Raw genomic sequence first — 57,671 nt, 5'->3', positions numbered from 1 at the left:
TGGCGTCAAGGTCATTTGCTTACCTTTGGTCGGCAAAGTCGCTGTACGGCTGATCAAGATGTCGTCTTTGATTTCGCTCTTCGCATAACCAATCGAACCGTAGAATGAGAAGCCATTAACTGGTGTATTACCCAATTCAACTTCGAAACCATGCGTCTTCACTTTACCAACGCTAGTCAAGCTGCTCATGTTCGCGACTGGATCATAAGCAGTTGCTTGGCGATCTTTAAAATCAACAGAGTAAGCAGTTGCTTGTGCTGTCAATTTATCGCTTTGCAAGCGATAACCAACGTCGATATTGGTTGAAGTTTCTGCTTGTACATCGACTGGCAATGTTGGCTTACCGTTCACCAAGACTACGTTATTGGTTGTGGAGTAAACAAAGTTTGGTGGCGCCTTCATGTTACGTGCCAAGCTGAAGAACAACTGATTGTTGTTATCGATCTGGTAGCGAGCACCCAACTGCGGCAAGATTTCACGATACGTTTTTTCGATGTTGTAATCAGTACCAGAGTTAGTACCTTCGTTTGCCTTATTCGTGAAGTCACGCTTCATGGTTGGTGCACGAACACCGACGTTAACTGTCAACTTATCGTTCATCAAACTCATGGTGTCTTGCAAGAAGATTTGGTTTGATGTACTGATCGTTTTCCAGTCACGAGATTGGAATGGTGTACCATCTGGACGCAATACACGGCCTTCTTTCAACCAAATGTCGTTCGCATTACCATTTGCATCAACCAATACCATAGGGCCAAATTGCTCGTGCGTTGCACGTTCGAACCAGAAACCAGCCAAAATTTGGTGATCGCCGATGGTGTGGGTTACAGACGCAGTTACACCTGGACGATAAGTGCGAGTCACACTACTATTCGCCACGATGACGCGATCCAAAGTATCGCCGTCGCCGTTCAAATCCACGCCAGCTGTGTTCTTGCCAGTTGCTTTGTTCAAGAAAGCATTTTCTGCTTGCAACTTCTGTTGATTACCGCCTGTGCCGTAGCCATACCAGAAATATGGAATTACTTTGATGTCGGTGTTGTCACCAATACGCATTTTGCCAGTAACAGATGCAATCGCATTTTCAAATGGATTCTTCGTCAATTGGTAGTAAGCATCACCAAATGCAGAGTTCGTATCGCTACCTGCTTTACCTGGCGTTGGAGCTGCATGACCAACGAAAGTTTGCGCGAAGTCATAGTAGTAACCATACTTGTCCAAATCAGCTAAGCTGAAAGAACTGATATTTTGGTTAATCGCGCGGTTGTACAATACAGTACCGCTGATAGAGTTGAATCTGTCGAAATCGGTTCTGAAGCCCATATCGACGTGATCACGGTTTGCACCGCCTTTACCTTTCCACTTATCGGATTGTGCATGCGATGCAGAAATGAAGAAACGTGTGCGACCGCCTTCGAGCAAACCAGTGTCATAACGTACATAGGTTTTGGACAAGTTCAATTGACCCAAAGTTTGCGCAACACGGATACGCTTGGTTTTTGATGGATCGCAAGTTGTGATACCGAAGTTACCACCAGTTGCACCGATTTGTGGAGAATCAACGTCAGTTGAACCTTGGGTCACGAATTGTGAGCATGTATTTTCTTGATCTACGTATTCTTGTGGATACACCGCGAAACTACCAGAGTCATTCACTGGCACACCGTTAATCGTCGCACCGATCTGATCGCTATTGAAACCGCGCAAAGTCAAACCACCACCAAACAAACCAGTTGCATCGTGGTTGTAACTATTCACCGCTGGCATCAATTCCAATGCTTCATACGCGTTACCAGTTGGACGTTGCTTCGCCAATTCTTCAGCAGTAATCGTGCTACGTGCTTTTGGTGTGTTTTCTTGCACCATCAAACCCATACCGACTTTTTTGCCAGTGATCGTCACTTGTGAAGAGCTGATCGGTTCATTGCTTTCCGTCTTCTCTTGCGTTTGTGATTGTGCGTAGGCAGTTGACATACCAAGGCATGTCAATTGGCATGCGATGACTAGCATCTTCACGCGCGAAGGTACTGCAGTTGATGATTTATTGAGTTGCTTCATTCATAGCTCCTTGCTTTTCGTTTGTTTAAAACCTGTAATCTGTTTGATTTAATTGATGTCTTGAATCGATCTGGTTTGTGTCCAGCGTTTTTCAAGCGACATCAACACGTGCAAAAAAATCTATTGCGCAGCTTAACAACACACATTGCGAGACCAATGCACGCAACTATTTTTTTTACGCAAAGTACTGCATTTGAACTCAGATTTACTTCCGCTCGATGACAGTCGCATTTTTATTCTAGAGTAAGTACTCAAATACAGCATGAATACAACATGTGTGTGGTTTTCTGTGCATGAAATTTAAACTTTGGAATGCAATTCTTGCAAACGCTCCGTCAAATAAGATCCTGCTGTGTGGCGCTCCGATAAGACCACATCAGGACGCGGATGCAAAAACAGCGGTAAAGAAACGCGTGACTTTTTCGCTTCTTCTCCAGTTGGATTTAATACGCGGTGGATCGTCGATGGATAATATCCAGCGGAGGCTTCTTGCAACATATCGCCGATATTTACAATCAACATCCCAAAGTCACATGGCACATCATGCCACTCACCATCTTTACCCACCACTTGCAAACCCGCAGTTGTCGCTGCTGGCAATATCGTCAGTAAATTAATATCGCCGTGCGCTGCTGCGCGTACCGCACCCGGCTCCTCATCGCCACGCAAAGGTGGATAGTGCAGAACCCGCAGCAGCGTTTGTTCGCTGCCTTGTATCATCTGCGATAAAGGCATCGAGTATTTTTCTTGTACTTCAGCTGGTGTGTATTGCTCTACCCATTGCAACAAGGTCGCCGCTAATGCTGCACCCTCTTCATAATATTGACGAGCCGCAGCCGATACCTCAGTTGGATAACGTCCCCAAGGATAGATGTGATAGAACTCTTTCAAATCGCGCTTGGTATTTCCCTTCGCCGTTTCTGACACGGCAGGTGAAAAATAGCCATCGTATTTTTGCGGATCATAAGCGTAAGCATGTTTCGCTTCACTTTGAAAAAAACCATACCACTCTTCATAAACCGTGTTAAGCAGTTGTTGTGATAGTGGATGATTAGTCAGTACGCCAAATCCAGTATTGTGCAAACTTTCTGCAAAATCTTTGGCAGCGGTTGGACTAGTAAAATCGACAGGTGTAATTATCATGCTGTAACTCCTCACATTCTCTAAAGACAGATGACGCTCATTGCGCCAACGGTGCACGTAACCAATTGCTTTCCAAAGTTTGTTCAATCAATTGCAAACAAGCTGGCACATTCACCTTCAAGCAAACTCTCGCCTCTGGCTGTTCACTACCCCAACCAGACTGTGCATACACCAAGCCACCGCCATGTCTATCCATCATGGTTTGGCCGTTACCCATGCCGTCTAATTGCACGCGTACACGTCCATCCATGGTTTCAAATAGTTCTGGCGCAACCAAATACACAAACGCCAAAATGTCGTGGCAAAAGCAAGCATGACCAAGATCTGGGCGTGCCTGCTGATAAAAATCACTGTAAAAATTAACCGCATGCGACAAGGTCGTCATCGCAATGTGTTGTTGATGATGCTGTGCTAAACCGGCAAAGTAACTCGCCGACATCACTACGCGGTGCGTCACATCTAAACCAACCATCGCAAGTTTCCAGCCAGCGGTAAAGACCAAGTCTGCTGCATGTGGATCATTCCACACATTCGCTTCAGCGACTGGCGACACATTTCCCGGTTCAATCACGGTACCCGCCATCAACACTACTTGCTTGATCAGACTTGGCAATTGCGGTTCTAGCTTTAAGGCCAAAGCCAAATTGACTAAAGGACCAACCGCCACCAAGCTGATCTCACCCGGATACTGACGCGCCATGTTCACAATAAATTCTGCCGCTGATACAGATTCGGCTTTAGCGGAATGTTGTAGGCGTGAAGTCAAATTACCCAAGCCATCATCGCCATGAATAAAGCCCGGTGGTTTACCTGCTGCCTTCATCAAAGGCAAAGCACCACCTTCGGCAACTGGAATTTCGCGTCCTGCCAAGCGGGTTAAATACAAAGCATTCGCGGTCGCCTGCGCCACGGTGACATTACCAAAAGTGCTGGTAATACCAACTACATCGATTTCAGGATGTGCCAATGCAAAATACAAAGCCATCGCGTCATCCACGCCGGGGTCTGTATCAAAAATAACTTTATGAACCATATCTATCTCTATTCAAACGTCGAACTCGCAAAGCTTGAGTCGAACTCTTACACAAACTTTTGTACAATCTTTTGTACAAACTATTGTGCAAATTTTTTAACGCGACTTCACAAATGGCACGCCCAAGGCTTTTGGCCCCACCGATTTCGCCATCACACCCGCCAACACCACAACCGTCACAACGAATGGCAACATCTGTATTAAGGAGCCAGGAATTTGCCCAACAACAGGGAAAGCCACGCCTTCCATCTGGATTTGCAAAGCAGCAAAGAAGCCAAACATCAAACAACCTAAAGCAGTTTGCAATGGCCGCCAATTACCGAACACCATCGCCGTCAATGCCAAGAAACCATTACCTGCAGACATATCGCGCAAGAAGAATCCACTTTGTACAATCGCTAAGTAAGCACCAGAAAACGAGCACAAGACGCCACCACACAACAAGGCCAAATAACGTGTTTGCACCACATTGATCCCAGCCGCATCTGCCGCATGTGGATTTTCACCAACCGCACGTAGACGCAAGCCAAAACGGCTGTGATTGATCAACCAATGTATGCAAGGAATTAGTGCGAACGCCAGATACACCAAGATCGTATGCCCGCCTAAAAACTTACCGAACAACCAATTTAAAGCTGGAATGCTTGACCACCAATCAGCAAACGGAAAATGCAGCACGGGCAATCTCGCCTCACCTAAATCTGGACTACGACCACCCAATTGGAAAAAGTACTGCGCCAAAACGAAAGTCAAACCCGACATCGCAATATTGATCGCGATACCGAAAACCAATTGATTGCCCTTTTGATTTATCGATACATAACCTTGCAATAAAACGATCACACACGACACCAACATACCAGCGGCAATCCCGATATACGGATTGTGTGTGGCATAGGTACAAGCCGCCGCGGCGAACGCTGCGGTCAACATTTTTCCTTCTAACGCCAAATCAATGATGCCACTGCGTTCAGCGAAAACACCTGCGAAAGCAGCAAACAGCAACACTGGTGCATTACGAATCGTCGCAACTAGAATTGTAGAGAATTGAAAATCATCAAACATTTTTTCCCCACTTCATTTTGAGCACGCGTGATAACAAGGGTGCATACATGTTTTCCATCGCACCACAAAATAGAATAATTAAGCCTTGAATAAACACAAAGGTCTCAGAAGGAATATTCGATTTTTCTAAAGACAGATCAAAGCCGCCTTGTATCAAAATCCCGAATAACAGCGCCGCCAAAAAGATACCAATAGGATGCTGACGCCCCATCAATGCCACCGCGATACCAATAAACCCTGCACCCGCGGTAAAGTTCAAACTCAAATAATGCATAGAACCCGCCACGCTATTGACGGCAGCCACACCAGCCAATGCCCCCGATGCCAGCATCGCGACGATAATCACTGTCGACATCGAAATACCTGCATACAAAGCGGCATGTGGGCTCTTACCTGCTGCGCGCAATGCATAGCCCCAGCGTGTACGCCATACCAGCAAGCCATACGCAATCAAACAAATAATCGCGATTGGAAAAGTTAAGTTCAAGGGGGTTTCGCCCAACACGGGCAACCATGTGTCAATCCGAGGAATCCAAGCTGCTTCAGCAAATACTCTACTTGCTGGATTTTGCTCACCAGTCGGGATCATGTAAGTAATGATGATGAAATTCATCAAGGACGCAGCGATAAAATTAAACATAATCGTCGTCACGACCACATGACTACCGCGTTTGGCTTGCAAATAACCTGGGATAAAAGCCCATGCCGCGCCGAACAAGGCGGCCGCCGCAATCCCCATAGGAATCAACAACCATGGCGATAAGCTCGCATCAAATTGCAGCATGGCGAGCGTCAAACCCAGCCCACCTAAATACATTTGACCATCGCTACCAATATTAAATAAACCTGCTTGCATGGCGATCGACACCGACAAGCCGGTAAAGATAAAAGTGGTTGCATAAAATAAGGTATAACCAAATCCCTCAGCATTACCGAGCGCACTGTTAACCAAAATACCCAGTGCTTCTAATGGGCTTTCACCTAGCAAATAAATCACGCCTGCCGCCACCACCATCGCGGATAGCAAGTTCAGCATAGGCAGAGCGACATTGGTCGCCCAACGAGGTAAATCAGAATTCATTTGTGTAAGCCACCCATCAATAAACCAATTCGTGTCGTGTCGTAATCAGCGATATTTAATTCGCCCGTGATACAGCCACCCGACATCACTAAAATGCGATCAGCCAAAGCCCGAATTTCTTCTAATTCTGCAGAAACCAACAAAATCGCTACGCCAGCATCACGCAAGGCTAATAACTCGGTATGGATTCTTTGGATCGTGCCGATATCAACGCCGCGCGTTGGTTGGCCGACCAGCATCAATTTAGGACGGGCGGCGATTTCGCGCGCTAAAACAATTTTTTGTTGATTACCACCGGATAATTGCGACAGGCGCAAATGCGAATCGAGCGGACGCACTTCAAATTGCGCCAGCAATGCATCACTAGCTGCCACACATTGTTTTTTATCCAAATAAATTTGTTCGCTTTGCTGGCCTAACAAAATATTTTCCCAAACAGGAAAATCCTTGATGACGCCATCGCGCAAACGATCTTCTGGCACATGCGAGACGCCTAACTTACGCAGCTTCGCCGCCAAAGTAGGATCTTTCTTGCTGAAATTGAGCGCTAAATCTTGAACATGCACAGTGCCACTAATTTTGTCGCCTTTTAAATTGCGCATTCCCGCCAAAATTTCGAGTAATTCCGACTGTCCATTACCGGAGACACCGGCAATTGCGACGATCTCGCCCGCTTGCACAGAAAAATTTAAGCCGCGTAATAAATGCACACCTTGCTCATTTTGTAGGCTGAGATCATCAACCCGCAACACGGTCGCTCCGGCAGATAAAGTCTGACGTGGCAACTCGGTCGCCACCTTACGTCCGACCATTTTGTGCGCCAAATCTTCTTGATTCGATTGCGCAGTTTCTAGGGTTGCGACAACACCACCTGCGCGCATTACTGTAACCGCATCGGTGATCGCTAAAATCTCGGCAAGCTTGTGCGTGATTAAGATCACGGTTTTGCCCTGCTGTTTGAACAAACGCAAAATCGCAAACAAAGCATCGGTCTCTTGCGGCGTCAACACTGCTGTTGGTTCATCCAGAATCAAAATACTGGCGTTACGATACAGCTGCTTTAAAATTTCTACGCGCTGTTGCTCACCAACGGATAAGCTATCGATACGCGCATCGAGTTTGATTTCCAAACCGTAGTCTTCGCACAGTTGCGCCAATTCCGCCGCAATTTTTTTACGCTGTTGGCGCAGACGGAAACCGCCTTCCATACCAAGCATAATATTGTCTAACACCGTCATGTCTTCAACTAACATGAAGTGTTGGTACACCATGCCAATGCCAAGCTGAATCGCGGTGTGGCTATTACGTATGTTTTGCACTTTGCCATTGATGAGTATCTCGCCAGCATCAGCGTGATAGTAACCATACAGGATACTCATCAAGGTCGATTTACCAGCACCATTTTCACCAATAATGCCGTGTATCGTGCCTTGCGCGATGGAGAAATTCACGGCATCGTTCGCAAGAACTTTCCCGAAGCGCTTTGAAATTTGGCGAAATTCTACTGCTGTGGACATATTGTTCAATTGGGTTTGAGCTTAGTTTGAGCTTAGTTTGAGCTTAGTTTGAGCTTAGTTTGAGCTTAGTGTTAGCTTAGATTGCGCTTAGTTTGAACCTAACTAATGCCTTACAAAAGTACCGAAGCAAAGCAAAGTTACAGTGAAATTTTTAGAACAATCTTTTTAGATAAAGCAAAGCCGCAGCATCATCCAATGCTACGGCTTTAATCAGACTTATAAGGGGCAACGGCTGGCTTCGCGATAATCAACTACTTTGACTTTACCACTCAAAATATCTTGCTTCGCTGCGTTGACTCGCTTTTCAATTTCTGGGGTGATTAAACTACGATTGTCTTTGTCGAGCGCCCAATCCACGCCACCTTCTTTCAAACCTAAATTTGACACACCGGCTTTCCATGTGCCATTTTTCATCTGCATAAAATTCTCATACACGGCATTGTCAACACGTTTGACCATTGACGTCAGCATCACACCTGGATAAAGATAATTTTGATTCGAGTCAACGCCAATCGCCATCTTGCCTTTTTCTTTTGCTGCCTGTAACGCGCCCATGCCGCTACCACCAGCTGCTGCAAAAATCACATCCACACCGCGTTCCATTTGTGCGCGCGCTAATTCACTACCTTTAGCTGGATCATTCCAAGCAGTCGCCGTAGTACCGACCACATTTTGCGCAACATCAACTTTCGGATCAACCGATTTTGCACCTTGCGTATAACCACAAGCAAATGCGCGAATCAGTGGGATATCGATACCACCAATAAAGCCAAGTTTTTTTGATTTTGATGCCATCGCTGCGGCAACGCCGACCAAATAAGAACCTTCCTGTTCTTTAAACAAGATAGAACTGACATTAGCACCAGTAGCGGCACCATCCACAATCACAAACTTCGTTTTTGGAAATTCTTTTGCGACAGTTTGCACTTGCTGTGCATGCGTAAAACCAATCGCCGCAATTAAATTAATCCCTTTGCGAGCCAAATTGCGCAACACTTGCTCACCCTGCGCGTTGCTCATCACTTGCACATCTATGTAAGAGATCTTGGTATCTTTTTTGAAGCGTTCCGCACCTTCGTAAGCAGACTGATTAAATGAACGGTCAAACTTACCACCCGCGTCATAAACCAAAGCATACTTAGGCTGGTTCGCAGCAGCCAATGCGGACACGGAAAGCAGTGCACTGAATAGAAGTGATGAACGCAATTTCATTTTTTAATAACTCCTGAATAGCTTGGTAAGCTTCATTTGCAAGGGACTTTGAATTCAGCGCCTCGCCAATTTATTAGCATAAAATTTATGGCACTCACAGACTCTGTAACTGCCGCTCTACCGCGCCTCGATATGGGATCGAGGTCTGCGCACCCAATTGGGTCACTGCCAATGCCGCCGCACTTTGTGCAAACATACAAGCAGCACGTAAATCCATTCCTTCTGCGATCGCTACTGCGAGGCTACCAACAAAGGTATCTCCGGCAGCCGTCGTATCAACGACCTTGACTTGAAACGCTGGCAAAGAATACGCTTGATCTGCATCAGCAACCCAAATCCCCATCGCACCAAGTGTCACGATCACGACACCCGCGCCAAGTTGCTGCAACACCGTCGCTGCCGCTTGCGCACTCGGCAAATCGGTAACGCTGACATCACTTAGCAAACTCGCTTCGGTTTCATTCACCACCAAATAATCAACCTGCTTTAATACCTGCGCATCGAGCTTTTGTGCCGGTGCTGGATTCAATACCACTTTCACTGGCTCTTGCCCAGCCTCTTGCGCTGCTGCAGAAACTTGCTTAGCAGATTGAATCGCATGCAACACCGTCGAGAGCGGTGTTTCCAGCTGGCATAATAACAGTTTAGCTTGTGCAATAGTGCTGCGCGCAGCATCTATGTCAGACTCAACTAAACGTGCATTTGCACCAGTTGCCAAGACAATACTATTCTGTCCCGCATCATCCAACAAAATTCCCGCAACACCAGTCGCGCAATCGGGTACTACGCGCACATGCGCAGTATCAATCGCATCAGCTTGCAAGGCTTGAAAGCAACTGTGTCCATTTGCATCATCGCCAACACAAGCAATCATACTCACCGAAGCGCCCATTCTGGCAGCAGCCACCGCTTGATTCGCTCCTTTACCACCGTGCACTAAATGAAAACGATGTCCCATCAAAGTCTCACCCGGCAGTGGCATCCGTGGCGTCTGAAAAACCAAATCCATATTGATGCTACCAACAACAGCGATGTGCGGTTTCATACCAAATGCCTCATTTCAATTTCAAACAAACTTGCGACAAGTACAAAGATGACATCGTTTTGAGCAAGTCATGCATTCCGAACGACTTACAGCTTCAATTGACCAAGAATAAATTAGAGGGGTTTACCAATTTTTGATTGCAAAAACACACTCAACATTGCTAAGCCTTTATCAAAACCATGATTATTTGGAATCACGATATCGGCATTACTACGGTGTGGCAGGATATATTTTTCAAAGGCAGGTTGATGATGATTACTCAAACGATACAAGACATCGTCTTGATCATAGCCACGCTCGACCGCGTCACGTTGCACACGACGATAGCGACGATGATGTTCTTCTGCGTCGATAAAAATTTTTAAATCAATGATGTCGTACAAAGCCGGATTATGCAGCGCATAAATACCTTCTAGCAGCACGATTGGTGCGGCTGGAATATGAAAAATCTTTGGCACAACATCCGCATTATTAAAGGTATATTCTTTGATCTCTAAACTATGGCCATCACGCAAACGCAATACGTCTTGATAGAATTTATCGAGATCTAAAGAAGACGGAATATCAAAATTCTCGATACGATTTTCGTCTTTGGATTGCTGATCGATGGACTTGTAGTAATTATCTTGCGACAACAGCGCCACACTTCCTTCAGGCATAGCCGCCAACAAGGAATTAATAAATGTAGTTTTGCCACTACCGCTACCGCCGGTAATGCCGACAAGATATGGTTTCATTGATCTAATACCTAACTTCAAATAAAAAAATCAACTAAGCGCAATACGAGTGCAATAAACTTAGTTGATTATGATTGACTGTGACCGGCTAAGTCAGGCGCGAGATGTTGTACAAATCGTGCCAAGCATTCATTGTGTGTCATATCTGCTAGCAAGCATAACGAGCTTGTGTTCTGCATTGAAGCTTGTTTAAAAAGCCACTTCAAACCAAATATTTACAATGACCGGATTTTATGAAGACGGAAGTATAGCGGTTTTCTATGCTTATTCACATCATGCCTAAATTGCTTATCAACTTAAACACTTGACAAAATCCTAGACAATTACACACAAAATTTGATGATTTTTGTGGCGCTCATCAAGGCGACTAAGCACTTCATTAGCAACTAAGACATACAAACTATACAAACAGCAACATCTGCATATTCGCATCAGTAAGTCGATCAACATGGAAGTCACCAACTCCAACGCAAGCACTTGATTCATCCAAATAATCCAATTAATCCTATTAAAGCAACACAACATGACGCATTTTCTATGCTTGCGACTTTAGGTTGAAGCGAATAGAATCAATTGCCACAAAGTAAGCTTTTTGACGTGAGCTACCCTCTAATTTCGGGCTTCGCCCTTTCAATGAAAAGCTCGATATGCAAATTCACCGCTTTTTTTTATTCGACAGCCAAACGCTGCCTTTACTCTCCGGTGAATACGATCACCCCTTAGTCGCCTTGTCGCTTTTTGTCGCGGTGTTAGCGGGCATCATGGCGTTCCAATTAGCAGGCATGGCGCGTACCGAAAAACGTCCATTCAATCGCCAAATTTATCTACTATCAGGCGCCTTCGTGTTGGGCTCCGGTGTGTGGTCTATGCACTTCATTGGCATGCTGGCGTTTAGCGTATGTAGCACGGCTCGTTACGACAGAATTATTACGGTGCTTTCGATGCTGCCAAGCTTCTTAGCGTCTTGGGTCGCGCTACTACTCATCGCCAAAGAACGTGTCACACGTTGGCAACTTGTAGTCAGCGGCATTTTAGTTGGCGCTGGAATTGGTGTGATGCATTACAGCGGCATGGCAGCCGTTCATAAATCATTGATACTGCGCTTCGATCCAGTAATTTTCGGTATCTCTATTATCGTCGCCGTCGCGCTATCGATTTTGGCTTTGTGGTTGCGTTTTAAATTAATCGCCAATCAAAAACTCAAAGCCAATCCGATCAACATCATCAGCGGCATTGTGTTGGGGATTGCGATTACCGGGATGCATTACACCGGCATGAAAGCCACGCATTTCTTAAATAATCCGGCATCTAATTTTGCACCAGTCGAAAATTTTGATCTGGCATTATCGATTGCTGGAATCACGACACTGGCGATTCTCATTACCGTGGCCGGTAATATTTTGCTGCGTTACCGCACCATCTATCAACGCATGGTCCATACCGAGGCGCGCACGCGCACCATCGTTGAAACCGCTATCGATGGCATCGTCACCTTTGATCATCAATGCACCATTCGCGCATTTAATAGTGCGGCTGAAAGCATATTTGCTTGGCGCGCGAATGAGATCATTGGTCAACATATTCAAGTGATCTTGCCTGCTCCCGCAGGTCACAATGAAGCCAATTATTTACGTGGCTATTTGACCGACATCAGCACAAAAACTTTGGGCTCTGGACGTGAAGTAATTGGTCTTAGAAAGAACGGTGAACACTTCCCAATGCGACTCGCGCTTGGTGAAGCAGCATTACAGAACGAGACCTTGTTCGTCGGCTTTATCACGGATATTAGTGAACGCAAACGAATGGAAGAAGCATTACGCAATAGCGAACTGCAATACCGTTCATTAATCGCCAATTTACCTGGCATCGCTTTTCGCTGTCGCTTAGATCAAGACTGGAGCATGCTCTTCATAAGCGATGCAGTGGAGCGTCTAACAGGTTGGAAGCCAGAAGACTTTACCTCAGGCAAAAAAACATTCTCGCAAATTCTGCACCCCGAAGATCGCGAATGGACTGCCCACATCGTCAGCGAAAAACTACACAGCGGCATGCCCTATATGCTGGAATATCGCATCATTGATCGCGACGGCAAAGAACATTGGGTCTCTGAAAGTGCGAGTGGTGTACGCGGCCAAAACGGCGAGATCGAATGGATTGATGGTGTCATCATCGATATCTCCGATAACAAACGACGCAATGCCGAATTTGAAGGCGTGGTCAATGCAATCAGCCGCTCTTTAGGTGTTGTTGAGTTTGATCTGCAAGGCCATATCTTAAATGCCAATCAAAACTTTTTATCGATTACAGGATATACACTGGAAGAACTAGTCGGACGACATCATTCCATCTTGTGTGCGCCTAGCGAAGTTAGCTCAGCCAGCTATCAACAGCTATGGGAAACCTTACGCAAAGGCTTGAATACATCTGGCGATTTCCGGCGCTTTGGAAAACAAGGGCAAGAGATCTGGATACACGGTAGCTACAATCCGATTTTTGATCCAGAAAATCGCCCTTACAAAATCATCAAATTTGCCAGCGATCTATCCGAGCGGCACGCAATGGAACAAGATTTGCGCGAAGCCAAAGCCAAAGCCGAACACGCAGCGGCTGCCAAGAATACCTTCTTGGCAAATATGAGCCACGAGATCCGCACGCCGATGAATGCGATTCTTGGCTTTACTGATGTGCTGCTCAGCGAACCAGTCAACGATACACAGCGACGCCACTTAACTACAGTGCGCAACTCGGCGCGTTCCTTACTCACGCTGTTAAACGACATACTCGATACCGCCAAGTTAGAACACGGTGCCGTCGAATTAGAGATTCGCGATTTTTCTCTGCGCGAAGTGTGTATGCAAGTAATGGCAACCCTACGTATTAATGCGCAAGCTAAAGCCTTGCCACTCGTACTCGATTATCCAGAAACAGTGCCAGAATTTTTCCAAGGCGATGCCTTGCGATTGCAACAAATTTTACTGAATCTAATTGGCAATGCCATCAAGTTCACAGATCAAGGTGAAGTCACGCTGCATGTTGAGCAACAAGATGCATGCATCCACCTCATCGTACAAGATACAGGCATAGGCATTGCGCCAGATCGCCTGAATCATATCTTCGATCCATTTGCGCAAGCAGATGCGTCCATGAGCCGACGCTTTGGCGGTACTGGTTTAGGCACCACAATCTCGCGTCAACTAATCGAACTGATGGGCGGTCGTATCTGGGTAGAAAGTGAACTGCATGTCGGTAGTCAATTTCATGTCGAATTGCCTTTGCCGATTGGCAAAGCGATCAGTGCGATCGATGAGCAAAGAATCATCGAACTACCGCCACTGCGCATTCTTGCAGTCGATGACGTTCCGCAAAATCTTGAATTAATCGAAGTCATCTTAGGCAAACTCGGCCACACCATCACCACTGCGCGCAATGGTGCCGAAGCGGTTGAGATTTTTTCCAACACTTCATTTGACATCGTTTTAATGGATGTACAAATGCCAGTATTAAACGGGCTAGAAGCGACGCAACAAATTCGTCTGTTTGAAGCACAGCATCAGCGTCAAGCCACACCGGTGATTGCGCTGTCTGCGAGTGTCTTGGAAGCCGATATCAAAGCAGCTAAAGCAGCGGGCATGGATGGCTTTGCCCACAAGCCGATCGATATGCAAAGACTCAGTCAAGAAATTGCGCGCTTACTGAATATCGATATTCCCGCGATGGACCTCACATCGACAGCCAATTTATCGATACAACAATTAAGTGGCTCGGTAATCGATTGGAGCCGTGGACAAAGTCTGTGGGGCAGCGAGCAACGACATCGCGAAGCCATCCGTCAATTCTTAAGCAGCTTCCGCGATGTTGTGCCGCGCTTACGCAGTATGCGGACGCAAGACGACAATTTCGCTAGTTTGGTACACAAACTGAAAGGCGCTGCGGCCAATCTGGCGCTATCGCGCACCACCAATCTTTGCAGCACAATTGAAGCCGATCTAGCCGCGCAAAATACCGATCAAATCAAATCTGCACTCGATCAACTAGCCGATGAAATCATGAATGTCGCTGATGCACTAGGTGAATTTGATACAGCCAACAACAAGCAAGACTCGAGCAAGCAGTCGATCGATCCATCGCAATTGCTACCCTTATTACAAAAGCTAGACGACGCTTTAGCACATGGTGAATTGGCGGAGAATGTATTGAGCGAACTGGCAAAACTGCTGCCAAAACATGACTTTGATGTGCTCGATCAAATCGTCAATTCCTTTGACTTTGAAGCTGCGCGAGACATGGTTGGCAAGTTAGAGCATCATTATCAATCTGAACAAAATTCAGCAGAAAATTCCAAAGAACCTTCACAAGGAAATGCGTCATGAAACAACAAGACGAAAGACCAAAAATTTTAATCGTTGATGACGCTGCAACCAATTTGCAAATCTTGCGCCAAGTGCTGCATGAAGACTATCGCTTACTATTCGCACTCGATGGTGAGAAAGCACTCAAGCTCGCACAAGAAGAAGCGCCAAATTTGATCTTGCTCGATGTAATGATGCCGGGCTTAACGGGTTTAGAAACTTGCAAACGACTCAAAGCCAATCCCGTCACCAAGGCGATCCCCGTGATCTTTGTCACCGCATTGAGTGAAGTCAGCGATGAATCGGCCGGTTTTGAAGTCGGTGCTGTCGACTACATCACCAAACCGATTAGCCCGCCCGTCGTACGCGCACGGGTCAAAACACATCTCTCTTTAGTCGGCGCAGATGAATTGCAAAAGACCCGTTTGCAAATCATCCAATGCCTAGGTCGCGCTGCCGAATATCGCGATAACGAAACCGGCTTACACGTGATACGCATGAGCCACTATTCACGCCTGCTCGCGCTGGCGGCGGGCTTTAGCGAAAGCCAAGCCGACTTATTATTCCATGCCGCACCAATGCACGACATCGGCAAAATTGGCACGCCAGATCACGTCTTGCTCAAACCCGGCAAACTAGATCAAGACGAATGGGCACTCATGCAAAAACATGTCTTGATGGGTGCGGAAATCTTGGGCGAACACGACTCCCCCCTGCTCCAAATGGCACGCACAATTGCGCTCTATCACCACGAAAAATTTGATGGCAGCGGTTATCCTCATCGCATCGCTGGCGAAGCCATTCCTATCGAAGCGCGCATCGTCGCCATCGCCGACGTATTCGACGCATTGACCTCGGTTCGTCCCTACAAAAAAGAATGGGAAGTACAACAAGCAGTCGATCTCTTAGTCAGCGAAAAAGGCAAACACTTTGATCCCGAACTCGTCGATTTGTTTATCGCACAATTGCCTGCGGTGGTCGAGATTAAAGAAAAGTATGCGGAAGAAACAGCGGCCTAAACTGTAGAAAAACCAAAGACTAAATAACTCGCTGCGCTTCGTAATAATGGTTTTCACCTTCATCGACGTAGTGGCCAACGATTGCGAATCCATGCACTTGCAAACAAGCGACATAAGCGTCTTGCCCTAACGAATGCGACACAAGACCGGTGCTCGCATCACGCCACTGACAAGCCTGTAGCGGTGCGGTGAACAACAAGCGCCCACCTGGTTTCACGTGCGAGGCAAGGCGCTGAATCAAAGCCAACTGATCTACTTCATCCAGCAAAAATAGCAAACCTATCGCCAACACCGCATCAAATTGCTTAGAAAAAAACGTACTCTCTTGCACACGCGCACAAGCCACTGGAATGGATGGAAATCGCTCCTGAAAATGCGCGAGCAAAGTAGGTGAACTGTCGATTGCCCAAACCCGCAAACCCGCTTCCTGCAAAATGCGCGTCACCGGAAAACCCGCACCACAAGCCAGCTCCAACACTTCCGCATTAGGACTTAAGCTAGCACACCAAGCTTGCAACACCGTGGTACCAATTGTTGACTGATCACGCGCTACTAGAAATTCTAGTGCGTGAGTTTCGTAGGCGGTGGCGGAATCAATGGGCATATTAAGTAAAAACGATTCAGAGAAAATTCAAAGATTTCTCAATTTGAGAATATCGATGTGCACAAATCTTGCTCACAAGGTATTCCATCATGATCGCCATCCATTTTCGGATCTGGACAATTCTTTAGAAAATATTTTGCCTCTTCACACGAATTCATTTGCGAACAGTGCTGACGACCATCGCATTGATAAAGCTTAGCGTTTACTGACGCAGAAGCAGGCTGAACTAGTTCCGTGGTTTCAGATTTAACCGCACTCACTTCACCGTCAAATGCGGCGCGTCGAGAGAACTGATCATATGCAAAAACTCCGATCACAGCGAAAAAAGCCAAGCCTAATATCCGGCTCAATAAAGACTTAGTCGATGTCGGCACTTTTGTATGAATCGCTGGACGATGACTAACAAATTCAGCGGGTGATCGGTCTAGGCATTGCAGATTTTTAGCTTCTTTTTTTCCATCTTGACCGGCTTGAATCTCAAAGCTAAGTTTCTCACCAATAGAAGGTCGCTTACCATCTTTTGGGAATGCAGAAATATGAACAAAAATATCTTGGTCACCGTGCTTGGGCTTAATGAAACCAAAACCACGATCATCATTCCACTTAGACAGCGTGCCTTCAAAGCGCATAAACATTCCACCGTATTCTCAAAAGTCAAAGCGCACAAGCTAGCATAGGGTCTAACAATCAGCAACTCAATCAGCAACTCATCAACAACTCATCAACAACTAAAGCGCAGACATTCCAATATGCACGCACAATTTGGAATTAATTCAAAATCTAGGCAGTTGGACGACTACGTCCCAATGCGCGCTTAATCAACATCAAGCACAAACTAGTCAACACCGCCGCACCAAACACAGTAATCGACATCGGCAAGGCCATCACCAACAACCATAAATGTTCAGCAGGAATCCAAGCAGCATAAATGCCAATCAAAAATCCTATCGCCCCCAAAATCAACAACACCAACACGATCAAGCTTGACATCTTTGGCTTAAAAAATAAGCCGAGAACGATTCCTGTTAGATTGGTGATGATCCAGATGTAATCGGTGTTTTCCATTGGTTTTATAAAGTTAGTTTGAGGAATCGTTGATAGTAAGACTAAACATTCAACCTCAACGTCGAAATGACGGCTGGCCGCCCATAAATTAAAAAAGAACACAGTCGCATCGCGGCCAGTCCGACCGATTGTCATGTTATATGGCTAGTCACCATCGCCGCCTCCATCGAAATCACCATCGTTGTGATCGGCGCGTCTCCCGCCTGTTCTCCACCCAGTGTGATTATTAATATCTGTTGGCATTGAATTTCCACAGTTTTCGCCAGAACTGCCCGCTTCTTTTGCCATTCTCTCCTCACGCTTCAATATCCGTTCAGTATAGAAAAGGGTAAATCCGACAAAAAGGAGTACAAATGCAATCAAAGTTAAGGTTCTACTAAACATCCAAGCAGTTGGAATGATAATCGTCCCTAGGACGATCAATACAAGTCCTAAAATTTCGCGGAAATTTAGTTTCATTTAGGGAGCCATATATCGCAGAGTTGAAAGGCCAAAGACCGGAACGTTTTCGAACGTTTTGTTATGCATTTTTAGGTGGCTTTAATTTTAGATGTATGCAGCTAACACCTGTGTCGATAGCTTTCTGAAGGTCTGAAAATATTAGATCCGCCTCGGCTTCATACATTTTTACGACCTCATTTGCCGCTGCTTGATATGCAGGAAAATAGAAGACAAAGCCTTTTAGAAAGGTAAACCAGTGATCCATATTGAAGGAGTGTCTTATTCTTTTGGCTCTACTTCCGAGCCGTTGACTTCTAAGTGATTTGAGTTGGTCTTTGCTAACCGTAAGAAAAAGCTTATTTGGTTCACATATAGATAAATTTACAGCGAAGCATCTTCCAAATTTATTAAATTGAAACTCGATAAGTTGTTGTTGAGCTCCAAACTCACGCCGGAAACAAGGCAACTTTCCAGAAAACCCTTTGCCCCTCAAGTAAGGCACTACTTGTGCCGTCAACTCGCTTCTCATCAGGTCATTTGTTTTCTTGCGCTGAACGTTAAAAAAGGTATTCATCTAAATGCATAACGTTTAAATTGAAGGGCGCGGGAACACCGCGCGTCCCGCTCGAATGAATTGTTAAGTCTCATTCCGTGCATAATGAAAAGGCCCTTTTAATTTGAGCCACAAACTCACTTTCATTTAGACTGGCGGAAACCACAAACTCTGCACCTCCAATCCAATAAAACCCTTTTTTGTCTCCTGTCGCCCCACCGTTATGGGTTGGACGAAGTTGAATGCCATTACCATCCTTTACGATTTCAACCAATTTCGATTTTAGCTGAAATGCGCGCTCCGTTTTTACCCCCGCAGCGCCTAAGCGAGGTAAAGCAGCGGCTTTCCAATCAACAGGATGCGGAACTTCACGCGTTGAAATGTCGAGAGCAGATTTCAACGTATGAGTGAACTCCAAGTCTGTGACGGATAGTGGCAAGGCGACGTATGGTGCCGACACAAGACGCAGACCAGTTGGGGTGATACAACTTGGCATTACAAGAAAGCGATCTGGGAATGAGTAGACGACGGCATTCTGCATATTGAGACTTAACGTTGAAGCTGAGCCGCGAGCGGCGGCCTGCCGACGCGAGTCGGCTCGAGTGATGGGATGGACTCCCCCGCCTTTTTGCGCGATATTAAGCGCACTGGTTCACATTGGGGATGGGTATCAGATTTCAACGTAAGGAGTCCACTATGAATACTACTACTGTGGCCGTTGATTTGGCCAAATCTGTTTTTCAACTTGCAGTTGCCGATCTGAATTGGCGAGTTATTGAACAACACCGATTGACTCGTACACAATTCGAACGATGGTTTATCAATCGCAACGTCTCGCTGGTTATCATGGAAGCTTGTGGCTCTGCTCATCATTGGGCGCGTTCTCTTAATGCTCTCGGTATCGAAGTCAAGTTACTTCCAGCAGCATACATCAGGGCTTATGCAAAACGCAATAAAACAGATGCCGCCGATGCATGTGCGTTGTTAGAAGCTGCGCGTTGTGCCGATATTCGCCCTGTTAAGATTAAATCGATTGAGCAACAAGCTTTGCAAGGTTTGCATCGCACACGTTCATTGTGGATGGGAACACGTACCTCGCGCATCAATGCATTGCGCGGTTTCTGTCGTGAATTCGGTATTTCCGTTGCGACTGGAAGTCGCAACGGCATAGAACAAATCTCACGCATTCTGGCCGACCCAAACACTGCCGTTCCTCAATTGATCCGAGGCACTATGAAATTATTGATTGAGGAAATTCATTTGCTCGAAGCGCGAGTCGCCCAATTAGAAAAAGAATTGACCCAACTCGCTAAGCAAAGCGCTGCCTGCACCACCCTACTTTCAATACCAGGTATCGGCTTATTAACGGCGACCGCGATGATTGCTGCCACAAGTGGAAGCGTTGCTCACTTCAAAGATGCTCGTCATTTCGCGAGCTGGTTCGGACTGACGCCGAAAGAGTACTCATCTGGTAACACGCGATACCTAGGACACATTTCCAAACGCGGTGATCGCTATCTTCGTATGCTTTTAACGCACGGTGCACGTTCCGTTTTGCGAGCGGCTAGCGTCAGCTTTAGTGCTGGTCGACACCTAGACGATCTACGAAGCTGGGCGCTAAAAGTGCAAGGTCGAACTAATCACAACAAAGCGGCCTGCGCACTAGCCAACAAACTGGCCCGCATTTGTTACGCCACGCTGCGTGATGGTGAAGACTATGGAACCGTACAACGCATGAATAAAAAATTAGAAAGGACTTCGTATGCAATGCCAGCTTAAATTAACAAATTAGGAATTGAGAGCATGATTTCCCACCAGCCTTTGCGTAGAGATTAATCACCCATCATGGCACAACGGAACGCAACCAGATCATTGAACGCCGATAACTCTTCCGGCAGCTTTACGCCTGCCGCTTGTAGCGAGTGGCGCAATGATCACGCAGATTCCATGTCGGCACGGAACACAATAGATTCCACATTAGATGCCGGATATACGACTGCAGGCTTATTCCTCGCGTCAAAACTATTGATTAATTTCTTGTACTTTGGGGGGAGTCCATATACGAATTGTTAGGTGTTGCTGTCCGCGACTATAGGGCGGTTCGCAAGCAACGCGGGGAGTAGCTGATGACGAACCTCCTCAATGATCTCGGTTGCTACGTTCACAGGATCGGTAGAGGGCCAGATAGTCCAATAGCGCTCTGCGTTGCCAGCAAGAATGTGGCGTTGAAAATTTGAATCCTGCAGAGCTGATTCTAAGGACGAAACTAGTGAAGTGTTGCTCTCGGGTGTCTGGCCGGCATATGCGACAACCTGGAGAACGATGCGTTTTGACGCCGCCTGAGGGATCTTTCTGACATTCAACGACTCGAAGTACGGTGAAGCGAGTGGCCTACGAGTGAACCACGTCGCGCTACGTTTGTATCCGAGAGTGCGGAGATCCTTTGCAAGCAATGACATCACTGCGTTGAAGTTAGCGATAGAACTCATTGCAACACCTAACGCAAAGCTTTGGGGCGGCTGGAGCGAAGCGTAAGCCGTCCCAGCCACGATAGTGGCGACAATAGCGCCTTGTTAGTTGCGAACAACACGATCAACCTTCCAATTTGTATACTCATAATTACTAAATTCTACCAATTCACCATATTGAATAGACCTTCTTGCCATAGACTCGATTAATATTTTTTTATTATGTTCAAGTCCATTAAACCAGCTCATAGAAAAGTATGTGTTCTCTATATAGCTAAAAATCAATTCAACCAATTTACTTGGAAGATCATTATGACTAACACTGATTAAAGAATCAGCGAATTCACCGCATTTCGTAAAACTTTTGGGCCATGAAAAAACTAAGGCATAACCGTCTTTTGTATTCAAAGTATTGACTGCAATATTCTCTACAAATTTGACACCCGGCGCCAAAGTTTGGATACGCCTTCCACTGATAGTAAAGTCAGGTGAAAAACAACCTGAAACTGCAATGTCTAAGTCACCTGTAAAATAAACAGTTAGGCTTTCAAAATCATCATAAGCTTGAGACTGGTGGCTGTTTGCATAAGTATTTAATGTTTCTTTAAAATCATCGATTCCTTTAAAAAAACCTTGCCTCATTGAGTTCAATTTTCTCTGTAATTCAACTTGAGCCTCCACTGGCATACCTCTATCAACATGTTGGCTCATGAAAGGTAACCCTTTAACTACGCTGATTTTTTTGAAGTATTCTAAGGCTACAGCTCTATAGCCTGCGATAAAACTTTGACTTTTTGAGCCGTTATATAACTCATCTTCAATAGGGCTAAACATTGCTTTGTCGTGTTTCGCACAGAAACCCTTGAAAGTAGATGCCTTTTGCCAACCTAATTTCAGTACTAGATCTTTTCCATTCTGGTCAGTTCTGAAGCAATAAACATGATTTGATTCATCGGCGATGGATTTCAACGGTCCTTTCTTTTGAATTGTATGAGCGTCAATAATTTTACTACTGCAAGAATCATCAGATGCATCAGGATGCATACACTCTTTATGAAATGTCTTTAATCTTAGCTCAGCAATGAGTCGGTTGATTGAGAGCGCTTCTTCAGTAGATCTATTCAAATGACACTTTTTATATTTCTGACCAGATCCACACCAACACGGCTCATTTCTGCCTATTTTGCTCATATGTTCCTTGTTGCAACTAACGTTCGAGCTAACCGGCCCGCGACGGCAGGACGCCGAAGGGCCAGAATGAAATGAGGCCCGTAGGTGGCATGCTGTTGCGGGTCCGGTTGAGTGATGGGATGGACTCCCCCGCCTTTTTGCGCGATATTAAGCGCACTGGTTCACATTGGGGATGGGTATCAGATTTCAACGTAAGGAGTCCACTATGAATACTACTACTGTGGCCGTTGATTTGGCCAAATCTGTTTTTCAACTTGCAGTTGCCGATCTGAATTGGCGAGTTATTGAACAACACCGATTGACTCGTACACAATTCGAACGATGGTTTATCAATCGCAACGTCTCGCTGGTTATCATGGAAGCTTGTGGCTCTGCTCATCATTGGGCGCGTTCTCTTAATGCTCTCGGTATTGAAGTCAAGTTACTTCCAGCAGCATACATCAGGGCTTATGTAAAACGCAATAAAACAGATGCCGCCGATGCATGTGCGTTGTTAGAAGCTGCGCGTTGTGCCGATATTCGCCCTGTTAAGATTAAATCGATTGAGCAACAAGCTTTGCAAGGTTTGCATCGCACACGTTCACTGTGGATGGCAACGCGCACCTCGCGCATCAATGCACTGCGCGGTTTCTGTCGTGAATTTGGTATTTCCGTTGCGACTGGAAGTCGCAACGGCATAGAACAAATCTCACGCGTTCTGGCCGACCCAAACACTGCCGTTCCTCAATTGATCCGAGGCACTTTGAAATTATTGATTGAGGAAATTCATTTGCTCGAAGCGCGAGTCGCGCACTTAGAGAAAGAACTGACCCAACTCGCTAAGCAAAGCGCTGCGTGCACCACCTTGCTGTCGATTCCTGGTATCGGCTTGTTGACTGCAACCGCAATGGTAGCTGCGACTAGTGGTAGCGTGGCTCACTTCAAAGATGCTCGTCATTTCGCGAGCTGGTTCGGACTGACGCCGAAAGAGTACTCATCTGGTAACACGCGATACCTAGGACACATTTCCAAACGTGGTGATCGCTATCTTCGTATGCTTTTAACGCACGGTGCACGTTCCGTTTTGCGAGCGGCTAGCGTCAGCTTTAGTGCGGGGCGACACTTAGACGATCTACGAAGCTGGGCACTGAAAGTGCAAGGCCGAACGAACCACAACAAGGCGGCCTGCGCACTAGCTAACAAACTGGCACGCATTTGTTACGCCACGCTGCGTGATGGTGAAGACTATGGAACCGTACAACGCATGAATAAAAAATTAGAAAGGACTTCGTATGCAATGCCAGCTTAAATCACCAATTAAGAATCGAAAGAATGATTTCCCACCAGCCTTTGCGTAGAGATTAATCACCCATCATGGCACAACGGAACGCAACCAGATCATTGAACGCCGATAACTCTTCCGGCAGCTTCACGCCTGCCGCTTGTAGCGAGTGGCGCAATGATCACGCAGATTCCATGTCGGCACGGAACACAATAGATTCCACATTAGATGCCGGATATACGACTGCAGGCTTATTCCTCGCGTCAAAACTATTGATTAATTTCTTGTACTTTGGGGGGAGTCCATATTCGAATGGTTAGCCATTTTTGCCTTTGAATAGGCCATGGTTCTCGAACGCCTGGCGGACAATCTTCAACTGCGCGCAGTCCTCCGGTGGTTCCGTTACCAGCCAAAACTCGGAGTTATCTCCAAATGGCTCGATTGCCAGAAAGGTCTTGCCGTCCACGACGAACTCGCAAAAATCATCTGGCGTCGAGATTGCGAAGCGTCGCTGCTTCCGAATGACAGTAGCACCGGGGATGCTAGCTATGACGCGAGGGACGCCATGCCGCCCAAGCAAAATATTGCTCACGCTGAATCCGGTGAGGTGCCCATCGTCATTTCGAAGTTCGCGGGTCTTCATGATGGCTAACGCAGAAATAACCGGCGCGCGTCAGCGCGTCCGGCGCAGGCCTTGGCCTGCGCGTAGTTGATTGACGTGTTATGCCCATTACTCACCGATGAATTCCTTGTGATCTGGAACCATTCGCTTCTCAATGAACTCTTGCATATTACTAAAGACAGTGGTGACTGGCCATGGAAGGCGTTCTTGTGATTTGGCCCAAGTAAGATGAACTACTGCGACTTTGCCTGAACCATCAAGAAACTGGAACAAAGCGTCGTCTGAGTCACCACGGGCAATCAGGCGCACTGGTATGCCAAACAATGCGTGGTCTGGTGGTAGTTCTAAGTGAAGCTGTTTCAGAAAGATTTGATGAAATTCTGGTGAGTGATTTTCAGTTGACCACCATGGATCTAGCCAATACATGTGAAGACCTTAAAGGGCATAACTTGTTTTAAAGTGAAAAAACCGAAGTTAACACATCCTTAAAATTTGATCAACAAAGTTTCGAGTCGCTCAAAGTCCTTATCCAGCTTTGCATAGATTGATAATGTCTACTCACTTCGCGGTATAACAGAATCGACAAAAGAGGCGCGCTCATTTTGTGCAATAGGTTTAATCCACCGCAACTGAATCGACAATAAGCTGCTTGTACAACAGCACATTTGAAATATATACTTCGCATACGATTCATATTCATACCATATCAAGGAAATTTCATGGGCATCGTCAATATCGATGAAGAGTTACACGATCAAATGCGTAAGGCGAGTGCGGTGTCTTGTCGTTCGATTAATGCGCAGGCGGCGTATTGGATTAAGATGGGGATGTTGTGCGAGATGCATCCGACTTTGAGTTTTCATCAAATCATGGCGGAGGAGATGCGCGCGGCGGGAGTGGAGACGCAGGCTTTGCGGGTAGTGAGCGCATGAGTAGCACTATCATTAAACAGCCTGAAGAAATCGCTTTGATGGCGGAGGCGGGTAAATTATTAGCGCAGGTATTTACGCATTTGGATCAGCTTAATCTGATCGGCATGTCGACCATGCAGGTCAACGATCTCGTCGATCATTACATCACGCACGATTTGCAAGCGCGACCAGCGAGTAAGGGGCAGTATGGTTATGCCTATGCCTTGAATTCTTCGCGCAATCATGTGGTTTGCCACGGTGTACCCTCGCCTACCGAGATTTTGCAAAATGGCGATATCGTGAATTTTGACATCACCTTGGAGAAGCATGGTTTTATTGCCGACTCCAGCAAGACCTACTTGGTCGGCGAAGTTGCGCCAGCAGCCAAGCGTTTGGTGCAGGTGACCTACGAAGCCTTATGGAAAGGGATTAAGGCGGTGCGACCTGGTGCGCGTTTGGGCGATATTGGTTTTGCGATTGAAAGCCATGCACGCAAACATGGTTACACGGTGGTGCGCGAATATTGTGGACATGGCATTGGACGCGAAATGCATGAGGCACCCGAAGTTTTGCATTGGGGTAAACCGCGTACAGGATTAACACTACGCGAAGGCATGGTGTTTACGATAGAACCGATGATTAACCAAGGTAAAGCCGCGGTCGATACTGAGGATGATGGCTGGTCGGTGGTGACGGTCGATGGCAAATTGTCTGCGCAATTTGAACATACTGTCGCAGTGACTAAAGATGGCGTGCGTGTTTTGACTTTGCGCCCTGATGAAAAGCTTGGTGGTTGAGGGAGCGTCATAGGTCGGCATTCTGATAGCACTCCCTCTCCCGCGAGCGGGAGAGGGTTGGGGTGAGGGAGGTTGATAAGCGAGAAAACATGTTACCTGCATGTGCTTTCAATATCGAACGTGGCATCGAAATGCATTTCGTCAATCTGAGCTACCCTCACCCTAGCCCTCTCCCGCTTGCGGGAGAGGGGACATTCTCCCCCCACTTATCTCCGCACATCAATCAGAAAACACCTATATCCAAATTCAATTGGAAAATTGTGGCTTTTTCTATCACAATGATGGAATACGAAAGAGGATGCAAAGACATTCCCTCAATTACCCAACCAAGATGCGGATAGCCCATGTTAAGCGACCATCAACAAGAGACGGTTCAAAGCGCGATTCTCGAACACAAAACTGAACAGTTTCATCAAAGCGGCTTGCTGCCGATACTTCATGCGATTCAAGATCGCCTCGGTTTTATTCCTGCCGACGCAACGCCCATTATCGCTAAAGCACTGAATTTATCGCGCGCTGAAGTGCATGGCGTGATCACGTTTTATCACCACTTTCGGCAAGAGCAACCGGCACAAACCATCGTTCAGGTTTGTCGTGCCGAGGCTTGTCAATCTATGGGTGCCGAAACTTTGTGGCAACACGTTTGCCAACGTGCAAATAAGGACAATGCGATTACTTTAGAACCCGTGTATTGCCTAGGACTTTGTTCAACCGCACCAGCAATCAGTGTGAATGAACGTCCGTATGCACGCGTGAACGCCGCGCGTTTTGATCAACTGCTTACACGTCATCAGGATACGCAAACTAGTAGCACGACATCAGCAGAAGTAGCAAAGGAGAATACGAAATGAGTATTCGTATTTATGTGCCTGCCGACAGCGCAGCCATCGCTTTGGGTGCAGATGAAGTTGCTGAGGCAATACTCGCGCAAGCACAACAACGCGGTATCGAGATCGACTTAATTCGCAATGGTTCACGCGGTATGTTTTGGTTGGAACCTTTGGTGGAAGTTGAAACAGCTGCTGACACTACTACCGGGCGAATCGCCTACGGTCCGGTTCAAGTAGAGGATGTGAGCGCCTTATTCGACGCTGACTTTTTACATGGCGGTGCGCATGCTTTAAGTCTCGGGTTAACCGAAGCGATTCCGTATTTACAGAAACAAGAACGCGTGTGTTTTGCGCGCATGGGTGTGATCGACCCGCTGTCACTTAGCGATTACGAGGCGCATCAAGGTTTTGCAGGCTTGCGCCGCTGCTTGAGCATGTCACCCACTGAGATCGTACAAGAAGTGCTGGATTCTGGATTGCGTGGTCGTGGTGGTGCTGCTTTTCCAACCGGGATTAAGTGGAAAACCGTGGCAGCAGCGCAAGCTCCACAAAAATACATCGTCTGTAATGCTGATGAAGGTGACTCTGGTACTTATTCCGACCGCATGACGATGGAAGGCGATCCCTACATGCTGATTGAAGGCATGACCATCGCTGCTATCGCCACAGGCGCAACGCAAGGATACATCTACATTCGTTCTGAATATCCACGAGCGATTGAAGTCATGCAAGCAGCGATTGCAAACGCCACAAAGGCGGGCTACTTAGGCGATAGCATTGCTGGCTCGTCATATAGCTTTCACTTGCAAGTACGCAAGGCGGCGGGATCGTATGTGTGCGGTGAAGAGACCGCCATGCTAGAGAGCATCGAAGGCAAACGCGGTGTGGTGCGTGCCAAGCCACCTATTCCCGTAATGCAAGGTTTATTTGGCGCGCCGACGGTGATCAATAATGTGATCAGCTTTGCCTCGGTGCCGCGCATACTTGAACGTGGTGCCGCTTACTACAAAAACTTGGGCTTAGGTCGTTCGACTGGCACCTTACCGATTCAACTCACGGGCAATATTCGCTACGGTGGTTTAATCGAAAAAGCCTTTGGCGTGACTTTGCGTGAATTGCTGTTTGATTTCGGTGGTGGTAGCGCCAGTGGTCGTCCTATCAAAGCGGTGCAAGTTGGTGGTCCACTTGGGACTTATGTGCCAGAACAATATTGGGATCTGCCCTTCGATTACGAAGCCTATACTGCGGTTGGCGCCACGCTCGGTCATGGTGGCATTGTGGTGCATGACGATACCGCCGATTTATCCAAACTAGCGCGCTATGCGATGGAATTTTGTGCGATTGAATCTTGCGGCAAATGTACGCCTTGTCGCATTGGCTCCACGCGTGGTGTCGAAGTGATAGAACGCTTGGTGCAAGCTGATACCGATTCTGCGCTCAAACCCGCGCAAGAAAAACTCTTACGCGATTTGTGCCACACCATGCAATACGGCTCGCTTTGCGCACTCGGTGGTATGACACCGAATCCGGTGATTTCTGCACTCAATTATTATCCGCAAGACTTTGGTCTCGCAGCGGCAAATCCGGCTTCGGATCCATCCAAGGTCTAGGAGAACAAGATGCTTTCTCATTTAAAAGATACTGATTTCGGCACACCTCGTCGCGAATCTGAACAAACCGTCAGCTTAGAAATCGACGGTGAAATCGTCACCGTTCCAGCAGGCACTTCCTTGATGCGTGCGGCGGTGGAGGCTGGTGTACAAGTTCCTAAACTGTGCGCCACCGATAGCTTAGAACCATTTGGCTCTTGCCGCCTCTGCTTGGTCGAGATTGAAGGACGCAAAGGATTTCCTGCCTCCTGCACTACACCTGCGGAAGCGGGCATGAAAGTCAAAACCCAAAGCCCACAATTACAAGAATTACGCAAAGGCGTGATGGAGTTATATATCTCTGATCATCCTTTAGATTGCCTGACTTGCTCTGCCAATGGCAATTGCGAATTACAAGATATGGCAGGCGTCACGGGATTGCGCGAAGTGCGCTACGGTGTTGGTGCTGGCGATGGTAAAACTAGCGGTGGCAAACATCATCTCGATAGCAAAAAAGATGAATCGAATCCCTACTTCACTTACGATCCATCCAAATGCATCGTCTGCAATCGTTGCGTACGCGCATGCGAAGAAACCCAAGGTACATTTGCTTTAACCATTAGCGGTCGCGGATTTGAAGCGCGCGTTTCACCGGGCCAAGATCAGCCGTTCATGGAATCGGAATGTGTGAGTTGTGGCGCTTGTGTCGAAGCTTGTCCTACCGCGACTTTGCAAGAAAAAACGGTGATCATGTTGGGTCAAGCCGAGCACAGCAAGATCACCACTTGCGCGTATTGCGGGGTGGGTTGTGGTTTTAAAGCAGAGATGAAAGGCAACCAAGTGGTACGCATGGTGCCGTGGAAAGATGGCAAAGCGAATGAAGGCCACTCTTGCATCAAAGGACGTTTTGCTTGGGGCTATGCGACGCACAAAGATCGCGTCACCAAACCGATGATACGCAAGAGTATCCATGATGCATGGCGCGAGGTGAGTTGGGATGAGGCGATCAATTATGCTGCTTCCGAATTTAAACGCATACAAGCTAAGTACGGCAAAGACGCTATCGGCGGCATCACCTCATCACGCTGCACCAATGAAGAAACCTATCTAGTACAAAAATTAGTACGTGCGGCTTTTGGCAACAACAATGTCGATACCTGCGCGCGCGTTTGCCATTCGCCAACTGGCTATGGACTGGGGCAAACATTTGGTACGTCGGCAGGAACACAAACCTTTAAATCCGTCGAACATGCCGATGTGATTATGGTGATCGGTGCCAATCCAAGCGATGCCCATCCGGTGTTTGCCTCGCGTATGAAAAAACGTCTACGCCAAGGTGCAAAATTGATCGTGATTGATCCGCGCCAAATTGACTTGGTCGATGGGCCGCATGTCAAAGCGGATTATCACTTACAACTCAAACCCGGCACCAATGTCGCCATCATCAGTGCACTGGCGCATGTGATCGTGACTGAAAGTTTGGTTGCGCAAGACTATGTACAAGAACGTTGCGACAACAAATCATGGCGTGAGTGGAGCGCATTTGTGGCGCGTGCTGATAATTCACCAGAGGCGATGGAGGCTGTCACAGGTGTCCCTGCAGCTCACATCCGTGCTGCTGCGCGTCTGTACGCGACCGGCGGCAATGCGGCGATTTACTACGGCTTAGGCGTGACCGAACACGCACAAGGCTCAACCATGGTAATGGGCATCGCCAATCTGGCAATGGCAACCGGTAACGTCGGACGTGAAGGCGTTGGCGTGAATCCACTGCGCGGTCAAAACAATGTGCAAGGTGCTTGCGACATGGGTTCTTTCCCACATGAGTTGCCAGGCTATCGACATATTTCTGATAGCACGGTGCGTTCACAATTTGAAGCTGCATGGGGGGTTACACTGAATCCTGAACCAGGTTTACGCATCCCGAATATGCTCGACGCTGCACATGCCGGCGAATTCAAAGGCCTGTATTGTGAAGGCGAAGATATCGTTCAATCTGATCCAAATACCCAGCACGTCACCGCCGCATTGATGGCGATGGAGTGTCTGGTGGTGCAAGATATTTTCTTGAATGAGACAGCAAAATACGCGCACGTGTTTTTACCGGGTTCTTCTTTCCTCGAAAAAGACGGCACCTTTACCAATGCCGAACGTCGTATCTCACGCGTACGCAAAGTAATGCCGCCCAAGGCTGGTTATGCTGATTGGGAAGTGACAATGAAACTGGCGAATGCGCTTGGTTATCCTATGCAGTATCAACACCCTAGCGAGATCATGGCGGAAATCGCCGCACTGACACCGAGCTTCCGTGGCGTTAGTTACGAAAAAATTGATCAACATGGCAGTGTGCAATGGCCATGCAATGAGAACACTGCAGAGACCGGCACCGCGATTATGCATGTCAATCAATTTGTGCGCGGTAAAGGACGTTTTATCATCACGCAATATGTCGCCACCGATGAAAAAGTCACACGCAAATTCCCACTCTTGTTAACCACCGGACGCATTCTGTCGCAATACAATGTCGGAGCGCAAACACGTCGCACAGAAAACAGTCAATGGCATCACGAAGACCGTTTGCACATTCATCCGCATGATGCGGAAGAACGTGGCATTCGGCACGATGCATGGGTCAAAATCGAAAGCCGCGCGGGCGATACGGTATTGCGTGCCTTTGTGACGCAAACCATGCAACCGGGCGTGGTGTACACCACTTTCCATTTCCCTGAATCGGGTGCGAATGTGATTACTACCGACAATTCGGACTGGGCGACTAACTGTCCTGAGTACAAAGTGACTGCGGTGCAAGTCATGCCAGCCAAACCGAGTATGAAACAATCTGCATGGCAGCAAGCGCAACAGGCGTTTGATACGGAACAATTGGCGCTGGCACAGGCTGCTTGGCCTGAAACGACTCAAACATCAAATACGTCATCAACGGCGAGATCAACAACTTGAACACGATGAATGCAAGCATGTCGATAAGCGATTTAGATGAGCAGACCCAAGATACACGCGCGCAGCCAGTGATGCGTTTGCGCGATGGTCAACTGCAACAAGCGCAAGACCAGATTGCGCAAGAAGTTGCGGTGGCCTTTGTGTTTAATGGCATTGCTTTCGCGGTGATGATGGCGAGCCCCAGTGATCTGCAAGACTTCGCTTATGGCTTCGCTTATTCAGAGGGCATCATCGAGCACGCGGCGCAAATCTATGATTGCGAAGTAAAGCAAGAAGCGCAAGGCTACACACTGGACATCACAATTGCCAGCGCTTGCTTCGCTCGACTCAAAGACAAGAAGCGTCAACTCGCCGGTCGCACTGGTTGCGGTTTGTGTGGGGTTGAAAGTCTAGAGCAAGCGATACGCCAACCAGCGGCGATTCAATCCGAAATGCGTTTTTCTGCTCCAGCAATTTCCGCCGCATGCACGGCGATGCGCGCACAGCAAAATTTATTAGACGCGACTGGCAGCAGCCATGCCGCTGCGTGGTGCCATGCGGATGGAACAATTGCCGTCATTCGCGAAGATATCGGCAGACACAATGCACTCGACAAAGTCATCGGTGCTTGCCTGCGCCAAAGCCTAAACATGCCACAAGGCTTTGTCTGCGTTACCAGCCGTGCCAGCTACGAGATGGTACAAAAAACTGCGAACGCCGGCATTCCTTTACTCGCCGCGATTTCCGGTGTGACCAGTTTAGCCATCGATATCGCACAACAAGCCACTTTATGTTTGCTCGGCTTCACCCGAGGCCAAGACTTTAGCGTCTATTGCCATCCACAACGTTTACATTTCACGACACCATGAACACTCTCGACAAACTCGTCAAAATGGCGAATCAAATCGGCACATTCTTTGAAAGCTTCCCTGATCGTGAAGAAGCCTTAGACGGCATCGCCAATCACCTTAAGAAATTTTGGACACCACATATGCGCGATACCCTCATCGCTGGTATCGAGTCGCACTCAGTCGAAACACTGAATCCCATCGTCACAGACGCCATCATCAAACATCGTGCAAGCATGTTTGCAAGGGCGATGAGCAATCAAAGTACTTGAACACTCTCTACTCGAATCAACTCGCAAGCGCCAGCCCCTGTATCCTCACGCGTTAATGACGATTGCCAACGCCAACCATCGGGCGCACTCACGGCAACCAATTTTCCACGTAACTGAATGATCTGTCCAGGGCGCAATGCCTTTAAGGTTTTCTCGATTTGCGCATTGGCGGGAATCATATGCATATTAGCGCTGTGACTAGCGATTTCGGCGGGTGGACGTGGTGGCTGATCTTCCCAGCGATAATAATAAAAGCGATTGCTCTGCGAAATTGTCAGTGAAGACAAAACTTCAGAATCCGACATCGATCCCCAACCTAAAGCCAAATCCACGGGCGACAAATCCGCCTCACGCCCAATCGAATACAACTCCTTCGCCAAGATGCGCGCTTCAATATCAAAATCTGCAAGTGCCTTGATCGTGTAATCGCCTTTCTGCCAACTATCGCCACGATCAAGCATCGTTTGCACTGGCTCGCGTTGCACCAAAACGCCGCTTGCATGCGAAATCGGCTTTTGCGCGCGCTGTTGATACTGATGCCAACCACCAAATACGATCACTGCTGCGAGCAGCCAACGCCATGAGAACATGTTTTATCCTTTGTTTGAAATACGTCGCGACCATCATAGCAAAGCTTTACTGAATTTTAAGATGCAATTTTGGGTTATGGCGTGCAAGCGTTACTTCACGCGATTCGTGACTGCTATTTTCCTGTATTTTTCTGTCGATTTTCCTGAATTATTTGTCTAAGTTCATGCCAGTGAACCTGGGTATAGCGACGTAAAATCCAAGGCTTTCTTTTGCCAAATCGATGTTTAGAAAGAACTCGCTTGACCACCCAATCGATTGGAAAGCCAGCCCACTCTGGTGCGGGCAAATCGAATATATTGAATCTAAGAGCCGGCAAGACTTCATTAAATAATATCCTCTCCAACTCATCGATACTGTATTTAGAATCAGCACATCTTTGGGCAATGAAGTTGTAGGACAGCGTGACATCGGTATCCATATACAAATCCTGCATACAATCCCAAATTGGGGTTCTGTCTTCTACGTCTTGTTCGGGAGGATTCATGTTCATCGAATTTCTAACATAGGCACAACTTGGGATGCATATATGTGAAAAAGGCAGTGAAGAAAATTGCGACGAGTCTAGACATTTTTTATTGGGCTATATATGCAATATCTTCGAGACACACATGATATTCCTGGTTACTGGCAGTAACAATCAGAGTCGCTAATAACTCGCCTGTATCTTGGTTGAGCGGCATAAAACATTCCACCAACCCGAAAAGATTAGAACCATTTTCTTGCTTAAAATAGCGAACAAGGATGCGCGCTTCACTAGCTTGGCAGATGGTCGCAGAACGCTGTTCTCCGACAAGACAAAAATCGATGTCAGCAGTGATCGCTTCTACAATCGGCCTATCGTAAGCCAATGCATAGGCAAAACGTTCTGCGATCGAATGGTAGTCGCAGTCTTTAATCATTCCCACTAATTCCGAGCCAATATCGGTTAGTGGTGCTTGATAAGTTTGGTTGAAGTTGATTTTCATGCGAGGTTGAACGTTTGTACTGTCAACCTTTGACATGAGTTGCGACCGACAGGTACAGCCAGTTGGGCATCCGCTCGATGGAATAGTTGGGCGTCATTTCGCAGTCGTCGCGCTTACTTGTCATGCCAGCACGCCCCGAAGTAGACGACATCCGAGGACATGAACGCGAACGGTTTCTTCGAACCTTCGACATACTCATTGATTACCAACGTGTAGACGGCAGACCCAGACCCAACTTCATTCGGGCGAAGGATGGAAATGGCCTTGAAGGAGTTCTCTTTGGATCCTGGATCGATGACTGTTGGTTCTGTGGCGTAGTTGTTTCGGAGCGGGCCGGACATTGCGCCAGTACGCCGACTGACAGAGAACTCCTTGCCGATCCATGTTTTCCGCTCGCCGTGAACAAGGGAGGCTGGCCCCTCCCCCTGCGCCGTATGGATTCGCTCGACCTTACACCTATAATCAGCATGCGCGGCAGCGTCCGTAGTCGCAAAGATGAGGGCTGAGAGAGTGAGGAGACGGAGTGTGGTCATGACGCCCAACTTGTTTTAAAGTGAAAGAAACCGACGCTAACACACTCATAAATTTTCATCAAGAAAGTTCCAAGCCTTTCAAAACTCTTGCTACGTGTGAATGCAACTCAATTAAGGTAGCAAGCTCAAGGTTTGACGCGAGCGTAATTTTCGCTATGAGTTCCCTCCCCTTCAAGGGGAGGGCTAGGGTGGGGATGGGTTTTGTGGATGAAACATAAAATGTAAATGACAGAAACCCATCCCCATCCCAGCCTTCCCCTTGAAGGGGAAGGGGCAAAACCACGTAATCTAAAATGTCATAAAATTTCATCATTTACTACGACTAGCTTTTGTTGTCGCTGCTTTCAACTACTTCACTATTTCAAGCGCCAAGGTTTAAGCGGAATCATGAGCTTACTATCCGAGAACCATTTGATTTCTAAAGGCTCTTTACCATCCGCACTAGTTTCGTCGCTGACGTCTTTTCCTGTTCCCATATTGACCTGGGCATTACTGTTTTTATTCACGTCCAACACGATCACCAGTCGGCTGCCGGGTGGCAGTAATTTTGCTGTCATTCGCGCATTCACAATTGGTACTTGTGTTTTCTTTCCGGGTGTCAGTAGCTTGCGCACCGACATGTCGTGCGCATAGCTGGCACGGCCAATATAGTAGTTAAGAAAAACTACCTCGCCTTCCGGTGATATTGCGTAGAAGTTGTAGCCTATGTCGACATCACGTTTATTGATGGCGATGGAAAAGTGGCCGGTGATGCTTCCAGCAAGTTGCATTGTTTCCGTGAACGGTTCTGTGACAAACACAAGGCCGTTACTTTTTGGTAGTTGCTTGTGAATCAAAGGCCACATACCGGCGTCGTTATTCGTAGTGCTACGGTCAGCCAAATCCACGGTTTGCGCTACAAAACTGAGCATACTTGGTTTGCTTGATGTCAGCCGATAATAAGCGTCCTGATCTTGTGTCGTACCAAGATAAAAAGTCTGCGCCTCTTGGTTTAACTTTTGTAATGATGGATGGTGTTGCCACGTATTGCTCCCCATCAGTTGGTAATTGACTTTGTCCTTTAATAGTGCGGGACGTGGTTTATTGAAAAGCACATAGTCAAACCATTGGAAGGTCAGTTCTTCTGTATCTTTTTCTAAAGCGACAGGATCGAGTTGATAATTACTATGGTGCGAATATGGCACACCTTGCGCGGTGCCGTGACTGTACGGGCCGATCAGCAAAGTGTGATTCGCTTTTGGATTGTATTGGTAGTGCTGCTTCAAAAAATCGATGGCTGAAATTTGTCCACCATCGAAATAACCAGTGATCGATAACACTGGGATATTGATCTTCTTGTAGTCATTTTTGTAGGGCAGCATTTGTTGGTAATAGCTGTCATAGTCTGGATGCTTGAGCCATTTTTGGAACCATGGATTCGGTGTTCCTTCTACTTTGTCGATATCTCGGAAAGCACGGCCACTTTTATACAAGTTTTCAAAAACATCATCCCAATACTTTCTATCTGCATAGACAGAATGATCCATGGTCTTGTTGTTTGTCACATGAAACGCCCATTGATAATTAGGGGTGATAAAAATATTGTTTTCGATAGGAAGCCCGGTCATCGGATTGGCGGCGGCATAAGGCACGATGGTTTTTAATGCCGGATGCATGTATTTGGCGGCGGCCCACTGGGTGAAACCTAAATAGCTACCACCATACATCGCCACTCGACCATCGCTCCATGCTTGTTGGGTAATCCAGTCTATAACTTGCGTTGCGTCTTCACCGTCTTTTTCCCATGGAATGATGTCATCTGGACTGAGACGCTTGCCGCGTGTGTTGGCAATTACGCCGATATAGCCGTGCGCCGCGGCATGGATCGCTGTTTTGATGTGCCAAGCTTCGTCGGCATAAATAGAAAACTGAAATGCTGCAGGACGCTTGATAGCATCTTGTTTTGGTCTGACGACCACTGCGGATAAACTCACGCCCGATTTTGTCTTGATAAGCAGGTTTGGCTCAATCACATAGCGCTTGTCATTTTCTGCGCTGAGAACTTGATTTCCCGTTCCGAGAATACGCTCATAGACTTTGTAAAGCTGATAGTTGGTCACGAGCCGAACAATATCGCTCTTCTTCAACATATCGCTAGACTTTAGCCGTTTAAACAAGTTCAGCATAAAATCCTGCCCCATCTCTAGTGACCAACCAAGGCAATAGCTCACCTTGTATAAGTCTTCATTTGAAAAGGTGCCGAGTTTGGTCGTCATCAAAGTCATTAGTGCTTGCGCATCATACTGATCGGTCTTAGGCGAAGCTTGTCTGAGCCATGCATCGCTTGAATAGTGAAAATAGCCTAAGGGATTTTTTTGTTTTGCGATGAGCGCATGCGTCTGCTGAAAATCGCTTAAGAAGGAAGCGATGGCGATTTTGTCGTCATCTCTACTCGCATCATCAGTGCCGAGCTTTGATTGCTGTACCAACTCATTTAATTCTTGTCGAAACAGATCTGATTGCAATAATTGCAGTGCATCCGCTCTTTGCTCCATTTTGGCACCGACTAGGCTAGCGGGCTTTTGATAGGTTTCGTTAGACCAGGCATATTCAATGGTCAGCGCTTGTAAAATTAGCACAATGAATACCATGATCGCGGATGGCTTTAGTTGTCTCATAACTTGACTCCATGTTGAATGAAGTGAACGAGCATAAAAAAACACAATAGAAATGTCGTGACGACAACATGACTTTTCATGACTTTTGATAACTTAGACAAATTTTCATTAATTCCTCGTAGGAAGCAGGCGCACAAAACACGCTGAACGTGATATTTTTCTAACTGACAACCGCTCTTCTCTAAAAAATTCATGCGCTGGCAAATCGAACAATTCCTTTTTTGCGATCAACAACAAACCCTGAGCAGCAAAGAGCAAGTGCGGCAGCTTGAGCCGATGGCAGTCGAATTGCTCAGTTATTTTTGCCAACACCCAGATAGTATTGTTAGCCGCGACGAACTCATCAATTCGGTTTGGCTTGGTCGGGTTGTGACAGATAGCGCCGTGAATAAAGTGGTCACCAAGTTGCGTAGATATTTCGATGACGATGCCAAAAGCCCACGTTTCATTGCCACTTTTCCCAAGAAAGGCTATAAGTTCATCGCCCAAGTACGCGCCATCGAAACCCACAAGCCCCTCGCAGATATCACAGAAATTAGCCAGCCAACAGCGGATCAAGTAGATACCGCGAGCATGGATACAAGCGCGCATTCACGGCAATCTGCTGAAGTAGAAAGTTCACAAAAGTCATCCCGCAAATTTGCGTGGGCAGCCGCTGCCATGTTCGTGATTGCGTGCTTTATTGTTCTCGCCCAATTTATCTCATTCAAACAAACGCCAGCACTCACGACCACTGGCAAATCGGTCGCACTCACGCGTGACGCCGGTGCTGATGTATTTCCTAACTTATCTGCTGACGGCAAGCTGTTAAGTTATGTTGAAGTGCGCGATCGTAAAATGATCCTCAAGGTAAAAAGACTGTCTGATGAAAGCGTCTTCGTATTCGATCATGGCGAAGCAAAAACGACCTCGGTTGGCCCTGCCGATTGGAGCGATGACGGCACGCAGATCGTCTATTTGGTCACAACACCCGAATCCTGCCAATACTTCATCCGCACACTTCAAGGGGCTTGGTTTTCTGAACCGCAACTGATTCACAACTGCCCAGTTGGTAGCTATGGAAAAATAGAATTCACTCACGATGTGAATAAACTGATTTACGCAGAATCAGAAGGACACAATGCGCCGTATTCCTTGTTTGAACTCGATAGAAAGACGGGAAAAAAGCGCCGACTTTCGCAACCAGAATTAGTCATCGGTGGCAATAGCCAATTTGACCTTCATCCTACACAAAATAAACTATTGATCTCGTCGCCCGACAAGCAACAATGGGAAGGTTTTTATGAACTCAATTTAGACACTGATCAACTCAAACTACTATTCAAACTCGATGCCTATATTTGCTGCGGTATTTGGAGTCAGCAAGGCGATCGCGTGATCTTGATGGGCGAACATCCAGCAAATCAATTACTCAGTTACGATTTAGGCGGCAAGAATGCCTACCCGGTCTATTCTGGGAGTTTAAATTTAAGAGCACCGACACGACATAGCAACGGCAAGGACTACCTCTTTCCCGCTGGCGAATCGAATCAGAACATTCTCCAATTTCGCTTTGACACACAGAACTCAGAAGAACTGGTAACCAACTCAGTCGATGACAGACTCGCGACTTTTTCAGAAAAAAATCAAACCCTAGCGTTCATTAGTTTGGCCACTGGCGGCGAGGAAATTTGGCTACGGCAAGCGGTCTCCAACGCTGCACCTAGTACCTCAAACAATACAGCAAAAAGACTCAGTCAATTCAACGATGGCAGGCATTACATCGATCTGCAATGGCGACCAGACGGCAAGCAATTGTTAGCACTCAGCCTGAACGAAATTCACCTGATCGACACCATCTCAGGACAGTGGACTAAAGCGAAACTACCGCAAAGAGAAATGCGCGCAGTCTCATTCAAAGACAATCAAACCATCGCCTTTAGCATCAACGTCAATGGCAAATGGCAGATCAATTACTACCACCTAGACAGTGAGACCACTTCGCTAGAAAAAGACGAATGGCAGTACGCAAAATTTTCTGAACAAGAAGAAGACACGCTGTGGATCAATCAAGCAGGAGATCTCTACGCCGGAAAGATACCAAGAAAAGTGACCGAACTCGACGCAGAAAAAATCGACTGGCTATCCGGCAGAATCTTCAACATCCAAAAACACGGCGAAGCATGGTACTGGCAACGCCGCGCCGGACATCGTTTAGAACTCTTGCAAAAGATAGTAAATCAATCACCCAAACCAATCTTGATCAGCGACAGCTATCATTTCAATATAGGTAAATCGGGCGTGTATTATCATCAATCACCTCCGCAGAATATTGATATTTATCGGACGGTGTTGGTGCAGTAGAAGGGTTGTTTTTCAATATAATTTGAAAGCAAATGATCAGAAACGACATGGACATTGGCATTAGAACCTAGCTGCTTCACACCCGCTTCGCCATGCTGTTGTGCGAAATGATTGAGGACATGTAAACAAGGCGTCTCAATGAAGGAGTTCATGAACTCCAAAATTTCATGATTCTTCTTTCCCCCTTCAACTCGCCCCACATAGACTCTGAGCCTTTACACGCTAGCTTATACAGTTCGCGAGCTAAGTTCTCTACCTCTGGTCTAAGGCATAAAGGGTGCAATGCAGCACTGGGGACATGAGGCTTTTTATTTTGCTTCTTATTCCGCGCAAAAGGCGACCTTTAAGGCAAGTAGTAGATCGTCTACTCTACTAAAAAAGCAAACTTGGCGAGGTTGGTGATATGAGATTTTCAGCCTCTGCATATTCGATCTAAGTTTTAATGCCTCTTCGATTGCGATTTGCTTGTGCGAACCACGACCTAAAAATTCGGCCAATACAAATGATCGGTACAAATGATTAATTCAGCGCAGCTTTTTCACCTAAACGGATTAATCACTTTGACACCAGTGGCGGCAAAATCATTACTGTTCCGGGTAACAACATCCAAGCCATGGATTAGCGCAATCAATGCAATTTGTTTGTCTATTGGATGTTGATTTTGTGATGCCATCAGCTTCCCCCACACCTGCGCGCAGTCGTCATCAAAAACTAAAATCCGATCAGCATAATCCTGAACAATCGTATTTAGCCAACGCTCTAAAACCTTCGCTTGTTCTGCATCGCCTCGTTTAGAAATTTTCTCTATGCCAGCGCGAATTTCACCTATCGTTTGCACCGACAAATAGACCGACTCAGGATCTACGTTTTTCTAAAACTCCCTGACACCGATATTCGCTTTTGCGCCTTTACGGCGTTCACTGATGACGTTCGTATCAACTAAAAACAAGTGCCCTCCCTAAGCCGAGCGGCAGTCAAAGTCCGAATCCAAACCTACATTCGGCATGCTAGTCAGTACGTCAACCAGAGAGCGCCGAGTTGGACGCTGCAAGGCCGCTCTTAAAATTTCACGATGTTCCGCTTCAGCGCTTCGTCCATTTGCCGCACCACGCTGTTTTAACGCTAAAGCGATATCATCGTCAATATTTCTTACTAATAGTTTCGTTGTCATCACACCCTCACTTATGTGCTTGCAATGCTAGCAGTTTAATCCGACAACGATAGCATTGCTATTCTCGGTTATTAAAGTCGTAAACTAAGCCTTATATTTTACGCCGCTTTCCGAAGCCTTCAATCTGGCAGGATCGAAATTAAAGTCGTAAACAAATGTTCGATTTCGTCCCTAATATTAACTTCTTTTTCAATTAAAGTCGTAAACTGGGATCAGTATAAAAATTAGCGCGATATTGCAAAATAAGACTGTCCAAAAAGATCTTGTCAGCCATATACAACATCACTACGCAATACATATTTCATGCCACTTTCAACCTCAACACCTTGGTGCCAGAGCTGATGTTCAAAGATAATTGCGGAACCTTTTTTTGGCGACACCTTTAGATTTCCGTTCCTAAACAAGGTTTCACCTCCAATATAATCCTCATTTAAATACACTAAGAACGTATACATAGTTTCATTGCCCCCAATTCTTTGGCGACCATCTTTATGCATGTTAAATTTTTGGCCAGGCAGGTATTTGTAGAACCGGAAATGCGGAGACAAGCCATTCGCATTCCTATTTTCATGGTTTGGAAGTTCAAATCTACATAGCAGTTTCCAATAAGTTTCGGCTAGTGAACTTGATTGATAGTCAGCTCGTTCATTATTCCGAATATGCGTATAGTATTGTCTGCCAGATGTCGTCTGTACATCGGCTGCATTAAAGCCAATTGACTCACTTAATTGAATTAGTGAATCGCACTCTTCGTCAGTAAGAAAGGCTGGTATCTCAAAAACATTTTCTTCAAGTTTCACTAACTTCATGACTCGTACCTTCATTAATAAAGAATCACACTGATCAGCATATTCATCTTTAAGTCAGCGATAGATTTAAAGTGATCTAGAAGAGCATTCACTCATTTTTCCCTCATTGATCCACCACGTTGCAAAATCCGCGAGATTTGTGTGTTGCGAATGGGCGTAATGTAAATCGTCGCCTGTATTTGGGCTACCATTTGGTTCACGTAAAATGAGCGCGGCATGAATATCTTCGGGAATACCAAGCAAATAGGGAAGAAAATCGTCAACGAAAGCAATCGGTCGAAGTTCTCGTAGTGCTTGAGCCTTCGGGCTAATCCCATTACCGTTACTTGAGGTTGCGACCACCCGCTCGACGGGAAACCACAATCGCGAAGATTTTGAAGGCGCGCGGCTTGAAAATGCGAATCTATAGCGGATACGCAAACCAATTCAAAACCAGCTGCACATAACGCTTCGCAGGCACTCACAGCACTTGGCAGAGCCGGTATGCTATTCCAGAAGGATTCATCAAAGCTTGCGCGAAATTGTTCTAGTTCTTTACCTGTCAGCCGATTCACTCCCCAACGATCCATCGCCCAGTAAGCGTTCGCATCACGCAGTGCTGGTAATTCTCCAAAAGCTTTTTCCCAAGCCTTCCTATAAGCGGCGTTGTAATCCAACAGCACTCCGTCGGCATCAAGCGCAATGATGGGATTAGGAGGGTTATCGCAGTTTTTCATATTAGATTCTTGGACGTTTAATTTAAAGCTACAGCAAACTAGATAGCAATGTCATTAACGAAATCACGCAAGAAAGATTCGTACTTCAATTTCAGCTTGTTTCGCCAGTTCAACCGCATGTTTTGTGCCACGCGCCATTTCAGGTTTGTCATAATCAGCATGAAATGCAAGTACTAAGTTGATGCCTGTTTTGAGCATCCTATCATTAAGCCCTTTCCAGCCATCTGTTGGGTAGCGTAGATAATCTTCCTTCGTTTTTTGCATCGCCTCAACACCAAGTCCCAGCTCTTTTGCGATGGAGATTGCGTTGGCATCTACCCCTAGAGTGTCACCTGTGACGATCACGCTATTGGCAGGGAGTTGGATTAGTTCACGGCGCAAAGCATTTACATCTGTCCATGTGGTCGAGCCAGTAATCAATACGCGCATTGGGCAAACTTTCTTTGTTTGATGAGATAGCTTTTTTCAAATGAGGCCTCGCTCATTCCTATGCATTGAGTATTTTTTCATATACAGAGAGATCAGCATTCGAGTAGCAGCAAAACACGACTTCTTCAATTGTTCCAACGTCTTGCAAGGCAGTTTTCACAACCTTGACTGCAACGGTAGCGGCTAGTTCTATGGGATAAGCATAGATACCAGTGCTGATACTTGGAAATGCGATGCTAGTTACGCCTTGTTGCGAAGCGATCTGAATCGCACGGCGGTAGCAGGAGGCCAAAAGTTCAGGTTCACCCTGTTCTCCCCCTCGCCAAACTGGCCCTACCGTATGGATGATGTATTGCGCATGTAGGCGATACGCTTTTGTTAGTTTCGCTTCACCTGTCTTGCAACCACCTAACAAACGGCATTCGTGCACCAGCTCTGGTCCCGCAGCCCGATGTATTGCACCATCCACGCCTCCTCCACCAAGCAGCGACGAATTCGCGGCGTTCACGATCGCATCTACGTTGATCTTCGTGATATCGCCACAGACAGCTCGGATCAGTGCGACCATAACTATTCTATCCTTCAATTAGTTAATCAAAACTTCAGTCTTTGCGTGTATCCGTTTCATCCGAAGAGATACTAATTTGAGCGCCCACATAGATGATTGCAAGCGCATCGAACCTACAACGTGAATTTCACAGCTTATCTGATCCAATATTGCTAGCCAATCTTGCCCGGACTTCCGCAAGTGTGACTTCATTCGACAGTTTTCCATTTTCAAAAACGGTGGCGAATTCGCAGTGATTCACTTCATGCCAACTGACCTGATCTTTCAAGTAGTACTCGCCGTCTGTGTCCTTGTAAACGGCAACTAGCCCTTTTGCTGAATTTTTGGTGCCGTCACCCGTTTTTGGCGCTTTAAAAATTTCACGATCTTCACCGGCAATCTTGGCAAAGGTCGCTTTCACCGCGTAGCCATCGGTATCGCGCGTTACATACTGATAGGTGTAACTGCCTACGCCAAATACAACATTGGTTGAAGCAAAGCCTTTGGCTTTGAGCCCTGCACAAATTGCCATCGCACGCTCGATGGTGATTGAATCACCATAAATTAAACCGACATGCGGATCGAGCAGTTTGTAGCCTTTAGCCGTTTCACTGCCGCCGAATACCTCCCACAAACATTCGATCGCACCTTTGTGTTCTGGCGATCCAATAGGCGCATCTGCATCACCGCAAATCATTTTGACTGGACAACCGGTGTCTGGGCGGAAAACCACTTTTCCATCACGTGCCAAAATTTGTTCTTTTAGTTTGACGGTGAAATCGGTCATCACCTGCCAGAAATCCCATGAATCAGACACGATACTGACAATACCGGATGGATAAATATCTTGAATCAAACGACGGAAAGTTTCCAGCTCATTTTCCATGCCACCCGCACACATCACAGAATGTTCTGTCGCCGCCACGCTGCCGCCGACTAGCTCTAAATCACTATTCGCGCCATAGTAATCCTCTAAAAAATCAATCGCGGGAATGGTGTCTGTTCCTGTAAAACTCAACAAATGGGCCGCACCACTCATCGCTGCAGCTTCTGCGCCGAACATGCCACGGAAGCTAAAATCGTGTCCCTGCCAATTCACAAATTCTGCACTGCCGTCTGTTTCGAGCGCATACGATGTAAGAATTTTTTTATACTGATGGGCGGTCGTAGCACTGGTACACATGCCCCACACATTGGTCGATAAGATCGTTTCTAAATAGTTGGTGAGCCAAAAGAAACGCTCATCCGTATTGAATATCACCAGGCATGGAACGCGTAATGGATAGACCGCACCCTCTGGCAGCGCCATGATTTTGATGGGCAAATAGCCGAGATGATGAAGATCGGCGATGTGCTGTGTACCGACATTATTCGGACCAAGATAATTGTTAATGCGGCGTTCGAAGCGACGCAGCACTTCCTCCTTCGGTTGATTAAAAAAATCTTCGTTCCAGCTCTTTATCAAGAAGTTCTTGATGAAATACTGCAAGCCGAAGAAGACCACATGATCGGTATATTCACGGCGCGAGGTTCTAGCAGTAAGATTACTAAACACCACTTCGGTGTTGTCGGGATATTGACGGCGATGATCGACTTTATAACCATCAATCGCGATTGCAGGATTTAATTTCATGTTGATTCTCCTTGTATTAACTTATACAGGCATGTACTGCCAAATATCTTTTACATTTAAAAATGCGGTTTCTGGAAAGTCTTTTAGGCTGTTGGTGGTGTACAGCGCATCGATACCGCTTTCCGCTAATTTATCTTCTTGCGCACTTCCTTCGAAATGCGACACTGCCAAAACGATTTTGTTGCAATTCTTTGATTTCAATTTCTTTGCTAACTCAATGAAAGTACGACCACCAGCGCAAATATCGTCAACGATTAATGCTGTCTTTCCACTTAAATCTTCACAAAATACTTCAGTACCAACAATCGCCCCATTGCGTACGTCACGCAATTTATCAGCACGCACCACTTCTAATCCACCTAAGCGACTCGCCAGTTCAAAAATCTTTTTATTCGATCCGGCATCAGGCGAAATCAAAATAAGTTCCGAACCTAAATCGGCCACAACATCTTTGATAAATTGATGGTTCTTGATTACACGTACTTGATTGAGTAACGCAACTACCACATCGCTATGTGGATCAAAGACTGTGACTAGACGATACTGCTGGTTATTGATCAAGTCAGCGTACACTTTTGCGGATAATGGCTCACCGACATTGCAGACCCTATCTTGCCTTGCACCTGGGAAGTAAGGAATAAACAAATCAATTTCACTTGCCCCCTGACGACGCAAAGCGTCTGTCATCAGCAACAATTGCATCATCGATTGATCGCCGCTGTAGCGATACATGATTTCAACCCGATTACTGCTAGGCGACAATACTTGTACATGGTTTTCACCACTACCAAATTGAAACTGCTTGAATGCTTCGCCCTCTGCATGAGGATTGGGTAAAAAATAGCGGCTATTGCCTGTGTCGAGCTTAACCATAGGAATTTCCTTGGTGACTTTAATCGGATCAGTTTTGCTTCGATTGAAAATGAGCGGTTTTAGTGTCGATAACTATGCTCTTTTTTCAACTTAAATTTATTATAGGTTACTTAGTTTAATATTGCAACTAAGTGTGCTATATTATTTCAAAGCACAATTAAATCGTAAAAATCGTGACGTGAATTTTGTTTGTTGAGCCAGTGTCGCGATGATGAGATACCAGAAATAGAAGGGATTTATATGACACAAGTGATCTGTACGGTCGATATGGTGCTACTCACCCTGCATGAGGAGCGTCTAAAGGTCGCTTTACTAAAACGCGACCGAGAACCATTTAAAGGTGTAGCCGCACTGCCAGGCGGCTTTGTACATACCAATGAAGATCATGATGTGAGAGACGCCGCTATGCGCGTTCTCAAAGAGAAGACGGGTATCGATGCACCGTATCTAGAACAACTCGCTACCTTCTCCGGCGCCGCGCGCGATCCACGAGGGTGGTCGCTGTCGATCGCGCACTATGCCTTGGTTTCCTATGAGGTCATTGATCGTGCTGGCCATCCAGATGTGAAGTTAGTGAGCGTAGACCGATCCCTCTCTTTACCCTTTGATCATCGCCTTATTTTAGAAACCGCAGTTTCTCGCCTGCGCAGTAAGAGTCAATACTCCTCATTACCTTGCTACTTAGCTGGAGAAACCTTCACCTTACCGCAACTACAAAAGGTATATGAAATCTTAATGGGCGAGCCGCTCAACAAAGTCAGTTTCCGCCGAAAGATCACTGAGATGGATATGTTAGAAGCGATCGACGGCGAATTTGAATCTGCCGGCGCGCACCGGCCTGCACAACTCTATCGTTTAAAACCCCACTTCAAAAAACAGTTGCAGTTACTTGAGCGGGGGCTGTGACATCGCGTCGTAAATTGCTTATGTGTTGTTAATAGGAGAAATCATCATGTTCAATATTAAGTTCATCAAATTTCAACCGACTACTTATGTACTCCAATACAAGAATGGGAAAATTAAAAGAGAAGGCGCAGGGCTTTCCTTTTTCTATTACGCACCAACGACTGCGATGGTGGCCGTACCCATGGGCAGTGAAGACGTACCATTTATCTTCGAGGAAAATTCCGGAGACTTTCAACAAATTACGGTGCAGGGTCAGATTACCTATCGCATTCATGATCCTAAGAAAATTGGTGCCTTACTGAATTTCGCTATCAATCCTGTGACACAGCAATATATTTCAGATGACCCTAAGAAGTTATCGCAACGAATTATTAACGTCGTCAAGGTACTGACCCGTAAAGGGCTACAAAATCTGCCGTTACGAGATGCATTAAAAGCGACTGATGCGATGACAACGGTCGTTGCTGCCGCAGTCAAAGATCGAAGCGAACTGCAAGCGCTGGGCGTCGAGATTCTCGGATTATCGTTTCTCGCTATCAAACCAACGCCCGAAACAGCCCGAGCACTTGAAGCGGAAGCGCGCGAACAAATTTTGAAGGTGGCAGACGAGGCGGTCTATTCACGACGTAATTCGGCTGTCGAGCAAGAGCGTCGCATCAAAGAGAATGAGCTGAACACGGAAGTGGCGATCGAAACAAAAAAACGTCAAATTCGTGAAACACAAATGGAAGCGGAACAAAGTATTCAGCAAAAACAACATGAGCTGCAACAGTCAGAGATGGAAGCCAAAATCGCCTTAGAAGCGAAGAATACAGATTTAGTATTGCTCGCCATGGACAATGCAAAGCGTGAAGCGGACGTCAGAGCGTATGCCGTCAATGGTCTAATGCAAGCCTACTTGGGCGTTGATCCAAAACTGATGCAAGCACTTTCGATGAACGGGATGCAACCAGGTCAGATGATCGCGATGGCGTTCCAAGAGCTCGCTGAAAAGGCCGGCCAGATCGGACAGCTCAACATTACGCCGGATCTTTTGCGAGAAGTGATTGGTAATCACAATCGGTAAAAAAATGGATAGGCTCACTGAAAATAAATTGATCCTTGTAGTGCGCAAAACGCGACTTGAGGAACTCATTGCAAAGTACAACACAATCAACCAGGCCAAATTCTATATTGAACATTTGGGGGGCGATTTTTCTGATTATGTGCATGAGCATGAGACCTACTATCAAGCTATAAAAACAGCCGAAGCAGAACTGCGCCAACAAGGTCGTGTGCAAGCCATTGATCGAAGTTTCTTGCCAAATTTCATCTTTGGCCCCAAAGACCTTGTGATCGCTGTGGGGCAAGATGGTTTGGTCGCAAATACACTAAAATACTTAAATGGTCATGCCTTAATTGGTGTCAACCCAGACCCCAAACGTTGGGATGGTATCCTTCTGCCTTTTACGGTCAATGAGCTTGCGCGCATTGTGCCTGAAGTATTTTCTGGGCGCCGCAAAATACAAGACGTGACGATGGCCAAGGCAGAGCTCAACAATGGTCAATTCCTATACGGTGTTAACGACATTTTTATCGGGCAAAAATCACATGTATCTGCGCGTTACACGATCAAACTCAAGGAGTTTCAGGAGCAACAATCGTCGAGCGGTATTATCGTATCGACAGGATTGGGGTCAACCGGGTGGTTGAAAAGCGTCTATGCCGGTGCACATGCTATTGGGAATCACAAAACGATGCACCATCGTTTAGAGACATCCTCTCCATGGGATGCGAACTATTTAAACTTCACGGTGCGAGAACCTTTTCCCAGCAGGACGACATCGACCACATTGGTGTGCGGCGAAATCAACATACAATCGCCACTCTCGCTTACTTCGCACATGTCAGAAAATGGTGTGATCTTCAGCGACGGCATGGAGGCTGATTGCTTAGAATTTAATTCGGGCATGGTCGCAACACTTGGCATTGCCGACAAAGTGGGACATCTCGTCTTGTAAAAGCCTCAAATCATTGAGAATTTTCATTTCGGTTCTGGGACGCAATCGAACATCAACATAGTATTGGGGTTTGATGCCTAGACACGTTTACTCGGTACTGAGTCAGTCCACGCGTTGAAAAAATAGAGCAGAAAAGCAGCACGCCATGGCGACGTGTTGTTATACTCTGACCAACTTATTTTTTCATTTCTCGGCCATATATCAGCATCGAAAAAATCATCTTCCATCTCTGCAACTTGGATGATATTTGCAATGGAGTGACTTAAGGCAATTCAGCTGGCTTAAGAAAAACCGTTCAGGAAAACATGATGACATTCAATTCGCCAGTATCAGTCAAAGGAGTATCTAACAACAATGAACTTTCTTCCTTGTTTTCAAGCATGCAGGTCGATCACGTTGCAGGTAATGTTTTGAGCATACTCGACCAGTATGCGATCACCTTAGACACACAAAATTATCCGGCAAACCTGTATGCCGAATCACTCTTATACATGATTTATTGGTTCCATCGTCTGCGCGATCCTGCGCGTAAGTTGGGAATACAAGAATCGATCAGCCACTACCTCAATGTCGATAGTCAGGCTGTGGTCATAAGCGCCTTATTGTCCAACCAAGCGCTAAAGGGCGAAGCAAAACAACGGATTGAAGACGGTGTCATGATCCGTAAGACAGTCGACGTGCTAGTGATTCGAGACGGGGAACATGGTCGACAAATTTTGACGCTAGATCGAAGTACTTTCCCCCTAGGAATGGCACTTCCGGGTGGCCTGATGCGGGATGATGATGAGCAAAATGAACTCGGCATTCCAGGCAATCTATTTGCGGCACTGCGCGTCACCGGTAGCAAGGTACTCGGTGCAGGATCTGCCGAATACGGTATTGGTGAAGTCGAAGAGCGCAAATACTATTTCGTGAGAAGCGAAGCTGGAAAAGAAGCGCGCATCTACATGGATAGGACAATTTCTTACGCCTATCGCGATCACCTAAGAGAAATTGCGGGGCCATCTGATCCTCGCCATATTGTCGACACGATCGGTTTCCTTGTTGAAATTGTTAACCCCGAAGGGGTGGAAGGAAGGTGGCTACCAGAAAGTGTCATTACGACGCCCAATGCCAAGGAGGGTTCCTTTGCTTTCGGTCACCACAAACAAATCGCGGCTGCATTGATTGCCAAGAATTTCACTAAAACCCAAGGGATATCCCATCACGAGTGGATTAGAGCATGGGCAAACAATCCCGTGGACATGTACGAAGAAATACGCGCGCGTTTTCGAAAGAATGGCGACAGCTTAGATACGCCCATCTTAGAACTCTTGCCCGTCGTTGAGTACTTTCGTGGGCAGATGACGATTCCAGCCATCGAAGAAAAATGCCAAAAGAATCCAGCGCTTTCTTCCATGCGCGACCAGATTTCACACAAGTTACACCATATAACGATACAAAATGGCGCAATGTGCCCCTATGTCCCGACCGTACGTATTCTCTTCGAAGCAGTAGGCTTTTTTGATGTTGCATGCCGCACAGAAAAAGACCTCAGCACCCATTTTCAAAAAAAGTATTGGTATCGTTATGAAGAACTCATGCGGCGGATACCTGATGTTATTGTCATTCCCACTTTTGACAATATTTCCGCGACAGATTTAATGAAAATTCGGGGAACACCTGTCTACTTTATCGGTGTATCAACCGAGCCAGTTTATGTGGATGAATTTTGGCAGTCTCCACTCGAGTTCCTCATTCACGATCTAAATCATGCGTGGAAAATGATGGATATGGATGATCGTTTTTTACGTGCGCATCCCAACGTGAGTAGAGATGAACTGATGAAGTCTTCCAATCAGTTCATTCGTGAATATTTCCCGCGTATTGCAATACAAAAGACAGACACCGAACAACAAAAGGAAATGAAAAAGCTCAAGAAAATTCTACTCTTTGAGGTGGGGCACGAAGATGCGCGCCCTTTATTGGCGAATATTGTTTGCGAAGCCTTACTTGAAGATGAAGGGTACGAATTTCCCGATAACGTGATCCGATATGACGAAGAAGGGAAACAGGCTTACTTGGAAAAACGTACCATCCCTGGAATTACAGCGCTTTCTTATGTCAGACATAAACTGCAACATGGATTTTTCGATCAAACAGATTCGCAGAACATTCAGATCGTTTCTCCGAAATATCGCACGGTCGAATGGATCGTTCAGGCGACCGAGGAAATACTAGGGGAAATGAATGCATCAATTCCACCTGCAGTACAAACAGAAGGATTGACCCAATACTTAACGCGGCAAGCATGCTCCAGAGGACCTATGATACTCCATGCACCTGAGAATATAGATCCTGCTGTCGATCTATATGGAGACGGCACGCATGTGATGAAATGAAGATGACAGAGACATCTGAAACACCTGCAAGTGAATACCGTGTCGGAAAAAAATAAAGTTCTATATCAACGGGAGTCGTCCTATTTTTGTATAAATTAACCTAGTAAGCTAGATTTTATTTTGAACACTACAAACGTAATACGAATCCCTTTTCTCAAAGGAAATATCAACCGGTAAAAACTGCGCAATGACTTCTGCATTTGTCTTCGCATGCTGGCTCACGGTATTTGTCGTAAAACGACCACCACCTGCCAAAGCAAACGGCAACATAATCTGGTCCGCTAAATGTTCGCTAACTGAGGCGCCGGAAATAATGAAACGGCGCACCTGCGCCAGTAGATTTCTCGCAACTGTTTCAGATCGCACTGCTTTTTCTCCAAATTCGCTGAATACGTTGATCACATTTTGCTGTTCAAACGAAATCAGTAAAGCATTGCCTGGTCCTTGATCATTGGAGAGACCACGCACGAATAGCTGCGACTCACTCCAACCCATTCCTGTTCCTATGCTTTCCAATTCACGATTGGCGACGCTGACAGGAATGCCTGCAATGAAGCTTTCGGCGTATCCTGTGATACGTTCACCTGGCTCCATTAGTTCGATGGCATTAAGTTTTTCGCATGGCATTATACGTACGCTAATTTCGCCACCACCCGCTGGATAGAATCCGAATCGTATCAATTCAATGTCTAATGTTGCTCCCATATCGGCCAACACGCGGCCATAAGACCGTTGCAAAAAGTGGGCAGGAGGCGCCATCATATTGTGTGTCCCGCCTGTAATATGAATCGTTGATGGTCTGTCCGCAAACAGCAAGGCCGGTATTAATGTTTGCAATACCAAAGTGCAACTACCCGCTGTTCCTATCGCAAATTGATAGTCGCCGCCGCTAATTTTTCCAGGTATAAATTCCAGTGTTTGCGCACCGACCGCTGCTGAGGCGATCTCACCGTTGCAGATTTGTGCCGCAGCTTGCACAGCCACTAGATGTTGACGCATCAATCCAGGCTTAGGTCGATTCGCCCTGATATTAATCATCCGAAATGGTTGACCAGTAATCATGGAAAGTGTCAGGGAAGTTCGTAAAATCTGTCCACCACCTTCACCTGAAGCGCCATCAATTTCTATCATTTTTCTTTCTGTCATTTTTCTTCTTATCTAAAATTTTTCCTACCTTATTTCCAAGGCTCTGCATGCCCTGGGAATAAGCTTAACCTTTAACACAAACGATCTGCTTCAATGTATGCACTACCTCAACCAAATCGCGTTGTGCCACCATCACGGCATCGATATCTTTATATGCCATAGGAATTTCATCAATCACGTCGGCATCTTTACGGCACTCCACGCCTTCGGTCGCTTTGACCTGATCCGCAATCGTGAACTGCTTCTTAGCTTGGGTACGACTCATAGTACGCCCCGCACCATGACTACAGCTATGGAAGCTATCAGCATTTCCTTTACCGCGAACGATAAAACTCTTGGCTCCCATTGATCCGGGAATAATCCCAAGTTCACCCGCTTTCGCTGATACCGCACCTTTGCGCGTGATTAAGACATCCTTACCGAAGTGATGTTCTTTCTGTACATAATTATGATGACAATTCACCGCTTCTACATGGGTCTGAAACGGTTTTGTGATGATGGTTCGTACAGCGGCAACTAAGTTTTGCATCATCACTTCGCGATTCATACGCGCAAATTTCTGAGCCCACGAAACCGCTTCCACATAATCATCGTAATGCTTTGTACCTTCTGGCAAATAAGCCAAATCCTGATCAGGCAAATTAATAAAATGCGTACGCATATCTTGCTTCGCCATTTCGATGAAATGCGTACCGATTGCATTTCCCACACCCCTCGATCCCGAGTGCAACATAAACCAAACAAAGTTTAGTTCATCTAGACAAACCTCAACAAAATGATTCCCCGACCCCAATGTTCCCAAATGGCGGTAGTTATTGGTGTTCTTCAACTTCGGGGTCTTAAGGCACACTACATCGAACTCGTCTTTTAACTGCAACCATGCAGCATCAACTGGTGTTGGCGGTGTCTCCCAAGAGCCCTTATCACGTCCTTTAAATCCTCTTGTTTTCGGTGACATTCCGTGCGGAATAGCGCGTTCAATTGCGCTTCTTAAGGGGCCGAGATTATCTGGCAAGTCATTCGCGGTCAATGTGGTTTTAGCAGCCATCATTCCACATCCGATATCAACACCAACGGCAGCTGGAATAATTGCACCCAAGGTCGGGATAACACTACCAATGGTTGACCCTTTACCCAAATGCACGTCCGGCATCACCGCAATATGCTTGTAAATGAAAGGCATTTTCGCCGTATTGGCCAATTGCTTTTTTGCCTCATCTTCAACCGGAACACCCTTAGTCCACATCTTTACGTGGCTTCCACCTTCTACATTCATTACATCGTATTCTTCGTGTTTCATATTATTCTCATTCTTAAAAATTAGGGGATGACAAGTGGCGATGAAATATCGTCTAAGCTATTGGTTTTCACCAACCTGGATTTGAACCAGGGACTCCGAAATCAATTTCGGCGCTCTACCATGTAATTTCATCTGCATTCTTCAAAACGGTGGCGACAAAAATAAAAGAAACGTTTCTCATGACTCTACCAACTGAGCTAAAGGGCAATTGCTTGCACTTCCTGGGCTCGAACCAGGGACAAATGTAGTTTCTTTCAGCATTCGCCGAAAACATAAACAACAGCACGACAAGGGTTGGAAAGAATGAGGATTCGAACCTCTGAGCAGCCTTCCGAAAAAGGATGCCTACTTCCAAATGTAATCTTTCCAGCATTCGTGCAAAACTTAAATTAACAGCCTACCAGATCCTTCAAAACATCTTGCCATATCTGTTCGGCTTGCGAATAGGATTTCTTCACTACCTTTCTGCCGCTTCCTCTTGGCACGACATCTAATTGAGCAATAGTGTGACAAGGGGTTGATGTGATCGAACAATTCAGGGATGTAATCACACCAGCATTCACACTTTGCTCAAAACTTGCACTTCTAACGCTAATTAACCAACTCATTTTAATCTCCTTTGATCCTGACACACGCAAGTGACAGGATCAAATATTGATAGTCTTAATTTCGTTCACCCAAAACATGGCATTTATCTGACCTGCTGCAAACGCTGCGATAATCTTAAAAACATCGTCCGAAAATCCACCGATATTTAAGATGTCTTCACGCTCTACGACTTGCGATGTTTTACCAGGCGTCACGTTAATGCAAACCAATTTTGCTGCTGGATTGCGTTGCTTAAAAATTTCCCATTCACGCAATGTCGCTGTTGCACCGCGGCTCGTGGTGTCTATCCATGACTCGTTATCGGAGACATAGATGACGAGATCGGCATTGGTCTTCGTTTTGTTCATTTGCGCTAGCGGTGCGCTACAATTGGTTCCACCGCCGCCAATTGACGCTAACTTCTGCGCATTGGTCATCACAGTGTCGCGAGGATTTAAACGACAATCCACCACGTCCACTTCAAATGGAATCAGCGTTGCGTCACTATTTTTTCTTAAGACTGCAGCAGCAATCAATGCGGCCACATCGATACAACGCACCTTCGATGAAGCTGAACCACGATTACCCGTCACTGCAGATTGCATCGAACCAGAAACATCGGGGCAAACCACCACCTTGCCAGCTATTTCAGGGATGTTCATTAACGCAATTTCCAGTGCGTCCTGCAATGCCTCACGAATTTCAGCTGGCACTTCATTGGAGCACGCCAAATAAGCCGCCATTAGCTGATACGGGAATACTTTGCTCTTCGCAATCGCATCGGCATCTTTTAGTTTCGCCGCGATGGCTTCTGTCATACCTGGCAAGGCAAATACACCTTGCCGCGCAAATGTATTCAAATTCATCCTTAGCATTTGCCATCCACCTTGTAAGGCAATTTTTGCCCAAGCTGTGTCGTTCAACTCTAATGCAGTCAGCATCTGAAAAGGTACCTCTGGTAGTGCTTGTGTGCGATCTTGCTTGTACGCTTCGAATGCCGTTACTAACGGAGGTAAGGCCGCAACGTTATAAGGTTTTCCAATTAACCAAGCGAAAAATGCCTCGCGCCATGCTTCCGTCGGTTTAGGGTGAACCATCTTCACCACGTCAGCCAATGATGGTTTATTCCCTACGCTCGCGGCTAACAATTCTTTTTCTGTTGCCGAATTCAACCAAGCCTGCACCAATTTTTTAGGACGACTACCCATTGATTTGCGTCCGGTCGCACCTGAACGAATGATTTGCACAAAGTTACGCAACATCTTCCCGTTATTCATCACGCGCTTAAATGTACGAGATAGTTCAGGAGCCGTTTTCATTGCCAACGCTGCCACCAACAATGCAGGCATATCCTTCATATAACCTCGTTCGCGGCAATACACCGCCGTTTGCGCGATAAATTGCGCATCTAATTCAGCACATAACTGCATCACGGTTTCCAGTTGCGCTTCCGCACTAGCGTAGTAAGTCGCATTCAGACAACCAGTTGCAGCATATTGCGCCAATTGCTGCTGCTTGCTTAGCGCATAAGCCGGTGCACCAGCAAAATTATTGGTGTTGGCGTTTGGTAGAAACCTACCTTTGATACTTTGGAACAATTGGGAATTAGCCATTTTCATTTCCATCTATTTAATGTGTTTAGTGAGTTTGTTTTTCAGCGCAGTTGCTAGCTTCTTGAACTATGTATTGCAATGAGCGTGCCAGAAATGTCTCCTCAGTCCTTCGAAGTTAGTAACTCTTTGATTTATAAAGATATAGATCGCGACCACGCGTCTTTGCTTGCGCTTTGCAAAATACATATTTAGTGATAAATTATCTTTTTTTATAAAAATTTATCCAAAATGAAATCAAAGAAAATCGTCGTGATTGGCTTTGTTGGCACCCAACTCGATAGCGGCAAAGGAAGTGGACGATGGGAAAAATGGCGACCAACGGTCGCTTTAATGCAGCATGAAGAAATGATGGTTGACCGATTGGAATTGCTTTATAGCGGAAAGCATGAAGCCTTAGTCGAGCAGGTAAGCAAAGACATCAACGCCGTTTCTCCAGAGACTACAATCAAGGTGAGCCATTTACCGATTACCGACCCTTGGGACTTCGAAGAGGTATATGGTTGTTTGTTTGATTTCGCTAGGAGTTTTCATTTCGACACAGAGAATGAAGAGTACTGGATCCATATCACGACTGGTACCCATGTCGTCCAAATTTGTATGTACCTACTGACGGAAGCGTTTTACTTCCCCGGCAGACTATTACAAACGTCACCATCGCGCCGCCAGGTAATCGGCGACCCGGGTAGCTACACACTAATTGATTTGGATCTGTCGAAATATGATCAGATCGCACAGCGCTTCTCTCGCGAACAAGAGGAGAGGGTTGCTTTTCTAAAGTCGGGAATCTCAACCCGCAACGCTCGCTTCAATAGCATGATTGATGAGATCGAACGCGTCGCCATTAAATCCAAAGCACCGATGTTATTGATGGGACCAACTGGTGCGGGCAAATCATTTCTTGCCAAACGCGTCTTTGAATTGAAAAAGACGCGTCACAAACTACAAGGGAAATTTGTAGAAATTAACTGTGCGACAATGCACGGCGATGGCGCTGCATCTACACTGTTTGGCCATACCAAAGGCGCCTTTACTGGCGCAGCTTCCGACCGTCCTGGACTCTTGCGCGCCGCCAATAAGGGGCTATTATTTTTAGATGAAATCGGTGAATTAGGGCTCGATGAACAAGCGATGCTCCTGATGGCAATCGAGGAAAAACGATTCCTACCGGTCGGCAGCGACCATGAAGTACAAAGTGATTTTCAGCTTATTGCTGGCACCAATCGTGATTTATCGAAAGAAGTTATAGAAGGACGGTTTCGTGAAGATTTATATGCTCGAATTAATTTATGGAGCTACGAATTACCAAGCCTAGTAGAACGCTTAGAAGATATCGAACCCAACATCGATTATTTATTGGCGCAATTTAGCGCTGAACAAGGGCAAATGGTGAGATTTAATAAAGAAGCGCGTGAACATTTCATGCGCTTTGCGACATCACGTGAAGCGATATGGAAGGGAAACTTTCGCGATCTATCGGCTTCTATCACACGCATGGCCACACTTGCCGATTCTGGTCGTGTGACCGATACCGTTGTTTCAGACGAAATTGTGCGCCTAAAAAAACTCTGGCAACACTACGAACACGATGACATTAGCAACCGTGTCGATTTAAGCAAAGTACTAGCACCGCAGGAATTGGAAAATCTCGACTTATTCGATGCCATGCAACTTACAGCGGTTTTGGATGTATGCAAACGTTCAAAATCCATTTCCGATGCAGGAAGAAAATTATATGCCGCATCGCGAAGCGCAAAAGAAAAACCAAATGACGCAGATCGATTGAAAAAATATTTAGCGAAATTTGGGCTCTCATGGAATGCCC

General features: G+C 46.4%; 51 protein-coding genes (2 of these 51 cut by a window edge). 18 read left to right on the top strand and 33 right to left on the bottom strand.

Going from position 1 to position 57,671, the window contains the following annotated elements:
* The 9 genes from IE103_RS15720 to IE103_RS15680 all read right to left on the bottom strand — a co-directional run.
* Positions 1-2,058: the 5' portion of a TonB-dependent receptor gene (locus IE103_RS15720; protein WP_189347088.1), read on the bottom strand. Its footprint begins 345 nt before the window's first position; the window shows 2,058 of its 2,403 coding nt (coding positions 1-2,058); it begins with the start codon at positions 2,056-2,058; the stop codon falls past the left edge of the window.
* Positions 2,059-2,358: 300 nt separating this feature from the next.
* Entirely contained in the window at positions 2,359-3,201 is an 843-nt protein-coding gene (locus IE103_RS15715; protein WP_189347087.1) for an isopenicillin N synthase family dioxygenase, read from the bottom strand.
* A 37-nt stretch (positions 3,202-3,238) separates the two neighbouring features.
* Positions 3,239-4,234, bottom strand: coding sequence for a nucleoside hydrolase (locus IE103_RS15710; RefSeq protein WP_189347086.1), 996 nt, complete (start codon positions 4,232-4,234; stop codon positions 3,239-3,241).
* A 96-nt stretch (positions 4,235-4,330) separates the two neighbouring features.
* On the bottom strand, positions 4,331-5,299 hold the full coding sequence (locus IE103_RS15705) for an ABC transporter permease (RefSeq protein WP_189347085.1): 969 nt from the start codon (positions 5,297-5,299) through the stop codon (positions 4,331-4,333).
* Complete coding sequence (locus IE103_RS15700) at positions 5,292-6,380, bottom strand: ABC transporter permease (RefSeq protein WP_189347084.1); 1,089 nt, start codon at positions 6,378-6,380, stop codon at positions 5,292-5,294. Before IE103_RS15700 ends, IE103_RS15705 begins: the two co-directional genes overlap by 8 nt.
* On the bottom strand, positions 6,377-7,897 hold the full coding sequence (locus tag IE103_RS15695) for an ABC transporter ATP-binding protein (protein ID WP_189347083.1): 1,521 nt from the start codon (positions 7,895-7,897) through the stop codon (positions 6,377-6,379). Before IE103_RS15695 ends, IE103_RS15700 begins: the two co-directional genes overlap by 4 nt.
* 216 nt (positions 7,898-8,113) lie before the next feature.
* Positions 8,114-9,109 carry a BMP family lipoprotein gene (locus IE103_RS15690; RefSeq protein WP_189347082.1) on the bottom strand — a complete coding sequence of 332 codons (996 nt, stop codon included), beginning with the start codon at positions 9,107-9,109 and terminating at the stop codon, positions 8,114-8,116.
* Between the two features lie 94 nt (positions 9,110-9,203).
* Positions 9,204-10,154: a ribokinase gene (gene rbsK / locus IE103_RS15685; RefSeq protein WP_189347081.1), complete on the bottom strand. Its 951-nt coding sequence runs from the start codon at positions 10,152-10,154 to the stop codon at positions 9,204-9,206.
* Positions 10,155-10,267: 113 nt separating this feature from the next.
* The gene (locus tag IE103_RS15680; RefSeq protein ID WP_189347080.1) at positions 10,268-10,891 is read right to left on the bottom strand and encodes a uridine kinase family protein; all 624 of its coding nucleotides are present in this window, start codon (positions 10,889-10,891) and stop codon (positions 10,268-10,270) included.
* A gap of 647 nt (positions 10,892-11,538) precedes the next feature.
* Here IE103_RS15680 and IE103_RS15675 point away from each other — a divergent pair.
* A complete protein-coding gene (locus IE103_RS15675; protein ID WP_189347079.1) occupies positions 11,539-15,261 on the top strand; it encodes a PAS domain S-box protein in 3,723 nt (1,240 codons plus the stop codon).
* On the top strand, positions 15,258-16,259 hold the full coding sequence (locus tag IE103_RS15670; RefSeq protein WP_189347078.1) for a response regulator: 1,002 nt from the start codon (positions 15,258-15,260) through the stop codon (positions 16,257-16,259). Before IE103_RS15675 ends, IE103_RS15670 begins: the two co-directional genes overlap by 4 nt.
* A 19-nt stretch (positions 16,260-16,278) precedes the next feature.
* Here IE103_RS15670 and IE103_RS15665 read toward each other — a convergent pair whose 3' ends face one another.
* From IE103_RS15665 to IE103_RS15640, 6 genes are all read right to left on the bottom strand, one after another.
* Complete coding sequence (locus IE103_RS15665) at positions 16,279-16,863, bottom strand: class I SAM-dependent methyltransferase (protein WP_189347077.1); 585 nt, start codon at positions 16,861-16,863, stop codon at positions 16,279-16,281.
* Between the two features lie 38 nt (positions 16,864-16,901).
* A complete protein-coding gene (locus tag IE103_RS15660; protein ID WP_189347076.1) occupies positions 16,902-17,492 on the bottom strand; it encodes a cold shock domain-containing protein in 591 nt (196 codons plus the stop codon).
* 151 nt (positions 17,493-17,643) lie between these two features.
* The gene (locus tag IE103_RS15655; RefSeq protein ID WP_189347075.1) at positions 17,644-18,063 is read right to left on the bottom strand and encodes a hypothetical protein; all 420 of its coding nucleotides are present in this window, start codon (positions 18,061-18,063) and stop codon (positions 17,644-17,646) included.
* A gap of 9 nt (positions 18,064-18,072) precedes the next feature.
* On the bottom strand, positions 18,073-18,387 hold the full coding sequence (locus tag IE103_RS15650) for a hypothetical protein (RefSeq protein ID WP_189347074.1): 315 nt from the start codon (positions 18,385-18,387) through the stop codon (positions 18,073-18,075).
* Positions 18,388-18,448: 61 nt separating this feature from the next.
* Complete coding sequence (locus IE103_RS15645; protein ID WP_189347073.1) at positions 18,449-18,943, bottom strand: DUF4304 domain-containing protein; 495 nt, start codon at positions 18,941-18,943, stop codon at positions 18,449-18,451.
* A gap of 70 nt (positions 18,944-19,013) precedes the next feature.
* A complete protein-coding gene (locus IE103_RS15640; RefSeq protein WP_189347072.1) occupies positions 19,014-19,463 on the bottom strand; it encodes a hypothetical protein in 450 nt (149 codons plus the stop codon).
* A 155-nt stretch (positions 19,464-19,618) separates the two neighbouring features.
* On the opposite strand from IE103_RS15640, the gene IE103_RS15635 reads away from it, so the two are divergent.
* Complete coding sequence (locus tag IE103_RS15635; protein WP_189347071.1) at positions 19,619-20,701, top strand: IS110 family RNA-guided transposase; 1,083 nt, start codon at positions 19,619-19,621, stop codon at positions 20,699-20,701.
* Between the two features lie 794 nt (positions 20,702-21,495).
* On the opposite strand, the gene IE103_RS15630 is transcribed toward IE103_RS15635, so the two are convergent.
* Positions 21,496-22,581 (bottom strand): YecA family protein, encoded by a 1,086-nt coding sequence (locus tag IE103_RS15630; protein WP_189347070.1) that lies wholly within the window; start codon positions 22,579-22,581, stop codon positions 21,496-21,498.
* Between the two features lie 205 nt (positions 22,582-22,786).
* On the opposite strand from IE103_RS15630, the gene IE103_RS15625 reads away from it, so the two are divergent.
* Together IE103_RS15625 and IE103_RS15620 are read left to right on the top strand one after the other, a co-directional pair.
* Positions 22,787-23,869 carry an IS110 family RNA-guided transposase gene (locus tag IE103_RS15625; protein ID WP_189347069.1) on the top strand — a complete coding sequence of 361 codons (1,083 nt, stop codon included), beginning with the start codon at positions 22,787-22,789 and terminating at the stop codon, positions 23,867-23,869.
* Positions 23,870-24,185: 316 nt separating this feature from the next.
* Entirely contained in the window at positions 24,186-24,494 is a 309-nt protein-coding gene (locus tag IE103_RS15620; protein ID WP_189347068.1) for a hypothetical protein, read from the top strand.
* Between the two features lie 78 nt (positions 24,495-24,572).
* On the opposite strand, the gene IE103_RS15615 is transcribed toward IE103_RS15620, so the two are convergent.
* Positions 24,573-24,890, bottom strand: a complete 318-nt coding sequence (locus tag IE103_RS15615) for a hypothetical protein (protein WP_189347067.1) — start codon at positions 24,888-24,890, stop codon at positions 24,573-24,575.
* 293 nt (positions 24,891-25,183) lie between these two features.
* On the opposite strand from IE103_RS15615, the gene IE103_RS15610 reads away from it, so the two are divergent.
* The 7 genes from IE103_RS15610 (at position 25,184) to IE103_RS15580 (ending at position 32,648) form a co-directional block, all read left to right on the top strand.
* Positions 25,184-25,396, top strand: a complete 213-nt coding sequence (locus IE103_RS15610; RefSeq protein ID WP_189347066.1) for a ParD-like family protein — start codon at positions 25,184-25,186, stop codon at positions 25,394-25,396.
* 8 nt (positions 25,397-25,404) lie between these two features.
* Positions 25,405-26,172, top strand: a complete 768-nt coding sequence (map, locus tag IE103_RS15605; RefSeq protein ID WP_189347191.1) for a type I methionyl aminopeptidase — start codon at positions 25,405-25,407, stop codon at positions 26,170-26,172.
* Between the two features lie 344 nt (positions 26,173-26,516).
* Complete coding sequence (locus IE103_RS15600; RefSeq protein ID WP_189347065.1) at positions 26,517-27,023, top strand: NAD(P)H-dependent oxidoreductase subunit E; 507 nt, start codon at positions 26,517-26,519, stop codon at positions 27,021-27,023.
* Positions 27,020-28,612 (top strand): formate dehydrogenase beta subunit, encoded by a 1,593-nt coding sequence (locus tag IE103_RS15595; RefSeq protein ID WP_189347064.1) that lies wholly within the window; start codon positions 27,020-27,022, stop codon positions 28,610-28,612. Before IE103_RS15600 ends, IE103_RS15595 begins: the two co-directional genes overlap by 4 nt.
* Before the next feature lie 9 nt (positions 28,613-28,621).
* Positions 28,622-31,549, top strand: coding sequence for a formate dehydrogenase subunit alpha (gene fdhF, locus IE103_RS15590; protein WP_189347063.1), 2,928 nt, complete (start codon positions 28,622-28,624; stop codon positions 31,547-31,549).
* 17 nt (positions 31,550-31,566) lie between these two features.
* Positions 31,567-32,397: a formate dehydrogenase accessory sulfurtransferase FdhD gene (fdhD, locus tag IE103_RS15585; protein WP_189347062.1), complete on the top strand. Its 831-nt coding sequence runs from the start codon at positions 31,567-31,569 to the stop codon at positions 32,395-32,397.
* Positions 32,394-32,648 carry a formate dehydrogenase subunit delta gene (locus tag IE103_RS15580; RefSeq protein ID WP_189347061.1) on the top strand — a complete coding sequence of 85 codons (255 nt, stop codon included), beginning with the start codon at positions 32,394-32,396 and terminating at the stop codon, positions 32,646-32,648. The genes fdhD and IE103_RS15580 overlap by 4 nt, the downstream gene beginning before the upstream one ends.
* On the opposite strand, the gene IE103_RS15575 is transcribed toward IE103_RS15580, so the two are convergent.
* From IE103_RS15575 to IE103_RS15560, 4 genes are all read right to left on the bottom strand, one after another.
* Positions 32,636-33,238 carry a hypothetical protein gene (locus IE103_RS15575; protein WP_189347060.1) on the bottom strand — a complete coding sequence of 201 codons (603 nt, stop codon included), beginning with the start codon at positions 33,236-33,238 and terminating at the stop codon, positions 32,636-32,638. The two genes, IE103_RS15580 and IE103_RS15575, sit on opposite strands and share 13 nt — an antisense overlap.
* 113 nt (positions 33,239-33,351) lie before the next feature.
* Positions 33,352-33,723, bottom strand: coding sequence for a DUF7079 family protein (locus IE103_RS15570; RefSeq protein WP_444545894.1), 372 nt, complete (start codon positions 33,721-33,723; stop codon positions 33,352-33,354).
* 88 nt (positions 33,724-33,811) lie between these two features.
* On the bottom strand, positions 33,812-34,204 hold the full coding sequence (locus IE103_RS15565) for a hypothetical protein (RefSeq protein ID WP_189347058.1): 393 nt from the start codon (positions 34,202-34,204) through the stop codon (positions 33,812-33,814).
* An 889-nt stretch (positions 34,205-35,093) separates the two neighbouring features.
* Positions 35,094-37,394 carry a CocE/NonD family hydrolase gene (locus IE103_RS15560; protein WP_189347057.1) on the bottom strand — a complete coding sequence of 767 codons (2,301 nt, stop codon included), beginning with the start codon at positions 37,392-37,394 and terminating at the stop codon, positions 35,094-35,096.
* A 192-nt stretch (positions 37,395-37,586) separates the two neighbouring features.
* Between IE103_RS15560 and IE103_RS15555 the strand changes: the two genes are divergently transcribed.
* Positions 37,587-39,737: a winged helix-turn-helix domain-containing protein gene (locus tag IE103_RS15555; protein ID WP_189347056.1), complete on the top strand. Its 2,151-nt coding sequence runs from the start codon at positions 37,587-37,589 to the stop codon at positions 39,735-39,737.
* A gap of 538 nt (positions 39,738-40,275) precedes the next feature.
* On the opposite strand, the gene IE103_RS15550 is transcribed toward IE103_RS15555, so the two are convergent.
* The 8 genes from IE103_RS15550 to prs form a co-directional block, all read right to left on the bottom strand.
* On the bottom strand, positions 40,276-40,581 hold the full coding sequence (locus IE103_RS15550) for a type II toxin-antitoxin system VapC family toxin (RefSeq protein ID WP_229827322.1): 306 nt from the start codon (positions 40,579-40,581) through the stop codon (positions 40,276-40,278).
* Positions 40,582-40,695: 114 nt separating this feature from the next.
* Positions 40,696-40,908: a FitA-like ribbon-helix-helix domain-containing protein gene (locus tag IE103_RS15545; RefSeq protein ID WP_189347055.1), complete on the bottom strand. Its 213-nt coding sequence runs from the start codon at positions 40,906-40,908 to the stop codon at positions 40,696-40,698.
* Positions 40,909-41,174: 266 nt separating this feature from the next.
* Positions 41,175-41,717 carry a prolyl hydroxylase family protein gene (locus tag IE103_RS15540; RefSeq protein ID WP_189347054.1) on the bottom strand — a complete coding sequence of 181 codons (543 nt, stop codon included), beginning with the start codon at positions 41,715-41,717 and terminating at the stop codon, positions 41,175-41,177.
* Positions 41,718-41,809: 92 nt separating this feature from the next.
* Positions 41,810-42,433 (bottom strand): 5' nucleotidase, NT5C type, encoded by a 624-nt coding sequence (locus tag IE103_RS15535; protein ID WP_308427004.1) that lies wholly within the window; start codon positions 42,431-42,433, stop codon positions 41,810-41,812.
* A gap of 63 nt (positions 42,434-42,496) precedes the next feature.
* Complete coding sequence (locus IE103_RS15530; RefSeq protein ID WP_189347053.1) at positions 42,497-42,862, bottom strand: SLOG family protein; 366 nt, start codon at positions 42,860-42,862, stop codon at positions 42,497-42,499.
* A gap of 58 nt (positions 42,863-42,920) precedes the next feature.
* A complete protein-coding gene (locus IE103_RS15525) occupies positions 42,921-43,430 on the bottom strand; it encodes an O-acetyl-ADP-ribose deacetylase (RefSeq protein WP_189347052.1) in 510 nt (169 codons plus the stop codon).
* A 127-nt stretch (positions 43,431-43,557) separates the two neighbouring features.
* Positions 43,558-45,042 carry a nicotinate phosphoribosyltransferase gene (locus IE103_RS15520; RefSeq protein WP_189347051.1) on the bottom strand — a complete coding sequence of 495 codons (1,485 nt, stop codon included), beginning with the start codon at positions 45,040-45,042 and terminating at the stop codon, positions 43,558-43,560.
* 21 nt (positions 45,043-45,063) lie between these two features.
* Complete coding sequence (gene prs, locus IE103_RS15515; RefSeq protein ID WP_189347050.1) at positions 45,064-45,915, bottom strand: ribose-phosphate diphosphokinase; 852 nt, start codon at positions 45,913-45,915, stop codon at positions 45,064-45,066.
* A 240-nt stretch (positions 45,916-46,155) separates the two neighbouring features.
* On the opposite strand from prs, the gene IE103_RS15510 reads away from it, so the two are divergent.
* The 4 genes from IE103_RS15510 (at position 46,156) to IE103_RS15495 (ending at position 51,202) form a co-directional block, all read left to right on the top strand.
* Positions 46,156-46,821, top strand: coding sequence for an NUDIX hydrolase (locus IE103_RS15510; RefSeq protein WP_189347190.1), 666 nt, complete (start codon positions 46,156-46,158; stop codon positions 46,819-46,821).
* Positions 46,822-46,867: 46 nt separating this feature from the next.
* Positions 46,868-47,887, top strand: a complete 1,020-nt coding sequence (locus IE103_RS15505; protein WP_189347049.1) for an SPFH domain-containing protein — start codon at positions 46,868-46,870, stop codon at positions 47,885-47,887.
* Positions 47,888-47,891: 4 nt separating this feature from the next.
* Complete coding sequence (locus tag IE103_RS15500; protein WP_189347048.1) at positions 47,892-48,821, top strand: diacylglycerol kinase catalytic domain-containing protein; 930 nt, start codon at positions 47,892-47,894, stop codon at positions 48,819-48,821.
* A 305-nt stretch (positions 48,822-49,126) separates the two neighbouring features.
* Positions 49,127-51,202, top strand: a complete 2,076-nt coding sequence (locus IE103_RS15495) for a hypothetical protein (protein WP_189347047.1) — start codon at positions 49,127-49,129, stop codon at positions 51,200-51,202.
* 108 nt (positions 51,203-51,310) lie between these two features.
* Here the strand turns inward: IE103_RS15495 and rtcA are convergent, their stop codons facing one another.
* The 4 genes from rtcA to IE103_RS15475 all read right to left on the bottom strand — a co-directional run bounded on the left by rtcA (position 51,311) and on the right by IE103_RS15475 (position 55,849).
* On the bottom strand, positions 51,311-52,348 hold the full coding sequence (rtcA, locus tag IE103_RS15490; RefSeq protein ID WP_229827321.1) for an RNA 3'-terminal phosphate cyclase: 1,038 nt from the start codon (positions 52,346-52,348) through the stop codon (positions 51,311-51,313).
* A gap of 64 nt (positions 52,349-52,412) precedes the next feature.
* Complete coding sequence (locus tag IE103_RS15485; RefSeq protein WP_189347046.1) at positions 52,413-53,648, bottom strand: RtcB family protein; 1,236 nt, start codon at positions 53,646-53,648, stop codon at positions 52,413-52,415.
* 389 nt (positions 53,649-54,037) lie between these two features.
* Positions 54,038-54,256 carry a hypothetical protein gene (locus tag IE103_RS15480; protein WP_189347045.1) on the bottom strand — a complete coding sequence of 73 codons (219 nt, stop codon included), beginning with the start codon at positions 54,254-54,256 and terminating at the stop codon, positions 54,038-54,040.
* 39 nt (positions 54,257-54,295) lie between these two features.
* A complete protein-coding gene (locus tag IE103_RS15475; protein ID WP_189347044.1) occupies positions 54,296-55,849 on the bottom strand; it encodes a vWA domain-containing protein in 1,554 nt (517 codons plus the stop codon).
* A gap of 228 nt (positions 55,850-56,077) precedes the next feature.
* Between IE103_RS15475 and rtcR the strand changes: the two genes are divergently transcribed.
* Positions 56,078-57,671, top strand: partial view of an RNA repair transcriptional activator RtcR gene (rtcR, locus tag IE103_RS15470; RefSeq protein WP_189347043.1) — the 5' portion only. Its footprint extends 8 nt past the window's final position; 1,594 of the gene's 1,602 nt are visible here — the first part of the coding sequence; it begins with the start codon at positions 56,078-56,080; its stop codon lies beyond the right edge, outside the window.

The organism is Affinundibacterium macrobrachii (assembly GCF_014652415.1).
Lineage (GTDB): Bacteria > Pseudomonadota > Gammaproteobacteria > Burkholderiales > Burkholderiaceae_D > Undibacterium > Undibacterium macrobrachii.
Note: the sequence above shows the minus strand (reverse complement) of the source record. Positions and strands in the feature narration are given on the sequence as shown.

Bases quoted from the DNA above. Each gene is read 5' to 3' on its own strand.
- IE103_RS15715 (WP_189347087.1), bottom strand. From the start codon at position 3,201: ATGATAATTACACCTGTCGATTTTACTAGTCCAACCGCTGCCAAAGAT.
- IE103_RS15710 (WP_189347086.1), bottom strand. From the start codon at position 4,234: ATGGTTCATAAAGTTATTTTTGATACAGACCCCGGCGTGGATGACGCG.
- IE103_RS15705 (WP_189347085.1), bottom strand. From the start codon at position 5,299: ATGTTTGATGATTTTCAATTCTCTACAATTCTAGTTGCGACGATTCGT.
- IE103_RS15700 (WP_189347084.1), bottom strand. From the start codon at position 6,380: ATGAATTCTGATTTACCTCGTTGGGCGACCAATGTCGCTCTGCCTATG.
- IE103_RS15695 (WP_189347083.1), bottom strand. From the start codon at position 7,897: ATGTCCACAGCAGTAGAATTTCGCCAAATTTCAAAGCGCTTCGGGAAA.
- IE103_RS15690 (WP_189347082.1), bottom strand. From the start codon at position 9,109: ATGAAATTGCGTTCATCACTTCTATTCAGTGCACTGCTTTCCGTGTCC.
- rbsK (WP_189347081.1), bottom strand. From the start codon at position 10,154: ATGAAACCGCACATCGCTGTTGTTGGTAGCATCAATATGGATTTGGTT.
- IE103_RS15680 (WP_189347080.1), bottom strand. From the start codon at position 10,891: ATGAAACCATATCTTGTCGGCATTACCGGCGGTAGCGGTAGTGGCAAA.
- IE103_RS15675 (WP_189347079.1), top strand. From the start codon at position 11,539: ATGCAAATTCACCGCTTTTTTTTATTCGACAGCCAAACGCTGCCTTTA.
- IE103_RS15670 (WP_189347078.1), top strand. From the start codon at position 15,258: ATGAAACAACAAGACGAAAGACCAAAAATTTTAATCGTTGATGACGCT.
- IE103_RS15665 (WP_189347077.1), bottom strand. From the start codon at position 16,863: ATGCCCATTGATTCCGCCACCGCCTACGAAACTCACGCACTAGAATTT.
- IE103_RS15660 (WP_189347076.1), bottom strand. From the start codon at position 17,492: ATGCGCTTTGAAGGCACGCTGTCTAAGTGGAATGATGATCGTGGTTTT.
- IE103_RS15655 (WP_189347075.1), bottom strand. From the start codon at position 18,063: ATGACAATCGGTCGGACTGGCCGCGATGCGACTGTGTTCTTTTTTAAT.
- IE103_RS15650 (WP_189347074.1), bottom strand. From the start codon at position 18,387: ATGAAACTAAATTTCCGCGAAATTTTAGGACTTGTATTGATCGTCCTA.
- IE103_RS15645 (WP_189347073.1), bottom strand. From the start codon at position 18,943: ATGAATACCTTTTTTAACGTTCAGCGCAAGAAAACAAATGACCTGATG.
- IE103_RS15640 (WP_189347072.1), bottom strand. From the start codon at position 19,463: ATGCAGAATGCCGTCGTCTACTCATTCCCAGATCGCTTTCTTGTAATG.
- IE103_RS15635 (WP_189347071.1), top strand. From the start codon at position 19,619: ATGAATACTACTACTGTGGCCGTTGATTTGGCCAAATCTGTTTTTCAA.
- IE103_RS15630 (WP_189347070.1), bottom strand. From the start codon at position 22,581: ATGAGCAAAATAGGCAGAAATGAGCCGTGTTGGTGTGGATCTGGTCAG.
- IE103_RS15625 (WP_189347069.1), top strand. From the start codon at position 22,787: ATGAATACTACTACTGTGGCCGTTGATTTGGCCAAATCTGTTTTTCAA.
- IE103_RS15620 (WP_189347068.1), top strand. From the start codon at position 24,186: ATGGTTCTCGAACGCCTGGCGGACAATCTTCAACTGCGCGCAGTCCTC.
- IE103_RS15615 (WP_189347067.1), bottom strand. From the start codon at position 24,890: ATGTATTGGCTAGATCCATGGTGGTCAACTGAAAATCACTCACCAGAA.
- IE103_RS15610 (WP_189347066.1), top strand. From the start codon at position 25,184: ATGGGCATCGTCAATATCGATGAAGAGTTACACGATCAAATGCGTAAG.
- IE103_RS15600 (WP_189347065.1), top strand. From the start codon at position 26,517: ATGTTAAGCGACCATCAACAAGAGACGGTTCAAAGCGCGATTCTCGAA.
- IE103_RS15595 (WP_189347064.1), top strand. From the start codon at position 27,020: ATGAGTATTCGTATTTATGTGCCTGCCGACAGCGCAGCCATCGCTTTG.
- fdhF (WP_189347063.1), top strand. From the start codon at position 28,622: ATGCTTTCTCATTTAAAAGATACTGATTTCGGCACACCTCGTCGCGAA.
- fdhD (WP_189347062.1), top strand. From the start codon at position 31,567: ATGTCGATAAGCGATTTAGATGAGCAGACCCAAGATACACGCGCGCAG.
- IE103_RS15580 (WP_189347061.1), top strand. From the start codon at position 32,394: ATGAACACTCTCGACAAACTCGTCAAAATGGCGAATCAAATCGGCACA.
- IE103_RS15575 (WP_189347060.1), bottom strand. From the start codon at position 33,238: ATGTTCTCATGGCGTTGGCTGCTCGCAGCAGTGATCGTATTTGGTGGT.
- IE103_RS15570 (WP_444545894.1), bottom strand. From the start codon at position 33,723: ATGAATCCTCCCGAACAAGACGTAGAAGACAGAACCCCAATTTGGGAT.
- IE103_RS15565 (WP_189347058.1), bottom strand. From the start codon at position 34,204: ATGAAAATCAACTTCAACCAAACTTATCAAGCACCACTAACCGATATT.
- IE103_RS15560 (WP_189347057.1), bottom strand. From the start codon at position 37,394: ATGAGACAACTAAAGCCATCCGCGATCATGGTATTCATTGTGCTAATT.
- IE103_RS15555 (WP_189347056.1), top strand. From the start codon at position 37,587: ATGCGCTGGCAAATCGAACAATTCCTTTTTTGCGATCAACAACAAACC.
- IE103_RS15545 (WP_189347055.1), bottom strand. From the start codon at position 40,908: ATGACAACGAAACTATTAGTAAGAAATATTGACGATGATATCGCTTTA.
- IE103_RS15540 (WP_189347054.1), bottom strand. From the start codon at position 41,717: ATGAAGTTAGTGAAACTTGAAGAAAATGTTTTTGAGATACCAGCCTTT.
- IE103_RS15535 (WP_308427004.1), bottom strand. From the start codon at position 42,433: ATGAAAAACTGCGATAACCCTCCTAATCCCATCATTGCGCTTGATGCC.
- IE103_RS15530 (WP_189347053.1), bottom strand. From the start codon at position 42,862: ATGCGCGTATTGATTACTGGCTCGACCACATGGACAGATGTAAATGCT.
- IE103_RS15525 (WP_189347052.1), bottom strand. From the start codon at position 43,430: ATGGTCGCACTGATCCGAGCTGTCTGTGGCGATATCACGAAGATCAAC.
- IE103_RS15520 (WP_189347051.1), bottom strand. From the start codon at position 45,042: ATGAAATTAAATCCTGCAATCGCGATTGATGGTTATAAAGTCGATCAT.
- prs (WP_189347050.1), bottom strand. From the start codon at position 45,915: ATGGTTAAGCTCGACACAGGCAATAGCCGCTATTTTTTACCCAATCCT.
- IE103_RS15510 (WP_189347190.1), top strand. From the start codon at position 46,156: ATGACACAAGTGATCTGTACGGTCGATATGGTGCTACTCACCCTGCAT.
- IE103_RS15505 (WP_189347049.1), top strand. From the start codon at position 46,868: ATGTTCAATATTAAGTTCATCAAATTTCAACCGACTACTTATGTACTC.
- IE103_RS15500 (WP_189347048.1), top strand. From the start codon at position 47,892: ATGGATAGGCTCACTGAAAATAAATTGATCCTTGTAGTGCGCAAAACG.
- IE103_RS15495 (WP_189347047.1), top strand. From the start codon at position 49,127: ATGATGACATTCAATTCGCCAGTATCAGTCAAAGGAGTATCTAACAAC.
- rtcA (WP_229827321.1), bottom strand. From the start codon at position 52,348: ATGACAGAAAGAAAAATGATAGAAATTGATGGCGCTTCAGGTGAAGGT.
- IE103_RS15485 (WP_189347046.1), bottom strand. From the start codon at position 53,648: ATGAAACACGAAGAATACGATGTAATGAATGTAGAAGGTGGAAGCCAC.
- IE103_RS15480 (WP_189347045.1), bottom strand. From the start codon at position 54,256: ATGAGTTGGTTAATTAGCGTTAGAAGTGCAAGTTTTGAGCAAAGTGTG.
- IE103_RS15475 (WP_189347044.1), bottom strand. From the start codon at position 55,849: ATGGCTAATTCCCAATTGTTCCAAAGTATCAAAGGTAGGTTTCTACCA.